Annotated in this window: 52 protein-coding genes and 1 pseudogene (1 of these 53 cut by a window edge); 23 read left to right on the forward strand and 30 right to left on the reverse strand. The window is 72.1% G+C overall.

All coding sequences use genetic code 11. From position 1 onward, the window contains the following. The 4 genes from ACWD1U_RS31680 to ACWD1U_RS31695 form a co-directional block, all read left to right on the forward strand. Nucleotides 1–743: the 3' portion of a DUF4331 domain-containing protein gene (locus ACWD1U_RS31680; protein ID WP_451112736.1), read on the forward strand. It extends 790 nt beyond the left edge of the window; the window shows 743 of its 1533 coding nt (coding positions 791–1533); its start codon lies beyond the left edge, outside the window; the stop codon is at nt 741–743. 101 nt (nt 744–844) lie between these two features. Next, the gene (locus ACWD1U_RS31685) at nt 845–2437 is read left to right on the forward strand and encodes a tetratricopeptide repeat protein (protein WP_451112737.1); all 1593 of its coding nucleotides are present in this window, start codon (nt 845–847) and stop codon (nt 2435–2437) included. Continuing rightward, nucleotides 2434–4011, forward strand: coding sequence for a HoxN/HupN/NixA family nickel/cobalt transporter (locus ACWD1U_RS31690; protein ID WP_451112739.1), 1578 nt, complete (start codon nt 2434–2436; stop codon nt 4009–4011). The genes ACWD1U_RS31685 and ACWD1U_RS31690 overlap by 4 nt, the downstream gene beginning before the upstream one ends. Before the next feature lie 79 nt (nt 4012–4090). After that, nucleotides 4091–5713, forward strand: a complete 1623-nt coding sequence (locus ACWD1U_RS31695; protein ID WP_451112741.1) for a serine/threonine-protein kinase — start codon at nt 4091–4093, stop codon at nt 5711–5713. A gap of 42 nt (nt 5714–5755) precedes the next feature. Here ACWD1U_RS31695 and ACWD1U_RS31700 read toward each other — a convergent pair whose 3' ends face one another. Then, on the reverse strand, nt 5756–6562 hold the full coding sequence (locus tag ACWD1U_RS31700) for an SGNH/GDSL hydrolase family protein (protein WP_451112742.1): 807 nt from the start codon (nt 6560–6562) through the stop codon (nt 5756–5758). Between the two features lie 732 nt (nt 6563–7294). On the opposite strand from ACWD1U_RS31700, the gene ACWD1U_RS31705 reads away from it, so the two are divergent. From ACWD1U_RS31705 to ACWD1U_RS31725, 5 genes are all read left to right on the forward strand, one after another. After that, nucleotides 7295–8116 carry a glycosyltransferase family 2 protein gene (locus ACWD1U_RS31705; RefSeq protein ID WP_451112744.1) on the forward strand — a complete coding sequence of 274 codons (822 nt, stop codon included), beginning with the start codon at nt 7295–7297 and terminating at the stop codon, nt 8114–8116. Next, on the forward strand, nt 8113–9108 hold the full coding sequence (locus ACWD1U_RS31710; protein ID WP_451112746.1) for a glycosyltransferase family 2 protein: 996 nt from the start codon (nt 8113–8115) through the stop codon (nt 9106–9108). The genes ACWD1U_RS31705 and ACWD1U_RS31710 overlap by 4 nt, the downstream gene beginning before the upstream one ends. Continuing rightward, complete coding sequence (locus ACWD1U_RS31715; RefSeq protein ID WP_451112747.1) at nt 9101–9901, forward strand: polysaccharide deacetylase family protein; 801 nt, start codon at nt 9101–9103, stop codon at nt 9899–9901. Before ACWD1U_RS31710 ends, ACWD1U_RS31715 begins: the two co-directional genes overlap by 8 nt. A 74-nt stretch (nt 9902–9975) precedes the next feature. After that, a complete protein-coding gene (locus ACWD1U_RS31720; RefSeq protein ID WP_451112748.1) occupies nt 9976–11070 on the forward strand; it encodes a DUF5925 domain-containing protein in 1095 nt (364 codons plus the stop codon). 33 nt (nt 11071–11103) lie between these two features. Then, nucleotides 11104–11874, forward strand: coding sequence for a DUF72 domain-containing protein (locus ACWD1U_RS31725; RefSeq protein ID WP_451112750.1), 771 nt, complete (start codon nt 11104–11106; stop codon nt 11872–11874). Between the two features lie 150 nt (nt 11875–12024). On the opposite strand, the gene ACWD1U_RS31730 is transcribed toward ACWD1U_RS31725, so the two are convergent. Further along, nucleotides 12025–12393, reverse strand: coding sequence for a GntR family transcriptional regulator (locus ACWD1U_RS31730; RefSeq protein WP_451112752.1), 369 nt, complete (start codon nt 12391–12393; stop codon nt 12025–12027). 71 nt (nt 12394–12464) lie between these two features. Here ACWD1U_RS31730 and ACWD1U_RS31735 point away from each other — a divergent pair, with 71 nt between their 5' ends. Both ACWD1U_RS31735 and ACWD1U_RS31740 read left to right on the forward strand, forming a co-directional pair. Next, a complete protein-coding gene (locus ACWD1U_RS31735) occupies nt 12465–13391 on the forward strand; it encodes an N-acetyltransferase family protein (RefSeq protein WP_451112754.1) in 927 nt (308 codons plus the stop codon). After that, nucleotides 13372–13872: a DUF402 domain-containing protein gene (locus ACWD1U_RS31740; RefSeq protein WP_451112755.1), complete on the forward strand. Its 501-nt coding sequence runs from the start codon at nt 13372–13374 to the stop codon at nt 13870–13872. The genes ACWD1U_RS31735 and ACWD1U_RS31740 overlap by 20 nt, the downstream gene beginning before the upstream one ends. Here the strand turns inward: ACWD1U_RS31740 and ACWD1U_RS31745 are convergent. Continuing rightward, entirely contained in the window at nt 13831–14481 is a 651-nt protein-coding gene (locus tag ACWD1U_RS31745; protein WP_451112757.1) for a class I SAM-dependent methyltransferase, read from the reverse strand. The genes ACWD1U_RS31740 and ACWD1U_RS31745 overlap by 42 nt on opposite strands. 138 nt (nt 14482–14619) lie before the next feature. Between ACWD1U_RS31745 and ACWD1U_RS31750 the strand changes: the two genes are divergently transcribed. After that, nucleotides 14620–14754: a hypothetical protein gene (locus ACWD1U_RS31750; protein ID WP_359762769.1), complete on the forward strand. Its 135-nt coding sequence runs from the start codon at nt 14620–14622 to the stop codon at nt 14752–14754. A 30-nt stretch (nt 14755–14784) separates the two neighbouring features. Here ACWD1U_RS31750 and ACWD1U_RS31755 read toward each other — a convergent pair whose 3' ends face one another. From ACWD1U_RS31755 to ACWD1U_RS31765, 3 genes are all read right to left on the reverse strand, one after another. Next, entirely contained in the window at nt 14785–15234 is a 450-nt protein-coding gene (locus tag ACWD1U_RS31755) for a GNAT family N-acetyltransferase (protein ID WP_451112759.1), read from the reverse strand. Nucleotides 15235–15444: 210 nt separating this feature from the next. Then, complete coding sequence (locus ACWD1U_RS31760) at nt 15445–16305, reverse strand: esterase/lipase family protein (protein WP_451112761.1); 861 nt, start codon at nt 16303–16305, stop codon at nt 15445–15447. Between the two features lie 170 nt (nt 16306–16475). Next, on the reverse strand, nt 16476–16922 hold the full coding sequence (locus tag ACWD1U_RS31765; RefSeq protein ID WP_451112763.1) for a MarR family winged helix-turn-helix transcriptional regulator: 447 nt from the start codon (nt 16920–16922) through the stop codon (nt 16476–16478). Nucleotides 16923–17002: 80 nt separating this feature from the next. On the opposite strand from ACWD1U_RS31765, the gene ACWD1U_RS31770 reads away from it, so the two are divergent. Further along, entirely contained in the window at nt 17003–17377 is a 375-nt protein-coding gene (locus ACWD1U_RS31770) for a cupin domain-containing protein (protein WP_451112765.1), read from the forward strand. 16 nt (nt 17378–17393) lie between these two features. On the opposite strand, the gene ACWD1U_RS31775 is transcribed toward ACWD1U_RS31770, so the two are convergent. The 6 genes from ACWD1U_RS31775 to ACWD1U_RS31800 form a co-directional block, all read right to left on the reverse strand. Further along, on the reverse strand, nt 17394–18377 hold the full coding sequence (locus ACWD1U_RS31775) for a DNA polymerase Y family protein (protein WP_451112767.1): 984 nt from the start codon (nt 18375–18377) through the stop codon (nt 17394–17396). Then, the gene (locus ACWD1U_RS31780) at nt 18374–21871 is read right to left on the reverse strand and encodes a DNA polymerase III subunit alpha (RefSeq protein WP_451112768.1); all 3498 of its coding nucleotides are present in this window, start codon (nt 21869–21871) and stop codon (nt 18374–18376) included. The genes ACWD1U_RS31775 and ACWD1U_RS31780 overlap by 4 nt, the downstream gene beginning before the upstream one ends. A gap of 373 nt (nt 21872–22244) precedes the next feature. Further along, the gene (locus ACWD1U_RS31785) at nt 22245–23327 is read right to left on the reverse strand and encodes a S1 family peptidase (RefSeq protein WP_451112770.1); all 1083 of its coding nucleotides are present in this window, start codon (nt 23325–23327) and stop codon (nt 22245–22247) included. 430 nt (nt 23328–23757) lie between these two features. Continuing rightward, entirely contained in the window at nt 23758–24663 is a 906-nt protein-coding gene (locus tag ACWD1U_RS31790; RefSeq protein WP_451112772.1) for a S1 family peptidase, read from the reverse strand. A gap of 184 nt (nt 24664–24847) precedes the next feature. Continuing rightward, complete coding sequence (locus ACWD1U_RS31795; protein WP_451112773.1) at nt 24848–25501, reverse strand: DUF1684 domain-containing protein; 654 nt, start codon at nt 25499–25501, stop codon at nt 24848–24850. Nucleotides 25502–25673: 172 nt separating this feature from the next. After that, nucleotides 25674–26864 (reverse strand): DUF5685 family protein, encoded by a 1191-nt coding sequence (locus ACWD1U_RS31800; RefSeq protein ID WP_451112774.1) that lies wholly within the window; start codon nt 26862–26864, stop codon nt 25674–25676. Nucleotides 26865–27154: 290 nt separating this feature from the next. On the opposite strand from ACWD1U_RS31800, the gene ACWD1U_RS31805 reads away from it, so the two are divergent. Then, a complete protein-coding gene (locus tag ACWD1U_RS31805; RefSeq protein ID WP_451112776.1) occupies nt 27155–27592 on the forward strand; it encodes a cell division protein SepF in 438 nt (145 codons plus the stop codon). Between the two features lie 51 nt (nt 27593–27643). On the opposite strand, the gene ACWD1U_RS31810 is transcribed toward ACWD1U_RS31805, so the two are convergent. Continuing rightward, the gene (locus ACWD1U_RS31810; RefSeq protein ID WP_451112777.1) at nt 27644–28834 is read right to left on the reverse strand and encodes an acyl-CoA dehydrogenase family protein; all 1191 of its coding nucleotides are present in this window, start codon (nt 28832–28834) and stop codon (nt 27644–27646) included. Nucleotides 28835–29144: 310 nt separating this feature from the next. Next, a complete protein-coding gene (locus ACWD1U_RS31815) occupies nt 29145–30746 on the reverse strand; it encodes an MFS transporter (protein ID WP_451112779.1) in 1602 nt (533 codons plus the stop codon). Between the two features lie 262 nt (nt 30747–31008). On the opposite strand from ACWD1U_RS31815, the gene ACWD1U_RS31820 reads away from it, so the two are divergent. Next, on the forward strand, nt 31009–32286 hold the full coding sequence (locus tag ACWD1U_RS31820; protein ID WP_451112781.1) for a mannosyltransferase family protein: 1278 nt from the start codon (nt 31009–31011) through the stop codon (nt 32284–32286). Nucleotides 32287–32513: 227 nt separating this feature from the next. Next, nucleotides 32514–33506 carry a phosphatase PAP2 family protein gene (locus ACWD1U_RS31825; RefSeq protein ID WP_451112783.1) on the forward strand — a complete coding sequence of 331 codons (993 nt, stop codon included), beginning with the start codon at nt 32514–32516 and terminating at the stop codon, nt 33504–33506. Between the two features lie 81 nt (nt 33507–33587). Here ACWD1U_RS31825 and ACWD1U_RS31830 read toward each other — a convergent pair whose 3' ends face one another. Next, complete coding sequence (locus tag ACWD1U_RS31830) at nt 33588–33803, reverse strand: I78 family peptidase inhibitor (RefSeq protein WP_451112785.1); 216 nt, start codon at nt 33801–33803, stop codon at nt 33588–33590. A 429-nt stretch (nt 33804–34232) separates the two neighbouring features. Between ACWD1U_RS31830 and ctaD the strand changes: the two are divergent. After that, nucleotides 34233–35804 (forward strand): annotated as a pseudogene (gene ctaD / locus ACWD1U_RS31835) (aa3-type cytochrome oxidase subunit I); the annotation flags it as partial. On the opposite strand, the gene ACWD1U_RS31840 reads toward ctaD, so the two are convergent. The 3 genes from ACWD1U_RS31840 to ACWD1U_RS31850 are packed head-to-tail and all read right to left on the reverse strand — an operon-like array spanning nt 35803 to nt 38691. Then, nucleotides 35803–36840: a helix-turn-helix transcriptional regulator gene (locus ACWD1U_RS31840; protein ID WP_451112787.1), complete on the reverse strand. Its 1038-nt coding sequence runs from the start codon at nt 36838–36840 to the stop codon at nt 35803–35805. The pseudogene ctaD and the gene ACWD1U_RS31840 overlap by 2 nt on opposite strands. A 38-nt stretch (nt 36841–36878) precedes the next feature. After that, nucleotides 36879–38165, reverse strand: a complete 1287-nt coding sequence (locus tag ACWD1U_RS31845) for an ABC transporter substrate-binding protein (RefSeq protein ID WP_451112789.1) — start codon at nt 38163–38165, stop codon at nt 36879–36881. After that, nucleotides 38140–38691 carry a hypothetical protein gene (locus ACWD1U_RS31850; protein ID WP_451112791.1) on the reverse strand — a complete coding sequence of 184 codons (552 nt, stop codon included), beginning with the start codon at nt 38689–38691 and terminating at the stop codon, nt 38140–38142. The genes ACWD1U_RS31845 and ACWD1U_RS31850 overlap by 26 nt, the downstream gene beginning before the upstream one ends. Before the next feature lie 144 nt (nt 38692–38835). Here ACWD1U_RS31850 and ACWD1U_RS31855 point away from each other — a divergent pair, with 144 nt between their 5' ends. From ACWD1U_RS31855 to ACWD1U_RS31875, 5 genes are all read left to right on the forward strand, one after another. Then, the gene (locus tag ACWD1U_RS31855; RefSeq protein ID WP_451112793.1) at nt 38836–39312 is read left to right on the forward strand and encodes a hypothetical protein; all 477 of its coding nucleotides are present in this window, start codon (nt 38836–38838) and stop codon (nt 39310–39312) included. After that, nucleotides 39312–41978, forward strand: coding sequence for an ABC transporter permease subunit (locus ACWD1U_RS31860; RefSeq protein ID WP_451112795.1), 2667 nt, complete (start codon nt 39312–39314; stop codon nt 41976–41978). Before ACWD1U_RS31855 ends, ACWD1U_RS31860 begins: the two co-directional genes overlap by 1 nt. A 73-nt stretch (nt 41979–42051) precedes the next feature. Next, the gene (locus ACWD1U_RS31865) at nt 42052–42693 is read left to right on the forward strand and encodes an ATP-binding cassette domain-containing protein (protein WP_451112797.1); all 642 of its coding nucleotides are present in this window, start codon (nt 42052–42054) and stop codon (nt 42691–42693) included. A gap of 430 nt (nt 42694–43123) precedes the next feature. After that, a complete protein-coding gene (locus ACWD1U_RS31870; RefSeq protein ID WP_451112798.1) occupies nt 43124–43906 on the forward strand; it encodes a hypothetical protein in 783 nt (260 codons plus the stop codon). 87 nt (nt 43907–43993) lie between these two features. Continuing rightward, entirely contained in the window at nt 43994–44383 is a 390-nt protein-coding gene (locus ACWD1U_RS31875; RefSeq protein ID WP_451112800.1) for a hypothetical protein, read from the forward strand. Between the two features lie 61 nt (nt 44384–44444). Here ACWD1U_RS31875 and der read toward each other — a convergent pair whose 3' ends face one another. The 5 genes from der to aroH form a co-directional block, all read right to left on the reverse strand. Further along, nucleotides 44445–45926: a ribosome biogenesis GTPase Der gene (der, locus tag ACWD1U_RS31880; protein ID WP_451112801.1), complete on the reverse strand. Its 1482-nt coding sequence runs from the start codon at nt 45924–45926 to the stop codon at nt 44445–44447. A gap of 80 nt (nt 45927–46006) precedes the next feature. Further along, on the reverse strand, nt 46007–46654 hold the full coding sequence (locus tag ACWD1U_RS31885) for a lysophospholipid acyltransferase family protein (RefSeq protein WP_451112803.1): 648 nt from the start codon (nt 46652–46654) through the stop codon (nt 46007–46009). Further along, the gene (gene cmk, locus ACWD1U_RS31890; RefSeq protein ID WP_451112805.1) at nt 46651–47331 is read right to left on the reverse strand and encodes a (d)CMP kinase; all 681 of its coding nucleotides are present in this window, start codon (nt 47329–47331) and stop codon (nt 46651–46653) included. Before cmk ends, ACWD1U_RS31885 begins: the two co-directional genes overlap by 4 nt. Nucleotides 47332–47559: 228 nt before the next feature. Then, nucleotides 47560–48645, reverse strand: coding sequence for a prephenate dehydrogenase (locus tag ACWD1U_RS31895; RefSeq protein ID WP_451112806.1), 1086 nt, complete (start codon nt 48643–48645; stop codon nt 47560–47562). Then, entirely contained in the window at nt 48642–49004 is a 363-nt protein-coding gene (gene aroH, locus ACWD1U_RS31900; RefSeq protein ID WP_451112808.1) for a chorismate mutase, read from the reverse strand. Before aroH ends, ACWD1U_RS31895 begins: the two co-directional genes overlap by 4 nt. A gap of 182 nt (nt 49005–49186) precedes the next feature. On the opposite strand from aroH, the gene ACWD1U_RS31905 reads away from it, so the two are divergent. Further along, entirely contained in the window at nt 49187–49639 is a 453-nt protein-coding gene (locus tag ACWD1U_RS31905; RefSeq protein ID WP_451112810.1) for a Rieske (2Fe-2S) protein, read from the forward strand. A 118-nt stretch (nt 49640–49757) separates the two neighbouring features. Here the strand turns inward: ACWD1U_RS31905 and ACWD1U_RS31910 are convergent, their stop codons facing one another. From ACWD1U_RS31910 to ACWD1U_RS31940, 7 genes are read right to left on the reverse strand one after another with little or no spacing between them, the layout of a single operon-like run. After that, a complete protein-coding gene (locus tag ACWD1U_RS31910) occupies nt 49758–50777 on the reverse strand; it encodes an ADP-ribosylglycohydrolase family protein (protein ID WP_451112812.1) in 1020 nt (339 codons plus the stop codon). Then, nucleotides 50774–51502, reverse strand: coding sequence for an NUDIX hydrolase (locus tag ACWD1U_RS31915; protein ID WP_451112814.1), 729 nt, complete (start codon nt 51500–51502; stop codon nt 50774–50776). The genes ACWD1U_RS31910 and ACWD1U_RS31915 overlap by 4 nt, the downstream gene beginning before the upstream one ends. A 51-nt stretch (nt 51503–51553) precedes the next feature. Continuing rightward, entirely contained in the window at nt 51554–52615 is a 1062-nt protein-coding gene (locus ACWD1U_RS31920) for a pseudouridine synthase (protein ID WP_451112816.1), read from the reverse strand. Continuing rightward, nucleotides 52615–53301: an SMC-Scp complex subunit ScpB gene (gene scpB / locus ACWD1U_RS31925; RefSeq protein WP_451112818.1), complete on the reverse strand. Its 687-nt coding sequence runs from the start codon at nt 53299–53301 to the stop codon at nt 52615–52617. Before scpB ends, ACWD1U_RS31920 begins: the two co-directional genes overlap by 1 nt. Beyond that, nucleotides 53298–54407 carry a segregation and condensation protein A gene (locus ACWD1U_RS31930; RefSeq protein WP_451112820.1) on the reverse strand — a complete coding sequence of 370 codons (1110 nt, stop codon included), beginning with the start codon at nt 54405–54407 and terminating at the stop codon, nt 53298–53300. Before ACWD1U_RS31930 ends, scpB begins: the two co-directional genes overlap by 4 nt. 18 nt (nt 54408–54425) lie before the next feature. After that, nucleotides 54426–54995: a hypothetical protein gene (locus tag ACWD1U_RS31935; RefSeq protein WP_451112822.1), complete on the reverse strand. Its 570-nt coding sequence runs from the start codon at nt 54993–54995 to the stop codon at nt 54426–54428. After that, nucleotides 54980–56107 (reverse strand): ParA family protein, encoded by a 1128-nt coding sequence (locus ACWD1U_RS31940; RefSeq protein WP_451112824.1) that lies wholly within the window; start codon nt 56105–56107, stop codon nt 54980–54982. The genes ACWD1U_RS31935 and ACWD1U_RS31940 overlap by 16 nt, the downstream gene beginning before the upstream one ends. Between the last annotated feature and the right edge of the window lie 296 nt (nt 56108–56403).

The raw sequence follows: 56403 nt of genomic DNA on the forward strand, positions 1-56403 counted from the left end.
TCGGCATCTGGTCCACCACCCAGCGCAAGAACGCCCAGGGCTACTTCGCGCAGGTCTCGCGCCTCGGCAACCCACTGGTCAACGAGGTCGTCAACCCGCTGAAGGACAAGGACAAGTTCAACGCGTCCGCGCCGCGGGACGACGCCCAGTTCCTGCAGAACGTCACCAACCCGGAGCTGCCCAAGCTCATCGAGGCGATCTACAAGATCCCGGCGCCCGCCGAGCCGCGCAACGATCTGGTCGACGTGTTCCTGAAGGGCGTCAAGGACCTCAACCAGCCGCCGCACGTGACGCCGTCGGAGCAGCTGCGTCTCAACACGTCGATCAAACCGGCCGCCGAGCCCAAGCGACTGGGTGTCCTCGACGGTGACAACGCCGGCTTCCCCAACGGCCGTCGCCTCACCGACGACGTGATCGACGCGTCGCTGCAGGTCGTCGAGGGTGAACTGCTGGGTGCGAAGAACGACCTGGGCGACGCGGTCGACAAGAACGACAAGGACTTCGAGAAGTCCTTCCCGTACGTGGCCCTGCCGACGGAGGGTTCGCGCGGCCCGCTCGCCAAGGGCGTGGAGGGCGGCAACGACGTCCGCAGCCAGCTGGGCGACGCGCTCCAGCCGGCGAACGCGCAGGGCTCGGACGACATGCGCCTGATCGCCGCGTCCGCAGGGGCCGGGGCGGGCGGCATCGTCCTGATCGGCGCGGCCCTGCTGTGGTGGCGCCGCATGCGGAACCGGGCGTACTGACCCGCTCCGCTCCACCGACCGGCGCGGCCCGTTCCCCCGTCCCCCACGGCACGGGCCGCGTCGCCGATTTCCGCTCCAGCACAGCCGATTGAGGAGAGCCCATGCCTCCGCGTACGACCGACAGCGCACCGGAGAGGCGCGACGGTGACGGCCCGCCGACGGTCCCGGACCCCGGGTCCGGCGGGCCGGAGCCCGTGGGACGGGACGCGCGTCCGGCTGCGGAGGCGGTGGCCGGGGAGCAGGACGCCCGGCAGGAGGATGCGCCGGCTGCGGGCGAGCCCCGTCCCCACCCTGCCTCCGGCCACGGCGCCGTCGACCAGCGCGTCACCGCGATACGCCGGGCCGCCGACGGGGGGCGGCGGTGGCGGAGGGCGCATCTGGCGGGGTGCGCCGCGCTGTTGGCGGTGGCGCTGACCGGTGGGGCCATCGCCTTCGGAGGTGCGCGGGAACGCGGGACCGGAGTCGACGCCGTCTCCGCGGCCGGGGCGTTGTCGCCCGGCGATCTCGCCCGGGGGGATCTCGACGCGGGGATCGTGTCCCTGCAGCGGCATCTCCGCGGCCAGCCGAGGGACTTCGGTGGCTGGGCCACGCTCGGAGTCGCCTACGTCGAGCAGGCCCGGACGAAGGGCGACCCCTCCCGGTATCCGCAGGCCGAACGCGCGCTCGAGCGGTCCCTCGGACTGAAGCCCGGCAACGACCAGGCCCTCGCCGGCCGGGCCGCCCTCGCCGCGGCCCGGCACGACTTCCCCGGCGCCCTGAAGCACGCCGACCGGGCTTTGCGGGAGAACCCCTACAACGAACGCGCCCTGTGCACCCGTATCGACGCTCTCGTCGAGCTCGGCCGGTACGACGACGCCGCCGAGGCCGCCCGGACCGCGGACGACAGGCGCCCCGGCGTGCCGGTCTTCACCCGGTACGCGTACGTGCACGAACTGCGCGGCGACGTCCGCACGGCGCGCGAGGTGCTGGAGCGCGCCCTGGACTCCGCCGACGCGCCCGCCGACATCGCGTACGTCGCCACCGCCCAGGGCCAACTCGCCTGGAACCAGGGCGAGTACGAGGCGGCCCTCAGCCACTACGCCCGCGCCCTCGCCGCCGACGACGAGTACCTCCCCGCCCTTGAGGGCCGCGCCCGCGCCCAGGCCGCGAACGGCGACCGCGCGTCCGCCGTGCAGGGGCTGGAGCAGATCGTCGCCCGCTACCCGCTGCCCGGCCCGCTCGTCGCCCTCGGCGAGCTCTACGAGGACCGCGGCGCCGACGGCGACCGGGCGAAGGCCGGCGACCAGTACGCCCTCGTCGACGCCTGGACGGCCCTCGCCCGCGCGGGCGGGGTGAACGCCGACCTCGACTCGGCCATGGCCGCCGCCGACCACGGCGACGAGAAGGAGGCCCTGCGCGCGGCCCGCGCCGAGTGGGACCGCCGCCGCAGTGTGCACACCGCCGACGCCCTCGCCTGGGCCCTGCACGTCAACGGTCGTGACGAGGAGGCCCTGCCGTACGCGCGCCGGGCGACCGCCACCGGCTACCGCAGCGCCGCCTTCCTCTACCACCGCGGGATCATCGAACGCGCCACCGGCGACGAGCGCGGGGCCCGCGCGCACCTGAAGGCCGCACTGGACCTGAACCCCGGCTTCTCGCCCCTCGGCGCGCGCGAGGCCCGTACCGCACTCGAGGACCTGGAGGCGAACCGGTGACCCCGCGCCGGCTGTTCGCGTCCGGCGCCGCCGTTCTCACGGCCGCCTGCGCGCTCACCCTGCTGCCCGCCACCACGGCGAGCGCCCACCCGCTGGGCAACTTCACCGTCAACCGCTACGACGGCCTCGTCGCCGCCCCCGGCGAACTGCGCGTCCACCACGTCGAGGACCTCGCCGAGATCCCGGCGACCCAGGCGAAGCCGGACATCGAGCGGCTCGGCATGACGATGTGGGCCCGCGAGCGGTGCGCCACGGCCGCCGCGGACAGCGGGGTCACCGTCGACGGGCGTACCGCGGCCCTCACCGCCGAGCGCAGCCACGCGCGGGTGCGGCCCGGACAGGCGGGGCTCGACACCCTCCGCGTGGAGTGCGAGCTGACCGCTCCCCTGCCGTCGGAGAAGAGGAGCGTGTCCCTCGGCTTCCGCGGCGCCGGTGCCTCCTCCGGGCCGGGCTGGCGGGAGATCACGGCGCGGGGCGACCGTATGACGCTCGCCGCTTCGGACGTACCGGAGAAGTCGATATCGGACGAACTGACCCGTTATCCCGAGGAATTGCTGTCCTCCCCGGCCGACACCGCGTCCGCGGCTCTGCGGGTGCGCCCCGGCGGCCCGGCCCTGGCCGAAAAGGAGTCGGACGCCCCCGCGGCCTCGGTGCTGCCGCGCGGCGCCGACCGCTGGACGCGTGCCCTGGACGACCTGGTCGCCCGGCACGACCTCACCGCCGGCTTCGCCGCGCTGGCCCTCCTCATCGCCGTCGTCCTGGGAGCGATGCACGCGCTCGCACCGGGCCACGGCAAGACCATCATGGCGGCGACCGCGGCGGCCCGGGGCGGCCGGGCCCGGATGAAGGACGTCCTGCCCATGGCCGCCTCGGTGACCGTCACCCACACCCTGGGCGTGGTGGCCCTGGGCCTGCTGGTCACGGCCGGTTCGGCGGCTGCCCCCTCGGTGATCGCCTGGCTCGGCGTCGCCAGCGGACTCCTGGTGACGCTCGCGGGCGCGAGCCTGGTCCGCCGCGCCCTGCGCGACCGCCCGCACGCCCACCGGACCGGCCATGGTCACGGTCACGGCGGCCACCGCCACGACCACGACAGCCCCAGCCACGCGCACGACCACCACCACGACCACGACCACGACCACAGTCACCCGCACGACCACGGCCATCCCCACTCCCACCCCCACGCGATCGAGCACACCCACGGCGGGTTCGCCCACTCCCACCCCGTCACCCCCACCCTCCGCGGCACGATCCTGATGGGCTTCGCCGGCGGACTCGTGCCCAGCCCGTCCGCCGTCGTCGTGCTCGTCGGCGCCGCGGCCCTCGGGCAGGCCTGGTTCGGTCTGCTGCTGGTGGTCGCGTACGGCGTCGGCCTCGCGCTCACCCTCACGGCCGCCGGGTACGCCGTCGTCAAGGCCGGCAGCGGCATGACCCGGCTCATGGACCGGCGCCCGCGCTGGACGGCGGGCCCGATGGCCGCCCTGGTGCGCAGGACCGCCCCGCTCGGCTCGGCCTTCGCGGTCGTCGTCCTCGGAGCCGGACTGGTGTTCAAGGGGGCGGCATCCGCACTGGGCTGAGTTGTGTTCGTGAGGAAATCCGACGTTGTGGGGAAGAAAGACCTCATGGAGATTCCGCCCGGCTGCGAATGGGGGCGCCGTGTCCGAACAACCGGGCCATGAGCGGGTGATCGCGGGCCGCTACCGGCTGCTGGCCCCGCTCGGCCAGGGCGGCATGGGGACGGTGTGGCGCGCCCGCGACGAAGTACTGCACCGCGAGGTCGCCGTCAAGGAGGTGCGCGCCCCGGCCGGGTTGGCGGGCGACGACGTGCAGCGGATGTACGCCCGGCTGGAGCGGGAGGCGTGGGCGGCGGCCCGGGTCGCCGACCGGAACGTGGTCACGGTGTACGACGTGGCGACGGACGACGGCCGGCCCTGGGTCGTCATGGAGCTGGTCCGCGGTCTCTCCCTGGCCGAGGTCCTGGACGCCGAGGGCCCGATGCCGCCGCAGCGGGCCGCGCACATCGGCGCCGAGGTGCTGGCCGCGCTGCGGGCCGCGCACGAGGCCGGGGTGCTGCACCGGGACGTGAAGCCGGCCAACGTGCTGATCGCGAACGACGGCCGGATCGTGCTCACCGACTTCGGCATCGCCATGGTCGAGGGCAGCTCCGCGCTGACCATGACGGGTGAGGTCATCGGCTCGCCCGAGTTCCTCGCCCCGGAGCGGGCGCTCGGCCGCACCCCGGGACCGGAGTCGGACCTGTGGTCGCTGGGGGTGCTGCTGTACGCGGCGGTGGAGGGCCACTCCCCGTTCCGTCATGACACCCCGCTGAGCACGCTGCGCGCGATCGTCGACGAGGAACTGCCGCCGCCGTACCGGGCCGGTCCGCTCGCGCCGGTCATCGAGGGGCTGTTGCGCAAGGACCCCGAGCAGCGGCTGCCGGCCGAGCGCGCCGAGCAGGACCTGCGGGTCATCGGCGCGGGCGGCTCGCCCCGCGCGGACACCGTACGGGCGGGACCGTTTCCGCCGGCGGCGGCCCACCCCGAGCCCTCTCCCACGCCCCCGACGCCCTTCCCGGGCAGGTCGGCGGCGTCGGGGTCGGGTGGCACGACGACGGCCACAGGTCAGGGCCGTGACCGCCGGGCCGGCCGGGTGCTGGTCGTGGGCGTGATCGCGCTGGCGCTCGCGGTGGGCGGGCTCACGTACGCGCTGCTGAACGGCGGGGACGACGACGGGAACGGCGACCGGGGCGCCGGGGCGAGTACGCCCGCCGAGACCGAGGGTCCGCCGCGGAACACCGGGAGCGGGAAGTCCAGTCCCTCCCCGACGCCGAGCGAGAGCGAGAGCGAGCAGAGCAGTCCGCCGCCGCAGTCGGTGCGGGTCGGCCTGGACGGCACGCGCACGGACTACTCGGGCCCGTGTCCGCCGCCGAGCGCTCGGGCGCCGAGGTTCGCGGCGACGTTCACGGTGGGCCGACTGCCGGCCGAGGTGCGTTACCGCTGGGTGACGCAGGACGGCTCGGTGCTCGACGGGGGTTGGAAGACGCTGTCGTTCCCGGAGGGAGGCGGCCGCACGAAGCAGGACGCGGTGACCGTGACGACCGACGCGCGGACCGGGACGTTCGAGAACGAGATCAGCGTCGAGGTGCAAGAGCCGGTACGCACGGCGTCCGAGTCGGTACCGTTCTCGATCACCTGCGAGACGGAGACCCCGACGGGCGGGGCCTCCCCTTCTCCTTCGGACACGGGTGGGGACACGGAGCCGGACACGGACTCCGGTTGACGACTGCGGCTGACGATTACGGCCGCGACTCCGGCCGAGCGGTCAGTCGTTGGCGTTGAGCACGGGCAGATAGCCGCCCGACTGGCCGGCTGCCTTCGGGTGGTACGACTCGCCGATGTTCAGCCAGTTGACGCTGTGCAGCCAGGCGGCGCCGGAGCAGATCTCGTGGCCGGTGAAGGTGCCGCGCACGTCGCCGAAGGTGAAGCCGTGGTTCGCGGCGCGCTTGGCGATGGCGGTGTTGAGGTGGTCGGAGGCGTCGTTGATGGCCTTGCGCTTGGCCTCGGAGAGGCCGAGACAGGTGGTGCCGAGCTTGTAGAAGCGGGGGTAGCCGAGCACGACGACGTGGGCGTTGGGTGCCTTGGAGCGGATCGCCGAGTACACGCTGTCGAGCTTGCCGGGCAGCGTGGAGTCGACGTACGCCCGTGCGGTGTTGATGCGGGAGATGCAGGCGCTGTCGGACTGGGTCACACAGGTCGTCATGACGTCGGCGAAGCCCGCGTCGTTGCCGCCGACGCTGATGGAGACGAGGGCGGTGGCGCTGCCGAGCGGGCCGAGCTGTCCGGACAGAACATCACCCGTTCGGGCGCCGGAACAGGCCGTGAAAGCGAAGGTCGAGGGTGAATGGGCGGCGGCCCAGAGGTAGGGGTAGGCCTTCGTGCTGCGCTTGCACTCGCCGCTTGAGCTGATGTAGCTGCCGGCGCCGACTCCGGAGGAGTAGGAGTCACCGAGCGCTGCATAGCCGCCAGTTGCGGCGAGTGAGGACGCCTGCGCCGTGGCTGACCCGGTGAGGGCGGTGCCGACGGCGAGGAGGAGCGAGCTCACGAGGACGACAAGTCGGGAACGTCTCATGGAACCTCCCTTTAGCAGGATCTCTGCCACAACCGTGGTAGCAGCTACGCGTGTTGACAGGAAGTGTTCATGCCAAGCCTTTCGGCCTTTCGAGGGGCACATGGCGCGTTCACCCCCCTCCCGCCACGCGCTCGCCTTTCCAACTATTCCGTGTGCATGACAAGCCTGGTGACGACTGCTCAATTCTCTCGTACTACGCCAGTAGATGGCACACGCTCCACTCCGGCCGGGAGCGGAACGCGAGGCTCCAGTGACGTCATAGGTACGAACGCTTGAACACCCGTTCCCCGGAGACCTGATCGTCTTCGGGGATCGGCCGTCCATGCGACTGGAATCTTGCAACTTGCGTCCCACAAGAGGCGTACGGCAACGACCAAACCAACAAAAACGTGAGGGGCCGTTCCAGGTCTTGCCATACGGGTTCAATCGTCAATACCGTCAGACATCTCACCCGCATCGGTCCGTCAGTACGCGGCTCTAGGGGAGGGCTCAAGGACCGCGACGTACCGGCGCGGGGCGCGGTAGGGGGGTGCCGTGCTCGGTGATCTGCAACTGTCTCCGGGCCGTGCCGCGCGGTCGGCTGCCGTTTTGCGGGCCGGCCAGCTTTGCCAGCTCACCCGGCGTGCCCGAAGCTCCATCTCGGCGTGCCACGGGTGAGAACCCCCCTTTCGAACCGGACTGGATCCGGACTGCCCTGGGGGGGCGGTCCACCGGACGAGAGGGACCAGACTCATGAGTTCAGTTCTGCAGCCGGCCGCCACGGACCCGTATCCGCCGACCGCCGGGAAGTACCGGCCCGTCTCCTCGCACCTGGCCATCGCGCCGCCGGTGAGCGTGGTCATCCCGGCCATGAACGAGGCGGAGAACCTTCCGTACGTCTTCAAGACCCTGCCCGACTGGATCCACGAAGTGGTCCTGGTCGACGGCAACTCCACCGACAACACCGTCGAGGTGGCCCGCGAGCTGTGGCCCGAGGTCAAGGTCGTCGAGCAGCGCGGCAAGGGCAAGGGCGACGCCCTGATCACCGGGTTCCAGGCCTGCACCGGCGACATCATCGTGATGGTCGACGCGGACGGCTCGGCCGACGGCGGTGAGATCCTCAGTTACGTCTCAGCCCTGGTCTCCGGCGCCGACTTCGCCAAGGGCTCCCGCTTCGCCAACGGCGGCGGCACCGACGACATGACCCTCATCCGCAAGCTCGGCAACTGGGCGCTGTGCACGGTCGTCAACCGCAAGTTCGGCGCCCGCTACACCGACCTGTGCTACGGCTACAACGCGTTCTGGCGGCACTGCCTCGACAAGATCGACCTCGACTGCACCGGCTTCGAGGTCGAGACGCTGATGAACATCCGGGTCGTCAAGGCCGGGCTCAGGGTGCAGGAGATCCCGAGCCACGAGTACCTGCGCATCCACGGCACCAGCAATCTGCGGGCCGTGCGGGACGGGCTGCGCGTGCTGAGGGTGATCCTCCAGGAGCGCTCCAACCGTCGCGCGCTGCGCCGCCGTTCGCCCCAGTCGCCGATGCTGGACGCGATGCGGGGAGAGGTGTCTTGAGCGGTCCCGACGTCTCCGTCGTGATCTGCGCGTACACCGAGGACCGCTGGGAGGACATCCTCGCGGCGGTCTCCTCGGTGCGGGCGCAGTCACGGCCGGCGCTGGAGACGCTGCTGGTCGTCGACCACAACGAGACGCTCCGGGAACGGCTGGCCAAGGAGTACAAGGAGTCCGACGGCCCTGTGGTGCGGGTGCTCGCCAACGCGGGCCCCCGCGGCCTGTCCGCCGGCCGCAACACCGGCATCGCGGCCGCCCGCGGCGAGGTCGTGGCCTTCCTCGACGACGACGCCGTGGCCGAACGCGACTGGCTGCGGTACTTCGCCGAGGCGTACGCCGACCCGCGGGTGATGGCGGTCGGCGGGCGCACGGTGCCGGTCTGGGCGTCGGGGCGACGGCCGGACTGGTTCCCCGAGGAGTTCGACTGGGTGGTGGGCTGCACGTACCGGGGCCTGCCGCGCGGCCTGATCCGGGTGCGCAACGTGCTCGGCGGCAACGCCTCGTTCCGCCGCGGGGCCTTCGACGCGGCGGGCGGCTTCGCCACCGGCATCGGCAGGGACGGCGACAAACGCCCGCTGGGCTGCGAGGAGACGGAACTGTGCATCCGCCTCAGCCGCGCCCGGCCCGACGCGGTGCTTCTGATCGACGACCGGGCGGTGATCCACCACCGGGTGCCCGAGGCCCGCGAGCACTTCCGCTACTTCCGCACGCGCACCTACGCCGAGGGTTTGTCCAAGGCCCTGGTGGCCCGGAGCGTGGGCACCGAGAAGGGCCTGGAGTCCGAACGCCGTTACGCCACCCGCGTCCTGCCGGCCGGGGTGGCCCGGGGCCTGCGGGACGCCCTGCTGGCCCGGCCGGGCGGTGCCGGGCGGGCGGGCGCGATCGTGGCCGGGGTGCTGACGGCGGCGGGCGGATACGTCGTCGGCAGCGTCCGGACCCGCCGCGGCGGCACCACGTTCTCGGTGCCCGCGGTGGAGGTGGCGGCCCGTGAGTGACACCCGCGTACCGATCCTCATGTACCACGCGGTCGCGACCGACCCGAACGACGCGACCCGCGCGCTGTCGGTGACCCCCGAGGCGTTCGCCGAGCAGATGGCGGTGCTCGCCGACCGGGGCCTGACGCCCGTCACGGCGGCCGAACTGGCGACGTGCTGGCGCTCCGGCCGCCCGCTGCCCGAGCGGCCGGTCCTCATCACCTTCGACGACGGCTACGAGGGTGTGCACCGGCACGCCCTGCCCGCCCTCGCCAAGCACGGCTTCCCGGCCACCCTGTTCGTCTCGACCGGGTGGCTGAGGGGGCCGTACGACACCGGGGGCGGCCTGGACACCATGCTGGACTGGGACCAGGTCCGCGCACTCGCCGCGGCGGGCGTCGAGATCGGCGGGCACAGCCACAGCCACCCGCAGCTCGACCAGGTCTCCGGCGCCGCACTGCGGTTCGAGCTGATCCACTGCAGGGAGATCATCAGCGACCAACTGGGCGCCGTGCCGGCCTCGTTCGCGTATCCCTACGGCTACTCCAGCCGCCGGGTCCGGCAGGCCGTGCGCGAGACGGGGTACGCCCAGGCCCTCGCCGTCGGCAACGACCTCGCGCGCCGCGCGCAGGGGCCGTACGCCCTGCGGCGCGTGACGGTGCGCCGCGGCACGGGCGTCGAGGAGTTCGAGCGGGTGGTCGAGGGGCGCGCGATCGCCCGCACGTTCGCCAAGGACCGTGCCCTCACCAAGGGGTACGCGGGGGTCCGCAGGGCACGGCAGGCAGTCCGGCTGGTCACCCGCTCCGCCGGCTGACCCGGCACGCGCGACATGCCGCGTGCACCGGGAAACCGGGTGCACGCGGCGGCCCCGTGCCGGATCATGGCGGCATGTCTGGAAACCCGCACGAGGCGCTGCCGATCCGGCTCAACGTCGACGACTCCGACTCCCCGTCCGATGTCGTCGACGCGCTGTTCCTCGGCCGCTTCGCGACGGGCGAGCAGCCGTACTCCCACGCGGCGAACATCGACCGCGTACGGTCCGGCGCGACTTTGATGCCGCCCGGCGCCCGGGTCCTGCGTGTCGCCCGGGACGACGACCGCAGCGCGACCCTCGCGGAGGGCGACGGCTGGACGCTGCTGATCTCCCGCTGGAACCGGGGCGCCGACGTCACCGTGACGGCGACCAGCGCGGAACTGGCCGAGAGGATCCTCGACCAGGCCACGGACGGCGCGGCCGACGAACCCGAACCGCAGCCGGAGAACGTCACGATGGGCTTCTGGTACGTCTCCCCGCGCCGCGGCCCGCACCGCACCACCCGCCAGATCGCGGCCGGCACCTGGGACGAGGTCCGGCCCAACTACACGGCGCCGGTCGCGGACGCCATGGACCGCCTGATGAAGACGACCCCCGAGGACATCGCGGGCCGTCTCCTCCTGCTGCACGGCCCGCCGGGCACCGGCAAGACGTCCGCCCTGCGCACCCTCGCCCGCTCCTGGCGCGACTGGTGCCAGGTGGACTGCGTGCTGGACCCCGAGCGGCTCTTCTCCGACGTCGGCTACCTCATGGACATCGCCATCGGCGAGGACGACTCGACGGGCAAGGGCCGCTGGCGGCTGCTGCTCCTGGAGGACTGCGACGAACTGATCCGCGGCGAGGCCAAGCACACGGCGGGCCAGGCGCTGTCCCGTCTGCTGAACCTGACCGACGGACTGCTCGGCCAGGGCCGCAACGTCCTCGTCGGCGTCACCACCAACGAGGACCTGGAACGCCTGCACCCCGCCGTCGTCCGCCCCGGCCGCTGCCTCGCCCGCATCGAGGTGGGCCCGCTGACCCGCCGGGAGGCGGTCGGCTGGCTGGGCCGGGAGGACGGCATCGGCCGCGAGGGCGCGACGCTGGCGGAGCTGTACGCGCTGCGCCGGGGCACCTCCCCGACGGCCCTGCCGGAGCCGCGTGGGGACGCCGACGCGGGGCTGTATCTGTAGGAGGTCCGGGCGCGCCGGTGTTTTCATGGGTCTATGACCCTGTTCGTCGGCACGTCCGGCTGGCAGTACAAGGACTGGCGGGACGTCCTGTATCCGTCCGGGCTGCCGATGCGGCTCTGGCTGGAGGAGTACGCGCGGCACTTCGCCACCGTCGAGATCAACAACGCCTTCTACCGGTTGCCGGCCCGCGAGACCTTCGAGGACTGGCGGGGGCGGGTGCCCGGGGACTTCGTGGTCGCGGTCAAGGCGAGCCGCTATCTGACCCACATCAAGCGGCTCAAGGACCCCGAGGAGCCGGTGCACCGCCTGATGGGCCACGCTGCGGGTCTCGGCGACCGCCTCGGCCCGGTCCTGCTCCAGCTCCCGCCCAACCTGCGCGCCGACCCGGGCCTCCTGGACGCCTGCCTCGCCTGCTTCCCCGCCTCGACCCGGGTCGCGGTCGAGCCCCGCCACGACTCCTGGTGGACACCGGAGGTCCGCGCGGTCCTCGAGTCCCGGCGCGCCGCCCTGTGCTGGGCCGACATCCTGGCCCGTCCCGCGACACCGCTGTGGCGCACCACCGACTGGGGCTATGTCCGCTTTCACCAGGGCCGCGCCCGGCCGTGGCCCCGCTACGGCCGCCGTTGCCTCGCCACCTGGCTCGACCGCATCGCCACGACCTGGCCCGACGGCGAGGACGTCTACGCGTACTTCAACAACGATCCGGGCGGCGCGGCGGTGGAGGACGCGATGGCGTTCGGCCGGGCGGGAAGGTCGGCCGGCCTGGAGATCACCCGGACGCCGGAGCACCTGGTCCGTACGTGACGGCGTCCTTCTCCACCGCGACGGCGACCAGCCCCGACGGCGCATTCCGGCGATGGCGCTCGCCGGGCCTGGCCCGGCCGGCCGGCCCGACCCTGCCGGGCCGCCGCGCGCGAGGCCCTGCTCCCGGCGACCACCCACAGGGACGTGTTCCTACTCCCCGTAAGCCGCCCGCAGGGCGTCCCGTACCGCGGCCAGCGCGACGTCCTCACCCTGGCCGAGCCTCCTGGCCCGCTCCACATAGGCCTGCGCGGCCGACGCCAGCTCCCGGTCCGCCGCCGAGCCGGCGGCGGCCACGAACGTGCCGTGACGCCCGCGCGTCTCGATCACCCCGTCCGCCTCCAGCGCCCGGTACGCCTTGGCGACCGTGTTCGCGGCGAGCCCCAGCGACTCGGCCAGCCCCCGCACGGTGGGCAGCCGGTACCCCACCGGCAACTCCCCCGACCGGGCCTGCTCGGAGATCCGCGCCCGCACCTGCTCGTACGGAGGAGCGCTGTCATCGATGTCGATCTGCAACGTCACAGCCCGATTGTCCCGTACCCGGCGGAAAAGGAGAGGCACCCCGGGTGCGTCCCCGCGTAGCGTGCGCCTTCATGACCGTGATCGTGCGCGACCTGCGACCCGAAGTCCGAGCCGACGCCGTGGGGTTCTCCCAGGTCCGTCGCCTCGCCCTGCCCTACATGCTGTCCACGCCCGAGTCCGTGGTGCACACCCTGACCCGCGCCCGCCCGGACGCCCACTTCGGGCAGCTCGTCGCCGAGGAGGACGGCGAGATCATCGGCACGGCCCAGACAAGCGTCGCCCACGAAAGCCCGGAGCCCGGCCAGGGCTCGGCCAACATCTACGTACGCCCCGACCGCAGACATCGCGGCGCCGGTTCGCTCCTGCTGCGCACCGCCGAGGAGCGTCTGGCGGGTCTGGGCGTGCGGAAGCTGTTCGCCTGGGTTCTGGACGAGCCGGAGAATCTCGCCTTCGCCGAGCGGCACGGCTTCCGGGCCAGCCGCTCCGCCTACTTCCTGCGCCTGGACCTGGCAGGCGGCACGCTGCCGCCCCGCGAGGACCCGCCGGCCGGCGTCGAGCTGCGCACGGCCGCCGACTTCGCGGACGACCCGCGCCCGTTGTTCGAGCTGGACGCCGAGACGGTGTCGGACGAACCGAGCGACATCGAGGCCGAGTTCAGGGACTACGAGGCCTGGCTGGAGGAGAACTGGAAGCATCCGCTCCTCAGCCGCGACCTGACCACGGTCGCGGTCGTCGACGGCCGCCCCGCCGCCTTCAGCGTGGCGCACACGGACGGCACCCGCTACGGCACCGCCATGACCGGCACCGCCCGGGCGTTCCGCGGCCGGGGCCTGGCGAAGCTCGCCAAGAACGACTCCCTGCACCGGGCCCGCGCCGCGGGGTACACGGAGGCGTTCACCGGAAATGACACCGGCAACGAGCCGATGATCGCCATCAACAAGTGGTTCGGCTACGAGATCTGTGCGAAGGAAGTGCGCTGTGTCCGCGAACTCGGCTGACCGGTTCGGCCGGCTGGACGTCGTGCTCGTCAAGGCGGGCCGTACGAAGATCCGCTACGCCGGAGAGCTCCTGGCGGACGACGGCACCCGCGTCGCGGTCCGCGCCCCGTGGGCGGGCAGCGTCGTCCGCGACTTCGGGTTCGTCCGCTTCGAGCCCGGGGACGTCTTCACGGAGTACTACTGGCGTGACCGCTGGTACGCGGTGAAGGAGGTCCGCTCGTCCACGGGCGCACTGAAGGGCTGGTACTGCGACATCACCCGCCCCGCCGTCAGCTCCGGTGCGGAGCTGGTCGTGGAGGACCTCGACCTGGACCTGTGGCGCTCCGCGGACGGCACAGACGTACGACGCCTGGACGAGGACGAGTTCGCCGAGAGCGGCCTGACCGAGACGGACCCGGAGGCAGCACGAGCCGCCCTGGCCGCCCTCGACGAACTGGAGTCACTCGCCCGGGGCGGCGACTTCACCGCCTTGCTGGCCTGACGCGACCACCGCGTAGCGCTCGTCCGTCACCTCCTTGCCCCACAGCAGGGGATCGCCCGAGAGCCGCTCCACGCGCACCTGCCCGGCGATCGGGGCGAGCAGGCCGGTGAGCCGCTCGGCCGGTATGCCGACCGGGGCGACGCTCCCCCACACGCCTTCGACCAGCACGAGCCGCCCTCCCGGCCGCAGCAGCCTCTGCCAGTGCCTGAGGGCCCGGCCGGGGTCGGGCAGGGCCCACAGGACGTGCCGGACGAGCACGGCGTCGAAGCGCCGCTCCCCGACGGGCGGTGACGCGGCGTCGCCGACGAGGAACACCGCGTCGCGCCCGGCGAGTTTCTCCCTCGCCAGGGTCACCATCGCCGCGGAGAGGTCCACGCCCGTCACGCGGTGCCCCTGCTCGGAGGCGAGGAGTGACAGGCTGCCGGTGCCGCAGCCGAGATCGAGGACGTCACCGGCCCGTCCGGGCAGCCAGTCGCGCAACCGCCCGGCCCAGGCGCGGCGCACCTCGGGGTCGCGCAGCCCGTGGTCCGGCTCCTCGTCGAAGGAGGCCGCCCGCGCGTCCCAGTCCACGTCGGAGCAGGTCACCGGATTCAGGCCGTTCGTCGTCATGGCCCAAGAGTGACACCCGCCACTGACACTCCCATCGTGACTGCCGCCACTGACAGACCGGGAACGATGAGTAACCCTCCCCCGAAAGGTCTACCTCCGCGAGAACGCGGAACCCGGTAGACCGCGAAGGAGGCAGCCATGCGCCGTGTGACCGTGCAGAAGCCCCTGAAGAAGACGGACGTCCGCCGGGCCCGCGAGGAGGCCGACGAGCGCCCCTCGGGACGCCCGGAAGTCCGCAAGGACATCGCACGCACGTGGTGGCCGGACGCCTGAGCGGCCGGTGCCGACCATGAGACGCACGCGTCAGAGCAGCCGCTTGCGATAGTGGACGCGGTCGTATGGCCCGTCCAGTCGCCGCTCCACCAGCTCATAGCCGTACTTCGGATAGATCTTCTGGTTCTCCCACATCAGCGCGTTCGTGTAGAGCCTGATCTCGGGCAGCCCCAGCGCACGCGCGTGGTCCTCCACGAACCGCAGCAGCCGTCGCCCCGCTCCCCCGCCGTGCGCGGTGGGGTGGACGGCGATGATGTCGAGGAAGAGATGGTCCGCGAACGCCTCGACCACGACGAGTCCGATCACGGGATCGCCCGTCACGAACACCTTGCCCGCGGCCACGTTCGCCGCGTGGTCCTCCTCCATGGGCTGCGGCACCCGCCCGATGCGTTCGATGTAGGGGCGGAAGGCCGCGTCGATCACGTCTTTGACGACCGGTACGTCGGCGGCACCGGCCGGCCGGATCTCCTCGTCTGCCATGCCGAGACGGTACCCACCTGATGGCAGTCCGAGCAGTCCCCTGACGCGGCCGCGAGGATCTCCCTCACCCGTCCTCAGCAGGCGACTTCACGGTTCTCACGGGCTGGGGCCGGATCCCCCAGGGGATCCGGCCCACTCGGGGCCTGTTTGCCGGCTCAGGCCGGACAGGCCCCGAAGCGTCTCCCTACACGTGTCAGCCGAATACACGTGTCAGTCGAACGCCGAAGCACAGGTGGTGGGCCGGGCGCGCCCCGGGTCGAGGGCGTTGGCCACCTCGTGGAAGACGATCCGGTCCAGCAGCCCGACGGCCACATGCTCGGACAGGTCGACAGGGCACAGGTCCTGGAGCAGGACGTTGCGCACGCCCGGCCCGTTCAGGTACTGGCTGCGCCACGGTGTGACCACCTGGTCGTACTTGGTGGCGATGACGGTGTAGCGCACGCCGGGCACGGTGTCGCCGCCCGCGTTGAGCCGCTTGAGGAAGTCGGAGCCGGTGACCTGGTCGGCGAGGGCGGGGGTGCTCTTCGCCAACAGGTCGGCGGCGCCCGGGAAGTAGGGCAGCAGGCTGGTGAAGCCGTTCAGGTCGGTGCCGTGGTTGCTGGGCGCGATGCCGACCAGGGCGTTCACCTTGGCGGCTCCGCCGAGGAAGCGCAGGTAGTAGCGGGGCATCATGCCGCCCTGCGAGTGTCCGACGACGTCGGTCTCTTCGGCGCCGGTGGCGGCGAGCACCTTGTCGACGAAGTCCTTGAGCTGTCCGGCCGACTTCTCGACGGGGCCGAGGCCGTGGAAGAAGGGGACGCCCGCGAGCTGTCCGTAGTCGAGGGAGAAGACGCAGTAGCCGCGGACCTTCAGATAGGGGGCGAGGCCGAGCCAGTTGTCGACGGAGTTCCCGAGGGTGCCGTGGACGAGGACGACGGGGCGGGGGTGGGCGGCGGACGGCTTGCAGGAGTAGTCGTTCCAGCCGGAGCTCGGGGCACCGGCGGCCTGGGCGGAGGTGGCGGGGACGGTGACGGCCGCGGCGGTCAGCAGCAGCGCGGCCAGGGATCTGAGCACTCGTTTCCAGGGCAGCATCGAGTGATCTCCTTGCGGCTCAAGGGAGGTGCGACGGCACGACGCCTGTGATCCGGATCACGGGATGCTGTTCACTCGTCAAGTTACGAGCGGGTAGTCGAACTGGGAAGTTACGCGTCAGTAAAAACTTCCAGCGGTAACCGCCACCGGCGCCCCTGCCTGGTGCCCCCTCACCAGGCAGGCCGCACAGGCCCGCGAGGCGCGATCCGCAGCAACTGCTCGCGCAACACCCGCACTTCCCCCTCCCCCAGCACGTCCCCCCATTCCCGCACGGCTTCCGCCGCCGCCTCCTCCGCCGCCCGGGTACAGTCCCATCCCCGCCCGGTCAGCACCACCAGCCGCGCCCGCGCGTCCTCGGGGTGCGGCCGCCGCTCGGCGTATCCCTTGCGCACCATCTCGTCGACGAGCTGACTGGCGGCCTGCTTGGTCACTCCGAGGTGAGCGGCCAGGTCGGTGACCGTCGCGCCGTCCGGGGCGAGCCGGGCGAAGGCGAAGCCGTGCGCGGGCCGCAGGCCCTCGAAGCCGCGAGCGACCACGCCCTCATGGATGCGTTGCGTGAGCCCGCCGGCAGCGGCGAGCAGGGCGGCGGACAGGGCCATGGCCTCGGAGTTGTGCACGCATGCATTGAAACACCCTTGACGCGATGGTCAAGCTGCTTGACCATACAGTCAAGCAGCTTGACCATTTGGAGGCCGTCATGCCCGTCGTCCGCTCGTCCGAAGCCGCCATCCACGAGATCCACGGCGCCCGTTTCGTCTCGTACGCCACCCCGAGCAGCGGCAGCAAGGAGTTGTGCGCCTGGCGCGGTGAGATCCCGCCCGGCCTCAAGGCGCCCGCGCACACGGTCAGCCGGGAGGAGATCTTCCATCTGCTCGCCGGGGAACTGCTGATCACCCTCGACGGCCGCACCGAGCGGATCGCCGCGGGCGACACGGTGATCATCAACCCCGGCGCCACCCTGACCGTCGGGAACCCGACCGACCGGACCGCGCACTCCTGGGTCACCACCTCGATCGGCCTGGAGGCACGGCTCACCGACGGCACCCGCATCGTGCCGCCGTGGGCCAACTGACGTCACGCGGAAGGCTCTACGCCGCCCGCCCCGCTAGCCCCCCGGGCATCACCGCCCGCGGCCCGAACCTCGCCCGCGCGCGGTCCGCGACCTCCTCGATACGGCGGACCTTCTCGTCCACGGCGTCGAAGGTCAGCTGGTGGGAGGCCTGGTCGGCCGGGTCGAGTCCCTCGGCGCGCAGAGCGATCGCCCGTACCCGCGCCCGCTGCAGCCCGAGCGCCTCGTACATGCCGTACGCGACCCTGGTCAGGTCCGGCGAGTGCGCGGTCGGTTCGCTCAGCGTGCGGCTGCGGGTCGTGGCGGAGCGGTCGGCGTAGCGCACGGTGAGACTGAGCGTGCGGCAGACCTTCTCCAGGGCGCGCAGCCGGGCCCCGATCTCCTCGGCGGCGGACAGCAGGGCCCGCCGGTGCCGGTCCGGATCCAGCTCGTCGCGCCCGAAGGGGCGTTCCGTGGCGAGGGACCGGGAGACGGCGTTCGGTACGACCCGGCCGCGGTCGACGCCGTTCGCCTTCTCGCGCAGCTCGCGGCCGGCCTTCGCGCCGATCAGCCGCTGCAGCGTGGACAGCGGTGCGGCGGCGACCCGGCCGAGGGTGTCGAGGCCGTAGTCGGTCAGGGTGCGGGAGGTCGCGCCGCCCACGCCGGGCAGCACGGCGACGGGCTTGTCGGCGAGGAACTCCGCGATGGCGTCCGGCTCCTCGGGCACCGCGCACGTCACCCCGGGCACGGCGTAGCGCAGCGCCACGCGGGCCAGCATCGGCCCGGGCCCGGCACCGATCACGCAGTCGACGCCGTACAGCGCGAGCGAGCGCACCCGGATCACCGAGGCCAGCTCGACGGCGTTCCGCCCGAAGTACCGCTCGGCACCCCGCAGATCGGCCAGCGCCCCGTCCGGTGGCAGGGCCTGGACGACCGGGGTGAACTCCTCGAGCATCCCGAGCAGACGGGGCAGATCGGCCTCGCTCGTCGGAGACGGCTGGAAACGTACGCAGAGGATGGTCATCCCGCACTCCCCGGACTCTGGTGCCACAACTTCCTTCCCACCGGGGGTCCTTCACCAGCGGGACGCAAATCGGCCCAGGGGTGCATCTCGTACCCCGTGGCCATGCGGATCTTCCGCTGCTCCATCGGATCCCGGGCCGCGGAACCCGCCGGCGCGGGCGCTCCGTCCGAACCGGCGAGCCGCCGGCGAGCCGCGCCCTCACCGTCGCCGCCGGAACCGCCGGGACCCCCGGCACCGGCCAGCCGGGCCGCGACTCCCTCCAGCCCCTCCTCCCGGCGCACCTCGAGCAGATCCGCGAGGTTCCAGGCGGCGGCGCCCACCACGCTGAGGCTGCGCGGACCGCGGCGCTGCACCACCCCGCGCACCAGCAGCAGCCAGGAGTGGAAGACGGTGTGGGCGCAGGCGTCGTGCGAGTCGTCGAAGAAGGCGAGGTCGACCAGGCCCGTGCCGTCGTCCAGGGTGGAGAAGATGACCCTCTTGCCGGACCGGATCGGCGGCGTCTGGGTGGCCGCCTTGGCTCCCGCGACCAGCACCGTCTCCCCGTGCCGGGCCTCGCGCAGCCGCCGCGCCGGCACCACGCCCAGCTCGTCGAGGAACTGCCGGTGGTCGTCCATGAGATTGCGTGAGGCGTCCATGGACAGCACGCCCAGCTCGGCGCTGAGCCGCTCCGACGAGGTGAGGTCGGGCAGTCCGGCCGGTGCGGTCCTCCGCCCGCCGGCCAACGGGAGCTGTCCACCGCCCGCGCCCCGCGCGCCCCGGTGCAGCTCGGTCAGATGCAGTTGCAGATCACGGCGGTTGGCGCCGAACGCGTCCAGCGCACCCACCTGCGCGAGCCGCTGGGCCAGCGGACGGCTGGGCCGGCCACGCTCCCAGAAGTCGACCAGCGAGGCGTACGGCTGCCCTTCGGCGATCCGCACCGCCTCGGCCTCGCTGATGCCGTGCACATCGGAGAGCGCCAGCCGCAACCCCCAAGTACCGGACACCAGTTCGATACGATGTGCGACCCCCGACGCGTTCACGTCCAACGGCAGCACCGGTACCCCGCGCCGCCGCGCGTCCGCCAGCAGCAGCCGCTTCGGGTACATGCCGGGGTCGTGCGTGAGCAGCCCCGCGTAGAAGGCGGCCGGGTGATGCGCTTTCAGCCACGCCGACTGGTACGTCGGCACGGCGAAAGCGACCGCGTGGGCCTTGCAGAAGCCGTACGACCCGAATGCCTCGACGATCTCCCAGGTCCGCTGAATCGTTTCCGCGTCATAGCCGTTCGCCGCCGCGTGCTGCGCGAACCACACCTTGATCCGCCCCTGCGACTCCGGATCGGACAGCCCGCGCCGCACCCGGTCGGCCTCACCGCGCCCACAACCGGTCATGATGGCGACGATGTCGATGATCTGCTCGTGGAAGACGACGACCCCGTACGTCTCCTTCAGCGGCTCCTCCAGATCCGGATGCGGGTAGCGGACCGGCGCCCGCCCGTGCCGCGCCGCGATGAACGGCCGCACCATGTCGGCGGCGACCGGCCCGGGCCGGAACAGCGAGATGTCGACGACCAGATCGTGGAAGGTGGCGGGCTGGAGCCGCCCGACCAGATCCCGCTGCCCGGGCGACTCGATCTGGAAGCAGCCGAGCGTCTCGGTGGAGCGGATCAGCCGGTACGTCTCGGGATCCCCCGGCGGCAGGGCGTCCAGATCGACCTTCTTCCCCGACACCCGTTGCACTTCCGCCACCGCGTGCGCCATGGCCGACTGCATCCGCACCCCCAGCACATCCAGCTTCAGCAGCCCGAGATCCTCGACGTCGTCCTTGTCGAACTGCGACATCGGAAAGCCCTCGCCACTGGTCGGCATGACCGGCGTACGCGCCGGCAGTGAGGCGTCGGACAGCAGCACCCCGCACGGGTGCATGGCCACCCCGCGCGGCAGGGCGTCCAGCGCCTCGACCAGCTCCCACAGCTTCCCGTACGTCTCCCTCTCCCCCGCCAACGCCCGCAGCTCGGGCAGTTCCTCCAGTGCCGCGCGGGCGTCCCGCGCCCGGATGTGAGGAAAGGACTTGGCGACACGGTCGATCTCGGCCGGATCCATGGACAGGGCGGCCCCCACGTCACGGATCGCGTGCCGTACGCGATACGTCTCCGGCATCGCGACCGTCGCGACCCGCTCGGTGCCGAACCGGTCGATGATCGCGCGGTAGACCTCCAGCCGGCGCGCGGACTCCACATCGATGTCGATGTCGGGCAGCACGACCCGCTCCTTCGACAGGAACCGCTCCATCAGCAGCCCGTGCTCGATCGGGTCGGCGTGCGCGATCCCGAGCAGATGATTGACGAGCGACCCGGCCCCGGACCCCCGGGCCGCCACTCGGACGCCCATCTTCCGCACGTCGTCGACCACCTGGGCGACGGTCAGGAAGTAGGAGGCGAACCCGTGGTGGGCGATGATGTCCAGCTCACGGTGCATCCGCTCCCAGTACTCCCGCCGCCGGTCGTATCCGCGCAGCACCATCCCCGCCGCCGCCCGCGAGGCCAGCGTCCGCTGGGCGGTACGGCGCCCGGCACCGACCAGATGCGGCTCGGGAAAGTGGACGGTGCCGATCCCGAGGTCGTCCTCGGGATCGACCAGGCACTCGGCGGCGGTGGTCTCGGTCTGCTCCAGCAGCCGATGAGCGGTGTCCCGCCGGAACCCCGCCGCCTCCACGATCCGCTCGGCGGCGTGCGCCATGGCCCCCGCCCCCTTGAGCCAGGCCTCACCGGAGTCCAGCTCCTTGGCCGGGTCGATGGGCACCAGGCGCCGGGCGGCGTCCAGGACGTCGGCGACCGGCCCCAGCCCGGAGTCGGCGTACCGCACGGCGTTGGTGAGCACAGGCCGGATCCGCTGCTCGGCGGCGAACCCGACGGTACGGGCGGCCAGCCGCAGCGAACCGGGCCCGGTCCCCTTCCGGCCGTGCCAGACGGCCTCCAGCCGCAGGTCGTCGCCGTAGACCTCCCGCCAGGACATGAGCAGCCGCGCCGCCCGGTCGGGACGCCCCGCGGCCAGGGCCCGCCCGACATCGGAGTCGGGCCCGAGCAGCACGGTCAGCCCCTCGCCGTGAGGGCGCTCCCAGGGCAGCAGGGGCGTCCCCTCCCCCTCATGGGCAGCCGAGACGAGTCGGCACAGCTCAGCCCACCCCCGAGCACCGTCCCGGGCGAGAAAGACCACACGGGGGGCGGACTCGTCGACGAAGGCACCACCGCGCACCGGGGTCCGCCGCCGCCCCTGCCGCCCGGCCCCGGCTCGGGGCTCCGCTTCCGCCACCGCCAGGTCGGCGCCGAACAGCGGGCGGACCCCCGCCTTCCCGCAGGCCTTCGCGAACCGGACCGCCCCGGCGAGCGTGTCCCGGTCGGTCAGCGCCAGGGCGTCCATGCCCCGCTCGGAGGCGCGCCGGGCCAGCCGCTCCGGATGCGAGGCCCCGTATCGCAACGAGAATCCGGAGACGGTGTGCAGATGCGTGAACCCCGGCACACGCACCTCCCGCACTCGTGAGCAATCCGCTCTCGAACATCTGTTCCCACCTCACCCCCACCATAGACCAATTCTCGAATGCGTGTGCGACACATGTTCGGCCCCACCTCACCTGCGGAAACACCGGGTGCCCCCGACCGTGGAGGCGTACCGCACCGCCCGTTCGCCGCCGAGGTGAAAGACGCCGCCACCCCGGGCCACCCTGCTCATCCTGGGCGTGCTCGCGCTCCAGCTGCTGTTCATCGCCTCCTGCGCGGCGCGGCCCCGCCCCACACCCGGCGAGAGGGCGCACCGCGCACCCCACCCCCGACGGCACACGCGAAAGCCCCGCCCCTCACACGGAGGGACGGGGCCATGTTCATGAACCCGGGGATCAGCCGATCTGCGTCCCCGTGGCGGACAGCGCCTCCGTCACCGGCTGGAAGAACGTCTCCCCGCCCGAGGTGCAGTCACCACTGCCGCCGGACGTGAGCCCGATCGCGCTGCTTCCGGAGAACAGCGCGCCGCCACTGTCACCCGGCTCCGCGCACACGTCGGTCTGGACCAGCCCGTTCACGATGTCGCCGTTGCCGTAGTTCACGGTGGCGTCCAGCCCCGTGACCTTCCCGTCGTGCACCTGGGTCGTGGACCCGCTGCGCGTGACCTCCATGCCGACGGTCGCCTCGGCGGCACCCGTGATCTTCTGCGTGGAGCCGTTGTAGAGGTTCACCTCACTCGGGTGAGCCACCTCGGCGGTGTACTTGACCAGCCCGTAGTCGTCGCCCGGGAAACTGGAGTCCGCGTTGGTGCCGATCTCCTTGCCGCTGGAGTCCGACCAGGTGGAGATGCCCTCGGTGCAGTGCCCGGCGGTCAGGAAGAACGGCTCGCCGCCCTTGACCACGTTGAAGCCCAGCGAGCAGCGGCCACTGCCACCGGTGATCGCGTCGCCACCGGCGATGAAGGGCTTGTACTCCCCCTTCGTCCGCTTCAGTTCGGCCTTCGCCCCGAGTCCGTCGACCACCTTCGTCAGCTTCGCCCACTCGGCCCGGGAGACCGTACGGTCGGCGGTCACGACGACCTTGTTCGTCGTCGGGTCGGTCACCCAGGAGGTGCCCGGGATCGTCGCGTCCTGCTTCAGCGTGCTGCGGGCGCTCTTCAGCTCGGCGAGGGAGTTCGCCACGATTCTCGCCTTGGCGCCGGCCTTCTCGACGGCCTGCGCGGCGTCCTCGTCGAGCACGTTCACCACGAGGCTCCCGGCCTTCGTGTCGTAGTACGTCCCCGCAGCGTCGGTGCCCAGGTCCTCCGCGAGCGTCGAGGCGAGCTTTCCGGCCGCCGTGACCGACAGGGTCCGGGGTGCGGACGCCTCAGGGGTCTCACTGGCGTTCGCGGTCTGGAACGTCACTCCCGCGGCGACCAGCGCGGCGATGCCCGCACCTGCCACGGCTGCACGCCGCTTGGGTATGCGTCGGTGCTTCAACTTCTGTCCTCCTGTGGGGGGTCGGTCCGAGAGGTTGTGGGGACCTCGGCAGACCGGAAGGCTTCGTTGACGAGCGCCCACTATTCCGAGGACAACAGGGAGCACACAAGGTCGAGTTCAGGACGCGCGTAGATGACGCCGTGCGCGCCCCTCATTTTGACCGCACACGGTCAAATCGGGCCCAACCAACGCCCGTTCACACTGCAAACATTACGGGTGAGTAATGTGTGCGCACTCTATGAGGTCCGGCCAGGGCCGAAACCCGACCATGCCATCAACCGCAACCCGTGGGGCGAAAAGTGAATTGATGGGCCATCACTTCATCTCCACGGAAACCTTCACCAAAAACCCCATACCACCGCAAAGGGAAAGCCCCCGCACGCAGTGCGTGCGGGGGCTCGAAACGCTGCGAACTACTGCCCGGCAGGGACTAGTACACGCTGACGCCGTAGGCGCTCAGGGCCTCCGTGACGGGCTGGAAGAACGTCGTACCGCCGGAGGAGCAGTTGCCGCTGCCGCCGGAGGTCAGACCGTACGCCGTGCCGTTGCTGCCGTAGAGCGGGCCGCCGGAGTCGCCCGGCTCGGCGCAGACGGTGGTCTGGATCAGGCCGGAGACGATGTCACCGCCGCCGTAGTTGACGGTGGCGTTGAGGGCGGTGACCCGGCCGCTGTGCGTACCGGTCGTGGAACCGTCACGGATGACGGTGGTGCCCACGCTGGGCGTGGCCGCGCGCGTGATGTCCACGCCGTTCGCGGTGCCGGGCCGGCTGACGGAACCCGAGTACCGGACGATGCCGTAGTCGTTGCCCGGGAAGCTGGAGCCGGTGGTCGAGCCGATGACCGTGGTGCGGCCGGAGTTGGAGTACCAGGTGCCCGCACCGTCGGTGCAGTGGCCGGCGGTCAGGAAGAACTGCTGCCCGCTGCTGTTTCGGACGTTGAAGCCGAGGGAGCAGCGCCAGCTACTCGCATAGATGGCGTCGCCGCCCTGGATGAGCTTGTTGAACTTGCCGGGGGTGCGCTTGATCGTGAGCGCGTCGGCGTTCCCGCCGGCCTGCTGCTTGATCTTCGCGATCTCAGCCTGGGTGACCGTGCTGTCGACGGTGACGAGCACCCGGTTGGTCTTGCTGTCGACAGCCCAGGCCGTGCCCGGGATGTCGGCCTTGAGTATGGAGCCGCTGGCGCTCTTGAGCTCGGCGGCACTGAAGGCGCTGGGGGTGTCGGACGCGTTCGCGCTGGGGATCGCGATCGCAGCGGCGGCAACGAGGCCGGTGGAGACGGCGATCAGCCGGGTCCGTCTCGAGATGCCGCTGCGGGGGGTGGTGCGCTTGATCCTCACTTTTCGTTCCTCCACAAAGGAAGTCGGGGGCCCTCGTGGGGTCTCGGGCCCGTGAGGCGCAGCCTGGGACCGGCTGTCCGGATTCCGAACACGCCGTGCCCCTGACAAGCGCTGAGGGGGAGTATTCGGCCGAACGGCCGGTCGGCGCAAGGGTGCCTTTCGGCCGTCAACCTTTGAACGATCTTTACGACCTGCCCCACACGGCGCGCCAGTCACAGCAGCGCCCCCTCCCGCGCGGCAATGGCGACCATCGAGCGTGTTCCCCGGTCGGCGGGCAGAGGCAGACAAAGTGGCCGGCGACGGCGCACGGCGGCAGCATCGCCCGGTTGAAGTCGACCGCCTTACGCCCCTCGGCTTCCGGCGCGCCGGGCCGCAGGAAGCGGAAGCGGAAGCGGTAACCGCCGTCCCGCTGGCGGCGTAGGCGGACGCGGTCCACGGAGAGCCGTTCCTGCTGGACCGTCACCTGAAGGTTCAGTTCCTGCCCGTCCGGCTCGATGGCCGGCTCCCCGCCGAGTTCGAGCCCCCCGCTCCCGCCCGTCGGCGTTCGGCACCCGAACGGTGCGGCCGCCCGGACCGTACGGCATGAAGCGCCCCGACACCGCCCAGCGCGGGTCGTACGGCGTGACGCGCAGACCGCGAACGGCCGGCGCGTGGAGGCCTCCGGGGCGTAGCCCTGCACGCCCCACACCCCCTCGCGCACCAGCACAACCGGCCGTCGCTCGCCGTACTGCACGCGCGCCCCGCCGGCCGGTCCCGGGTCGGCCCCGAGCCGCACCTCACCGGTGAAGGGCTGCCCGCCCGCGCTGAGACCGTCCGTTTCGGCGGCGATCAGCACCACCGCGTCACCGTCGCCCCGCCAGGGCCCGGGGATGTCCGGAAGTCGACCGTCCGGATAGTCCTCGAGCCTGGGGGTGCCCCCAGGCCGTTCAGGTGCTGGGGAGCGTACCGATGAACGCGAGCGGCCCTCAGGGGTCCTTGCGCTGTGCCCGCCCGGCCTGCCTGACGGTGTCTCAGCAGTCGCAGCCGCAGTCGCAGCCGTCGCATCCGCAGGTGTCGCAGCAGTTGCTGCAGCAGTCACAGCAACTGCAGCAGTCCCCGCATCCGCTGCAGTCGCAGTTGCTGCACTGCCCTTCCTTGCGCTGCCCCGTCCACGGGTCCTGATACGTGCCGCAGCACATCTGGCACGTACAGGCGAGGCCGAGCCACACCGCACACCCGGTGAGCAGTCCGCGCCGGTTGCCGCGCGGCGGCTCGGGCGGCTGCGGAGCGCCGGGACGGCCCGGGGCGCCCGTACCGGGCGGCGCGTAGGGACCGGCCACCTCCATACCCGTGGTGTGGGCGCAGGTGGTCGCGCCGAAGGCACGGTCGACGGAGGTGCGCAGCTCGTGCACGAGGAGCCGGTGCACCAGCCGCCCGTCGGTGAAATCCACCTCCCGCAACGCCAGCCGGATGCCGTGTACCGCGTCGTCGGCGAGCCGCCGGGCCTTGGTGAGGGAGGTGCCGGTCGCGGCGATCGGGTTCCAGGCGCCTGACGCGGCGTCAGCGTGCCGGTCCTCCACGGCGTCCAGCAGATGCGCCAGCCGCCCGAAGAGCCGTCCGGCCTCGGCGAGCGGCGCGGCGTTGTGCGGCCGGCCGGCGAGGACCGCGGTGTGCGCGAAGGCCGCGGCGGTGGCGGTCTCGGTCGGTTCGGTGACCGTCAGGATCGGTGTCCCGGGTCCGGCGAGCGCCTCGATGCCGGTCTGCCGGTCCACGGAGTCGACCAGGAGGGCGGTGTCGAACCCCACGGCCGTGCCGGTACGGGCACCGGCCGCCTCCCAGCTCGCGGCGACCCGGCGAGCGGCCCGCGCCACCGGCCGGCGAGCCAGCAGTCCGTCACCGTCGCTGACGTGGTCGCGCACCTTCGCCGAAGCCAGCACCAGAGATACGGCCGCCGCGAGCCGGGCTCCCTCACCGTGCGCGACGGAGGCGGTGCGCATGCCGCGCAGCGGGCACGGGCCGGCCGTACGCCGCTCGGATCCGCCGGCTTCGGCCTGAGCCTCCGTCAAAACCGATATGAGAAGCCCGTCATAGTTCGTCACTATGCGGGCGAACTGTCCGTGGTCGCCGCGGAGTGCGAGACACAGTCCGCACAAATGCGCCATCCACTGGCCCGCGAGCTTCTCCCCGAGCCGGTGCCGGCAAGGCCTGACGATTCCGAACACGACGTTCCCCCGAGGTTCGTGACGACGCTGAGCTGCGGCATCGTATCGACCCCCGCATTCACCCGTACGCCCCGGCCGTCACCCGTACGCCGAGAAGAATCATATTTCACTCACAGTCAGCAGCCGTTTGAGAAACGACCCTTGGGACACAAGGACTCTCGACGGATTCGCTGTGCACCAGTACCGTCACAAACCCCCCGCGCGGCGTCTATCCACTTGGCGCGCCATCCGCATCATGGACGACCATAGGGATGCGGAAAGCAGAAAGACCGCTGTGAGAGGAGGCGTCCATGGGATCGGTACGCAAGGCAAGTGCCTGGCTTGGCCTCGTCGACGACAACGAAGACGAGCGTTACTACGACGACGACTACTCAGACGGGAGCGAGCCCGGGGAGGCCTGGGTCACCGATCCGCGCGTCAAGGTGGCCTCGGACGTCGCCGAGGAGAAGGGCCGCCGCATCGGCACGGTGACCCCGGACAGCTTCCGGGACGCCCGCACCATCGGCGAGCTGTTCCGCGATGGCGTGCCGGTCATCATGAACCTCACGGCCATGGATGCCGCCGACGCCAAGCGCGTGGTCGACTTCGCGGCCGGGCTGATCTTCGGCCTGCGCGGTTCGATCGAGAGAGTGTCGACCCGGGTGTTCCTGCTGACCCCCGCCAACACGGAGATCGTGAACGGCGACCCGGCCGCGCACCGCACGGACGGCTTCTTCAACCAGAGCTAGGGCAGGGCCGCTCACCGGCCCCGCCCCCGCGCGGGGTGTGACCGGACAGGCCTACCGGAAGGCGTCGAGTCCGGTGAGCGCCTTGCCCAGCACGAGCTGGTGCATCTCGACGGTGCCCTCGTAGGTGAGCACCGACTCGAGGTTGGTCGCGTGCCGCATCACGGGGTATTCGAGCGAGATCCCGTTGGCCCCGAGAATCGTGCGGGCCGTGCGGCAGATCTCGATCGCCTCCCTCACATTGTTGAGCTTGCCGAAGCTGACCTGCTCGGGACGCAGGCGGCCGGCATCCATCCGCCGCCCCAGATGATGAGCGAGCAGAATCCCCTTGTGCAGTTCGACCGCCATGTCGGCGAGCTTGGCCTGGGTGAGTTGGAAGCCGCCGATGGGCCGCCCGAACTGTTCCCGCGACTTCGCGTAGTCGACCGCGGCCTCGAAACAACTGCGGGCCGCGCCCATGGCGCCCCAGACGATCCCGTACCGGGCGTGGGAAAGACAACTGAGCGGTCCGCGCAGGCCGGTGACCTCAGGAAGGACGGCGTCGGCGGGCAGTCGTACGTCGTCCAGGACGAGCTCGCTGGTGACGGAGGCGCGCAGGGACCACTTGTGCCTGATCTCGGGGGCGGAGAACCCACGGCTGTCTGCAGGTACCGCGAACCCGCGGGTCCCCTCCTCGGTCTGCGCCCAGACGACGGCGACCCCGGCGACCGATCCGTTGGTGATCCACATCTTGCGGCCGTTGAGGATCCAGTCGGAGCCGTCCCGCTTGGCGTACGTCCGCATGGAGGCGGGGTCGGATCCGTGGTCCGGCTCGGTGAGCCCGAAGCAGCCGATGACCTCGCCGGCGGCCATCCGGGGCAGCCACCGCTGCTTCTGCTCCTCGCTACCGAACCGGTGCAGGGCGTACATGGCGAGGGAGCCCTGTACCGAGACGAGCGACCGGATGCCGGAGTCGGCGGCCTCCAGCTCCAGGCAGGCGAGCCCGTACTGCACGGCGCTCGCACCGGCGCACCCGTACCCGTCCAGGGACATTCCGAGGGCACCGATCCCCCCGAGCTCCCGGGCGAGTTCCCGGATCTCCGGCAGCTCGCCCTTCTCGTACCACTCCGCGACGTACGGCAGCACCCGGTTCGCGGCCCAGGACCGCACGGTGTCCCTGATCCCTAGGTCCTCCGGCTCCAGCAGGTCGTCCAGGCCGAGGGGATCGGCGGGATCGAAGGGAGGCAGCTTGGACGGACCGGACATGATCGACACCCTCCGAGACTCTTCAACCAGCACCGCTGGCCAAGACGCTACGGCCTCGGCCCACCCACGCACCACTGGACGGGCGCGGACGCAGACGGCTCGCACGGGGGGACCGCGCCCTGCGGGTTCGCGGAGGGTGGGGATCTGCGGTCTGCGGTCGCGGCGGCCTGCAGGACGGTGAATGCCGCGGGTTCCAGGACGCACGCTGCGCCGCACAGGGCCCCGAGGCTCCGAAGCCGCCGACGGCGCCCCGCCCCCACGGGCGACCACCCCGCGGTCGGCGGTCACGGGTGGTGCGTGGAGGGACGCGTCACACCGAGACGCGCGACTCCGCGGCGTCCCTCGGGGCGGGGAGCTCCACCGGCCCCGACTCGCACTGCATCACCCGCGGCAACCGCAACGCCATCGCCGCCCCGAGCAGCAACAACGCCGCACTCACCAGCAACGTCACATGCAGCCCGTGCACGAAAGCGTCCCGGGCCGCATGCCGCAGAGCGGCACCCGCGGAGCCGCCCAGCCGCGCGGCGACCTCGTACGCCTCCCCCAGCGAATGCCCCGCCGAGGAGGAAGCCGACTCCGGCACTCCGGGCACGCCCGACAGCCCGGGCGCGTACGCCGCGTTCATCACCGTGCCGAGCAGCGCGATCCCGATGCCCGCCCCCAACTGGTACGACGTCTCCCCGATCGCCGCCGCGCCACCGGCCTGCTCCTGCGGCGCCTCGCTCAGCATCGACTCGTACGCCCCGAACAGCGTCGTCTCCAGTCCGAAGCCCAGCAGCACGAAGCCGCTCAGCATCAGCGCGCAGTCGTCGGTCCGGCCCAGCGCCGTCAGCAGCACCACCGCGAACGCGGTCAGGCAGAACCCGAAGCACACCATGCGCCGCGGCCCGAACCGCCGCAGCATCCGTGCCCCGGCCAGCCCGGCCGCCATGGCCGCGAAGGTCAGCGGCAGCAGCCGCAGCCCGGTCTCCAGCGGCGACAGCCCGAGCACCAGCTGCAGATACTGCGCAGCGATCAGCTCGAGGCCCACCAGCGCCAGCATCGCCAGCACGATGCACCCGACGGATGTGCTGAACGCCGGCCGGGCGAACATCCTGAGGTCCACCAGCGGATGCGTCCGCCGCCGCTGCCGCCGCACGAAGGCGACGAGCAGCGCCGCGCCCACCACCAGCGGCAGCACGGTGAGCAGGCCCCCCACCGACTCCCCGCTCCCGAGCCGCTTGACGCCCAGTACCACGCCGAACAGCCCGACCGCCGCCATCAGCGCGCCGACCACGTCCCAGGGCCCGTCGCCGTCGCCCTTCGACTCGGGCAGCAGCCACCGCCCCACCGGGAGGCTGACCAGCATCAACGGAATGTTGACGAGGAAGACCGAACCCCACCAGAAGTGCTCCAGCAGAAAGCCGCCGAGCAGCGGCCCGACCGCGGCGCCCACCGCGGCCACAGCGCTCCAGACGCCGATCGCGAGCGCCCGCTCGCGCCGGTCGGGGAAGACCTGCCGCAGGATCGAGAGGGTGGCCGGCATGATCATCGCGCCGCCCACGCCGAGCAGCGCCCGCGCCACGATCAGCACCTGGGCGTTGTCGGCGAGGGCCGCGAGGCCGGAGGCCACGCCGAACAGCGCGTACCCGAGGAGCAGGACCCTTCTGCGGCCGACGCGGTCACCCAGCGTGCCGAAAAGGATCAGCAGTGAGGCGCAGACCAGCGGGTAGACGTCGACGATCCAGAGCAGCTCCATCCCGCCGGGCATGAGGTCCTCGGTGACGGCGGGGACCGCCACGTGCAGCACGGTGGCGTCGACGGCGACCAGCAGCAGGCTGACGCAGAGGACGACCAGAACCACCCAGCGGTTGGCACCGGCCCCGGCCGCCCGACGGCGCAGCGCAGCGGCGGCCGTGGTCGTCCCGGACATGTACGTACCTCCCAGATGTTCCTCGCGATCGGCGGGCTCACGGAGTGGGGGACGCCCCCGCGACTCGGCCGGAGAGGAGCGGTGGTCTCCGGCCCGCGCAAACGAAAAGCGAGTGACACGTCAGCGTACGCGAGTCCCCGCCGGAGGCCAGTGGCGGGCCTCTCACCCGTCCGGCCGAAAGGTGTGGCGTACGCCACTCCCCTCTCCGTCGAGCACGCCCCGGCCGACCGGCCGGTTCCCGGCCGGGTCGATAATCGGGCCCGTGACCGATCTTGAGACGCGCGCGGCCCCGCCCCGCGCCGGGGTGCCGCGCCGGGCGGCCCCGGCGCTCCTCGGGTACGCGGCCGTCCGCGCCCTGGGTCTGCTCACCCTGTTCCTGTGGAGCGCGGCGCGGGACAAGAGCGCGTACACGCTGCTGACCGCCCGCTGGGACGCGCTCTGGTACGTCAGGGTCGCGGAGTCCGGTTACGGCTACGAGGTGCGCCTGGCGAACGGGGACGTGCACTCCGACCTGGCGTTCTTCCCGCTGCTGCCGTGGCTGGAGCGGCTGGTGGCGGCGGTGTCCCCGCTGTCGGGCGCGGACGGCGGCTTCCTCGTCAGCCTGGTCGCGTCCGTGGCCGCCGCGTGGGGAATCTTCGCGGTGGCGGACCTGGTGCACGGCCGCCGGGCCGGGGTGTGCGCGGTGCTGCTGTGGGCCGTCCTGCCGGTGGGGATCGTGCAGTCGATGGCGTACAGCGAGTCCCTGTTCACGGCTCTCGCCGCGTGGTCGCTCTACGCGGTCCTGACCGGCCGCTGGGTGACGGCGGGGACGCTGGCCCTGCTGGCGGGGCTGACCCGTCCCGTGGGGGTGGCGGTGGTGGCGGCGGTGTGGGTGGCGGCCGCGGCCTCGTTCGTGCGGGACAGGCGCGCCGTCGATGCGGGGGGCGCGCACAGCGCGACCCGCGCCTCCGGCTCGACCTGGCCCGCCTGTGAAGACACCCCGCGCCTCCCGCCGGCGAGCGGCACGCCGGGCGCCCTGCGCGCCCCGCGTCGTCCGGCCCTCCGGGTTCACCGCGTCCTCGGCATGCTCCTCGCCCCCCTCGGGACCGCCGGCTACGTACTGTGGGTCGGCCACCACACCGGCAAGGGTCCGCTCGGCTATCTCGACGTGCAGGCCGGCTGGCGCAACGGCTTCGACGGCGGTTACGCCTTCGCCCGGTTCGTCGCCGAGAAGTTCGCGTCGATCCCGTCGGCCCTGGCGGGCGTGGGGCTGATCCTCGGGGTCGCGTCAGTCGTCTGGCTGTATACGGTCGGCGTACGTCAGCGCCAGCCGCTGCCAGTGCTGGTCTACACCGGCGTCGTGACCGCCCTGGCCCTGTGCGCGTCGAGCTACTTCGGCTCGAAACCGCGCCTGCTGCTGCCCGCGTTCCCCCTGCTGCTGCCCCTCGCTCTGGGCCTGGCGAAACTGCGTACGCGCAGGTCAGCAGTGGTCCTCGGGTCCGTGGCGGTGGCCTCGGCGGTGTACGGGGCGTTCTGGCTGAACGGTTCCGGTCCGCCCTGACCCGCTGTGAGCACGGGGAGAATTCCGCACCATGCCCCGGTGAACGAATTCAAAAGCGGGATAAAACCCGGGCCCAGAATGATCAAAGGAATTGAAGGCCGCAGCGCCAGACGATTGCAGATTCGCTGGAAATAAACCTCCTCCTGAGAGGAATCCCACATCACATCGTCATCACAAAGCCGTTGATTCGACCGGGATCTGAGCTCACTCGCTGTAACGTCGATTGGGTGCGTACCGAACCGAAGCTCACCCGTCTGGACCGGGTGTTCGCCCGGCTGGACCGTGAGCCGGAACGACCGGCCCACATCGATGTGCCGAAGATGAGCAGGCACCGCGTCGTGCTCTTCGCGGCGACCCTGGCCTTCTACGGCGCGATCGTGTGGGCCGTGGTGATCACGTCCTGGCTGGTGCGGCTCGACTGGCAGGTCATGTTCTTCCGGCCGTACCAGCAGTGGTCGGGGATCCACTGGTTCGTCGACTACTACGTGGTCCTCGGCCAGCGCGGCCCCACCGCCGTGATGGTCGCGGCCTGGCTGGGCTGGCGATCCTGGCGGCAGCACACCCTGCGTCCGCTGCTCGCCCTCGGCGTCTCGCTGATGCTGCTGAACGTCACGGTCGGCGCCGCCAAGTACGGGATGGGGCGCCTGGGCCCGCACTACGCGACCGTGATCGGCTCGAACGAGATGTGGCGCGGCGGCGATATATTTCCGAGCGGTCACACCGCCAACGCCGTGGTGACCTGGGGAATCCTGGCCTATCTGGCCTCAACCCCGAGAGCGCGCCGCTGGCTGTCCGCCGTGTCCGCGGTGACCTCGCTCGGTGTCGGGATGGCCACCGTCTACCTCGGTACGCACTGGTTGAGCGACGTGCTCCTCGGCTGGACCGCGGGCCTGCTGATCCTGCTCGCCCTGCCGTGGTTCGAGCCGCTGATCACTCGCGCCGAGGCCAGGATCTTCGATCTGCGGGACCGCTTGCGGAACCACCGCCGCACCTCGGCCGTCCCGGTCGGCGCGCCTCCCCCGGTGGTCTCGCCGCTGCCCGCCGACCGGGAGGGTGTCGCGGCCCGCTCGTCCCGGGCACCGGTCTACCTGGCGCCGGGCCCGCACACGGCCCGCTCGGAGCGCTCACCGACCACCCCGGCCGGCAGCCGCCGCCCTCAGCACCCGGAGCGCCACCCCCGCGGCTCGGCCTCCTCGGCCCGCCCACTGGCGGGCGGCTGACCACCGCGGACGATGGGCCCGGTGCGCACACCCACGGCGACGGCCCCGGTTCCGGAGCGGAACCGGGGCCGTCGGCCTGTCTCAGCCCTTCCAGGCCCGGGCCACCCGGCCGCCCTTCACCTCGAAGTTCAGCCGGCCCACGCGGTACTCCATCGTGATGATCGCCCCCGGCGGCAGCGAGCGCACCGTCGGCCAGCCGCGCTCGCGCGCGAGGTGTTCGGCCCGGTCGGCCTCCAGGCCGACATAGGTGTCGGGGCTGTCGTCGGGTTCCGCGGAAGGTGTCGGAATCGGTGCCATGCCGCCACGCTATGTCCTGCCCGGCGGCCGCGGAAGTCCTTGCCCTGCGCCCTCGTCACCGTCCGCGTCCGGTCACGCTTCTGTCACAAGATCACGACAGGCGTTTCGCGGGATGCCCGTCACACGGACGAGCGGTTCCGTACGCCTTCCGCAGGCATTCGGGCGCAATTCCCGCGTGTCGCGTGAGCTCATGGAAATGCCCGGTGGAAAACGCCGGGTGAAGTGCTCCCGGGGCTCCTTTGCATTCCGGCGCCGGGCCGGTCCGGCGGAGCCGGCGCCGTACGGGAAATGCAGGGATTCGGCCCGGTGAGGCCGGTACGCCCCCTGTCCGGGCACACGTGACGCGAGCATCATGGCGTGAGCTCGCGAGGACGTGTGGCGCGGGCATCGGCGGGCCCGGTACGCGATGAGCGAAGGGGCGAGCGAGCGATGGTGACGCAGACCGTGCGGGCGACGGAACGGCCCGAACCGAGGAAGCGGCACGGGCGGGTGGTGGTCGACTGGCTGACGACGACCGACCACAAGAAGATCGGCCACCTCTACCTGATCACGTCGTTCGTCTTCTTCCTGGTCGCCGGTGTGATGGCGCTGCTGATGCGCGCCGAACTGGCCCGCCCCGGGCTGCAGATCATCGACAACGAGCAGTTCAACCAGGCGTTCACGCTGCACGGCACGATCATGCTGCTGCTGTTCGCGACCCCGACCTTCGCCGGCTTCGCCAACGAGCTGATGCCGTTGCAGATCGGGGCCCCCGACGTCGCCTTCCCGCGGCTGAACATGTTCTCGTACTGGCTGTTCCTGTTCGGCGGGCTGATCGTGCTCGGCTCGCTGCTGGTGCCCACCGGGCCGGCCGACTTCGGCTGGTTCGCCTACGCCCCCCTCAACAGCGCGGAGCGCACGCCGGGGGTCGGAGCCGATCTGTGGATCATGGGGCTCGCGCTGTCGGGCTTCGGCACGATCCTCGGCGCGGTCAACTTCGTCACCACCATCATCGGGATGCGCGCCCCCGGCATGACGATGTTCCGGATGCCGATCTTCGTGTGGAACACGCTGTTCACGTCGATCCTGATCCTGATGGCGTTCCCGGTGCTGGCGGCGGCACTGCTGGTGCTGGAGGCGGACCGGCGGTTCGGCTCGCAGGTCTTCGACGCGGCCAACGGCGGGGCGATCCTGTGGCAGCACCTGTTCTGGTTCTTCGGCCATCCCGAGGTGTACATCATCGCGCTGCCGTTCTTCGGCATCATCACGGAGATCATCCCGGTCTTCAGCCGCAAGCCGATGTTCGGCTATCTGACGCTGGTCGGGGCGACGATGGCCATCACCGGCCTCTCCATGATCGTGTGGGCGCACCACATGTTCGCCACGGGCGCGGTGCTGCTGCCGTTCTTCTCCTTCATGAGCTTCCTGATCGCGGTGCCGACGGGCGTGAAGTTCTTCAACTGGACCGGCACCATGCTCAAGGGCTCGCTGTCCTTCGAGACGCCGATGCTGTGGGCGACGGGCTTCCTGGTGACGTTCCTGTTCGGCGGGCTGACCGGGGTGATCCTGGCGTCGCCGCCGCTGGACTTCCACGTGACGGACACGTACTTCGTGGTCGCGCACTTCCACTACGTGGTCTTCGGCACGGTCGTCTTCGCGATCTTCGCCGGCTTCTACTTCTGGTGGCCGAAGTTCACCGGGAAGATGCTCGACGAGCGGCTCGGGAAGATCCAGTTCTGGACGCTGTTCGTGGGCTTCCACACGACGTTCCTGGTGCAGCACTGGCTGGGCGCCGAGGGCATGCCCCGCCGGTACGCGGACTATCTCGCGGCGGACGGTTTCACCGCGCTCAACACGGTGTCGACGATCGGCGCGTTCCTGCTCGGCATGTCGACGCTGCCGTTCCTCTACAACGTGTGGAAGACGGCCAGGTACGGCGAGAAGGTCGAGGTCGACGACCCCTGGGGCTACGGCCGCTCCCTGGAGTGGGCGACCTCGTGCCCGCCGCCGAGGCACAACTTCACGACGCTGCCCCGGATCCGCTCCGAGTCACCGGCGTTCGACCTGCACCATCCTCAGTACGCGGCGGTGACTGCGCAGCCCGAGCCAAAGCGGCATCAAGCCGGTCGCGAGTCCTCCTGATCGTCTCGATCAGCCCGTCCGGCTCCAGCACCTCGAACTCGAAGCCCAGCAGCACCACGTGGACGACCATCACATCGAGGCTGCCGGCGCCGCAGCGCAGCAGGCAGGTGTCCGGGCCCTCGGCCTCCAGTACCCCGGCGGAGGGCGAGATGTGCTCCGCGGCCTCCGCCAGGGGCACCAGGAGCCGCACGACGGCGTGGGTGGCGTACGCGCGCGTGGAGACGCCCTGGGAGACGTAGGCGGCCAGGTCCTCGGCGGGCGGGTCGCGCGGCACGAAGCGCGGGCCGTGCGGCGGCCTGGGTGTGATGCGGTCGACCCGGAACGTGCGCCAGTCCTCACGGTCGAGGTCCCAGGCGACGAGGTACCAGCGGCGCTCGCTGCACACCAGGCGGTGCGGTTCGACGGTGCGGCGGGACCGGGCGCCGTCGTGGCCCTGATACTCGAACCGCAGCCGTTCGGCGTCGCGGCACAGGTGGGCGAGTTCGGTGAGCACGGCCGGATCGACCGCGGAGGGCTGCGGGCGCAGCATCGGCACGGTGAAGGCGTTGAGGGCGCCCACGCGGCGGCGCAGCCGGTTCGGCAGCACCTGCTCCAGCTTGGCCAGGGCCCGCACCGAGGTCTCGCCGATGCCGTCGATGCCCTGTCCGGCGGCCGTGCGCAGCCCGACGGCCACGGCGACGGCCTCGTCGTCGTCCAGGAGCAGCGGCGGCAGTTCGGCGCCCGCGCCCAGCTGGTAGCCGCCGCCGGTGCCCGGGCTGGCGATGACCGGGTAGCCGAGCTCGCGCAGCCGGTCCACGTCCCGGCGCAGGGTGCGGGCGCTGACGCCGAGCCGCTGCGCCAGGTCGGCGCCGGCCCACTCGCGGTGGGCCTGGAGCAGGGACAGCAGACGCAGCAGGCGGGCCGAGGTCTCCAACATGGGGCGAGTCTGCCAGGCCTTGCGGACAGCTGCTGTCCTCAAGGCGTATAGGCCAGTTGCGGTACGTCGAAGCAGGTGCGGTTCATGTCGCCCTGGCTCACCCAGCCCCTCCCGTCCTGCCAGCGGGCCACCGACAGGCAGGTGCGCCTGGTCTTCGGCGGTTCGGCCGACCGCGCGAACTCCACGGGCAGCAGCAGTCCGCCGGCGGTGTAGCCCTGGCTGCGGTTCATGTAGGTGTCGACGCACGCACGCGTGATGCCCGTCCTGGCGCAGGACTTCGCCGCGTCCGTGAACCAGCGCGCGGCCGCCCAGCCCTCCAGCTGCCACTGCGCGTGCGTCCCCAGGTCCTCGGTCGCCTCGCGGAACTCGCGTACGGCCGGGTGGCCGGTGTCCTCGAAGTTGCGGCTGGCGCCGGTCGCCCACAGGGCGTTGCGGCAGCGCGGGGCGTCCTTGTAGTCGTCGGCGACGGTGGACGTCCAGTTCTGCACGTTGGTCACCTTGGCGGTGACGTCGGCGCCGACCTCGTCCATGGCCTGGCACAGCCGGGCGTTGCCGTGCCCGTCGATGGTGTCGAACACCAGGTCGGCGCCCTGCTCCTTCAGGTCGGCCGCGACCGCGCGGAAGTTGGGCAGGGCGAAGTCGACCTGCTCGGTGACGACTTCGTAGCCCTCGGCTCGCAGGCCCCGTTCGACGAGCCGGGCGTAGGCGGCCGAGGCGGACTGGTTGTAGGAGACGACGGCGGCGGTGCGGGCGCCGTGCTCGCGTTTGAAGTAGCGGTAGACCTCCGTGCCGCCGTACAGCTTGCCGTCCCAGCCGGTGGTGCCGTCGCGGGGCGCGAGGCTGCCGTAGATGCCGTAGAGGTGCGGGTAGGTGTCGTAGGCGGCGCCGACGGGCTGACCGCCGATGTCGGGCACGCGCGCGCGCGAGACGCGGGAGGCGCCCGCGTAGTCCAGTGCGGTGGTGGCGATCAGGGCGACCACCTCGTCCTGCTCGACGAGCTTGTGCACGCACTCGTTGTTGCCGACGCCGCTGCCCCCGTCGTCACACAGACGCACGTCCACACTCCGGCCGTCGATGCCCCCGCTCGCGTTGAGCCGGTCGAACCAGGCCTTGGCGCCGTCGCGCGGGCCGGTGAAGGCGCTGCCGCCGACCGGGCTGGTGGCGCTGGTGATGATGCCGACTCGCAGGGGTGCGGCGTCGCGGGACGCGGGTGTGCCCTCGTCAGGCCCGAAGTCACTCTCCGGGAGCCGGCTGCCGCAGGCCGCGCTCAGGGCGAGCAGCAGTACCGCGGCCAAGGCCTCAGCAGCCCGGGACCGGTGACGCATTGCCGCTCAGTTGCACCAGCGCGCACAGCGTCTTGGCGGACACCTTCCAGGTACCGCCCTGCTCGACGGCGCTGCCGGAGGCGTCCGGCAGGGCGGTGGCGCCCTTCAGGGTGAGCGTGTACGTCACGTCCGCCTCGGTCGCCGAGGTGAACTCGACCTTGGTGACCTTCGCCTGGACCTGCCCGCCGCGCGCGTCACCGCTGAAGGCCTGGAGGACCGGGCCCATGCGGTCGCCGTTCTCCAGGACGGCCTGCTTGTCCTGCGTCGAGGTCTTCGGGTCGAAGAACTTCTGCCAGTTCTGCTTGATCTCCGCTTCCGCCGCGGCCCGGTCCGCCGGTGCGGTGGCCGGTGCGCTCGTGGTCCGCTCCGCGGTCGGTGTGGGAGGCGTGGATTCGCTGTCGTCGCCGCAGGCCGCCAGGGCCGGGGCGAGGACCAGGGCCAGGGCCGCGGCGATCGCCGTGCCCCGTCCCGCGGTGCGTGGCCCCCCCGTCGCGTTCCCCCGCTTGAGGTCGCTGCCGAGAACCATCTGGCTCACCACCGGGTGTCGGTCCGGGCCATCTGCGCCCGGTGCTTTCAGGGTCAGCTTCCACAGGGCATAGTGCAAGCGATCGGCGGACTTGACCAGGCAGCCAGGCGCGTGCACAGCGATTCCGACGTGTGGGAGCCAGTGATGCGGACCAGTCGACTGCGGACCGTGCATCCCGTCCTGTGGGCCGGCTGGGCCGTGCTGGCCGCCGGCGCGGTGCTGTGCGTCGTCGGCTGGTACGGAGTCTCCGGCGAGCGCTACGCAGAACGGCAGCTGCCCTATCTGGCCTCCTGCACGGTTCCCGGCGCCGCGCTGATCATCGCCGGGGCGGTGCTCCTGGCCCACGGCCGCGGCTCTGTCGCCGCCGCGCGCGTGGAGGAGCTGTACGGCCTGCTGGTGGCGGCCGGGCCGGCCGAGCCGGAGGAGACCGGCCGGGCCGCGCTCGCGCCGCTCGCGGTCAGCGGCGAGCTGCTCATGGTGCCGGGCGGGACGCTGTGGCACCGGGCGGACTGCCCGCTGGTCGCGGGGAAGGCGGAGGCGGTCCCGGTGGACTCGGGGCTGGTGGCGAGCGGGGAGCTGGGCCCCTGCCCGATCTGCGAGCCGGCCGAAGAAGCCGACTGATGTCCTCACTGACGTACGACCTCACGCTCGCCGGCCTCTCGGTGGGCAGCGCGGCGGCGCTGACCGGGATCGGCCTGATCGTGACGTACCGCGCGACGGGGGTGCTCAACTTCGCGCACGGCGCGATCGCGATGGTGTGCGCGTACGTGCTGCGGCAGTGCGTGGTCGAGTGGGGCTGGCCGCTGTGGCTCGGGGCCGCGGTCACCTTGCTAATCCTGGCGCCCGGGCTGGGTGTCGTGCTGGAGCGGTTCGTCTTCCGGCCCCTGGCGGTGCTCGGCGGCGATCCGGCGCAGACGCTGGTGGCGTCCATCGGGGTGTTCGTGCTGCTGGTGGGCGGGGCGGCACTGCTGTGGGGGCAGGGGGCGCGGAACGACGCGCCGGAGCTGGTGCCCGGCGAGCCGTGGGGGCAGCTGGCGGTGGTGCTGGTGCTGGCTGCCGGGGTCACGGCGGTCGTGCGCCGGACGCGGTTCGGGCGGGAGCTTCGGGCCGTGGTGGACGACCGGCGGCTCGCCGTGCTGGGCGGTATCGACGCGGACCGGGTCGCGGCGGCGGGCTGGGCGTTCGGCTCGTTCACGGCAGGGCTGACGGGTGTGCTGCTGGCGCCGTACGTACGGCTCGACCCGTACGGGCTGTCGCTGCTGGTGATGGAGGTCGTGGCCGTCGCGGTCGCCGCGCGGATGCGGAGCCTGCCGGTCGCGGTGGTGGTGGCCCTGGGCATCGGGGTGGCGCAGAGCCAGCTGACGCGGCTGCACCCCTCGGGCTGGGGCGAGCCGCTGCTCCAGGCGGCCGGCACGAACCTGTTCGTCGTCGCCCTGCTGGTCGCGGCGCTGGTGCTGCCGGGTGCCGGGGAGCGGGACGCGCTGCCGCCCACGGTCACGGCGCGCGTGCCGACCCCGCCGGGCGTCTGGATCGTGGTGCTCGTGCTGTTCCTGCTGCCGCTGGGCCTGGCGGGCCGGGACCTGCACACCTCGGTCCAGGTGCCGGCGCTGGCCGTGATCCTGCTGTCCCTGGTGGTGGTCACCGGCCGAAGCGGCCAGATCTCGCTGGGGCAGGCGGCGTACGCGGGTCTGGGCGCCCTGTTCACGGCGCTGCTGGCAGCGGGCCGCTTCCCGGGCCTGCCCCGCCTGCCGGAGCTGGCGGCCCTCGCGGTGGCGGTCGTCCTGGTGGCGCCGCTCGGCCTGCTGACGGGCTGGCCGGCGATCGGCCGCCGGGGCATGGCGCTGGCGCTGGCGACGTTCGCGGTCGGCGTCGGGGTGAGCCGCTTCGTCTTCGCCCAGCCGTACGCCACGGCGGGACTGTCGCTGGGCCGTCCGGCCGGCTTCGACGGGGACCGGGCGTACTACGTGCTGGAGCTGCTCCTGCTGGCGGTCGCGCTGCTGGCGACGCACGCGCTGCGCCGGGGGCGGACGGGCCGGGCCCTCGCGGCCGTGCGGGACCACGAGGCGGGCGCGCAGGCGGCCGGCGTCCGGGTGCCGTCCCTGAAGCTGCTGGCCTTCGTCTCGGGCGCCGGGCTCGCCGCGCTGGGCGGCGGCATGCTCGGCATGGGCCTGCGCGCCTTCGACGCCGCCGCTTACGACCCGGTGCGCGGCCTGCTGTGGTTCGCAGCGGTCGTGGTCCTGGGCGCCGACAGCACCCTCGGCGCCCTGGCCGCCGCGGCCCTCCTGGTCGGCCTGGACGCGGGCACGCGCGGCGGCGTGGCGGCGGCCGTGATCGGCGTCCTGGCGGTCCTCGTGGGCCGCTTCCCCGGCGGCCCGAACGAGGCCCTGAGCACCGCGGCGGAACACCTGGGGCTGCGCCGCACACCGGCCTTGACACCGTGGGGTGTCCTGGCCCGCGGGCGGCTGCACCCGGCGGAGTCGCGGGCGGCCCGGAGGGAACCGGTGCCGGCGGGGGCGACGGCGACGGGTGCGGCTGCCCGCCGCGACCCGCCCCCGGCCTCCCCGGTGCCCCGCGCGCCGGCCGTCCCTGCCTCTCCCCTGCTCACCGCCCGCCGCCTGCACGCCCACTACGGCGGGTTCACCGCCCTCGACGGAGTCGACCTGGACCTCTCCCCCGGGCGGGTCACCGCGGTCGTGGGGCCCAACGGGGCCGGAAAGAGCACCCTGTTCCACTGTCTGGCCGGGACACTGCGTCCGGCGCGCGGGACCGTGCGGTTCGGCGGGCGGGACATCACCGCGCTGCCCGCCCACGCCCGCACCCGGCTGGGTGTCGCGCGGACCTTCCAGCAGCTGGCCGTCTTCCCCTCGCTGACCGTCGCCGAGAACGTCCGGGTGGGTGCCGAGCAGGGCCGGGTGACCGATCCGGCCGCCGTGGAGCGGACGCTCAGGCTGCTCGGGCTGGACGGGCCGGTGCGGGCACTGCCCGCCGCCGGGCTGCCCACGGGCGCCCTGCGCCGCGTCGAACTGGCCCGGGTCCTCGCGGGCGGCCCCCGCGTGCTGCTGCTCGACGAGCCCGCCGCCGGCCTCGACACCGCCGAAGTGACCGCCCTGGCCCGGATTCTGAGGGCCTTGGCCGCCGACGGCACGGCCCTCCTGGTCGTGGAGCACGACCTGGACCTGGTCGCGGGTCTCGCCGATGTCGTGCACGTGATGACCGCGGGCCGGATCGTCGCCTCGGGTCCGCCCGGGCGCGTCCTGGACGTCCCGGGAACAGGGGCCGGCCGATGAGCGTCCTGAACCCCCCGCGCACGGAGTCCGGCCGAGGAGCGTCCCGGACGCCCCGGAGTGCGGGAGCCGGCCGATGACGACCCTCTCCCTGCGCCAGGCGCGCGTGCGCTACGGCCCCCTGGAGGCCCTGCACGGCGTCACCCTCGCCGCCCCCGCCCCGGGCCTCACCGTGCTGCTGGGCCGCAACGGCTCCGGCCGCACGACCGCCCTGCGCGCCCTGGCCGGCACGGTGCCCCTGGCGGGCGGCACGGTCGTCTGGGACGGCGCCGACATCACCCGCGTGCCGGCCTTCGAGCGGGCCCGGCGCGGGCTGTGTTCGGTGCCGGAGCGGCAGGCCGTGTTCGGCTCGCTCACCGTACGGGAGAACCTCGACCTCACCGCCCCGGACCACGGCACGGCCCTCGACGCGTACCCGCAGCTGCGCCCCCTGCTGGAGCGGCGTGCCGGCACCCTCTCCGGCGGGGAGCAACGCATGCTCGCCCTGGCCCGGGCGTTGCTGGCTCGCGCGCGTGTGGTCCTCGTCGACGAGCCCGCCCAGGGCATGTCACCGTCGGTCGCGGCCCGGACGTACGAGCTGCTGGGCGCGCTCGACGCGTGCGTGGTGGTCGCCGAGCAGCGGCTGCCGTCCGCCCTGCGCGACCGGCCCGCGATCGTCTACGAACTGCGCCGCGGGACGGTCGTGTTCGCCGGGGAGGCGGGTGAGCTCCCGCGCTGATCCGGGGATGCCGAGACCCCGTCCGGTCGGTCGACCGGACGGGGCCCGCGTCCCGGCGAATCCAAGGATGCCGACGGCCCGGCGTCGACCAGTTCTCCGGCGGGCGGGCCAGTTCGTCGATACCTCAGGTAACGGCGATTTCCAGACACCCACTTCATTCGCGGATTTCCTGATTTGTCGATCCATCTCCCTGACTGCCTGCTCCCCGCTTGCCCCGACCAACTCCTTTGATAAACGGGCGAGTTGAAGGTGAGTGCGCGATTCCGCGCCGCGCGTGAACCCATGCGCTGGATGGTTCGATTCCGTTCGCCCTGGGGCGTGACTCCCGCCACGATCGCCCGTTGTCTTCTTCATGAGCCGGGGCCCACCCGGACCACGGGCCGGGAGCCACCCGGCCTCGCCACGCACCGCATCCCCGAGGGAGCCACCCGTGCCGCGCATGCTCGACGTCAGCGACGAGGTACGCGCCGAGATCGGCGACGAAGAAGCCGACCGCCTGCTCGCCGGAGAGACCGCCCCGGGCAGTTACGACTGCACGTCCTGCCGCACCCCGGGCGACTCCGAGCAGGAGCGCACCAGCACCGTCCTGTTCGTCGGGGACGAGACCGCCGTCCTCGCCTTCGCCCACGCCGGCTGCCTGCCCTCGCAGGTCGTCCAGGTCACCGAGGAGCAGCTCCGGGGCGCCGTGAAGTCGATCACCGGCGACACCGTCGACCTGGAGCCCGACAAGGTGGTGCCCGAGCAGGCGGTGCTCGGCGTGACCAGCGGACTGATCCTGATCGGCGGGGAGTTGCACCCGGCCCTGGTGGTGGAGCCGACCGCGCCCATCGCCCGGCCCGGCACGACCGGCACCGGCGACGACTTCCTGCCGTTGCTCATCGAACAGGGCTTCATGCCACTGTCGGAGCTGTCGGCCGTACCGCCGGTGCTGCACGGCTGGTCGGTGCTGCTCGCGGTGGGCCAACTGCACGCGGTGCTCCAGCCGGGCGGCAACGGCGGCCAGCCGGTGGCCTGGTGGCAGGCGCACCAGCCACTGCAGGTCACCGAGGCCTGGCGGGCGGCCGCCAACAAGCACCAGCAGGTGCTGGTGCTCGCCGCGCCCGTCGACTCGATCGGCCGCCAGCCGCGTGAGGACCTGCTGCGGGACGCGCTGGACAAGGCGGCGGCGAACGGAAGGCTGGTCGCCGCGGCCCTGCCGCTGGCCGGCACCTGAGACGGACGTCACCCGCCCGGGCCGTACCCCCTGCGAAAGCCGTGACCGGGGCCGCATCCCCTGACCCGCGGGGTCGTTTGGACATACGTGCACGCATACGACGTTCCCCGCCGCCAGTCCTTCTCGTCGATCCCGTCCGCGCGGTCGGCTCAGGACACCCAGGGCGGCCCATCGGCCACGCCGATCTACGACGCGCTCTACGCCGAGTACGTCAAGTCCTTCCGCGCACTTCCCGGCGACCGCAGCGGCGAGGAGAAGCTGGGCTTCACCGCTTTCGGGAACATCCCGCACAGAACGGGCTCGTACAGCAGTTCCTACTACAGCTCGTACAGTGCCTACAGCGCGGGGGCCCAGAGCGCCCGCCATGCCGCCGGGCAGCAGCCGCAGTGGCAGTGGGTCGGGACCGTCGACACGCACGGCACGCAGATGCACTACGTACCTGCCGCGCTGCCGCCGGGACGGCGCGATGGCGTCTGAGCGAGCACGCAAGCAGTGAGGGGCGGCCCCCGGCGGGGGCCGCCCCTCACTGCTTGCTTCGCTACTTCTTCTTGCCGCGCTTCTCGCGCACCCGCACCGAGATGTGGATCGGCGTCCCCTCGAAGCCGAACTCCTCACGCAGCCGGCGCTCGATGAAGCGCCGGTAGCCCGCCTCGATGAACCCGGAGGCGAACAGCACGAACCGCGGCGGCTTGGTGCCCGCCTGCGTGCCGAACAGGATGCGCGGCTGCTTGCCGCCCCGCACCGGGTGCGGGTGGGCGGCGACCAGCTCACCGAGGAAGGCGTTCAGCCGGCCCGTCGGGACCCGGGTCTCCCAGCCCGCCAGAGCCGTCTCGATCGCCGGGACGAGCTTCTCCATGTGCCGCCCGGTGCGCGCCGAGACGTTCACCCGCGGGGCCCACGCCACCTGGCCGAGCTCGGTCTCGATCTCCCGCTCCAGGTAGTAGCGGCGCTCCTCGTCGAGGGTGTCCCACTTGTTGAAGGCCAGAACGATTGCGCGGCCGGCCTCCACCGCCATGGTGACGATCCGCTGGTCCTGCACCGAGATCGACTCGGAACCGTCGATGAGGATGACGGCGACCTCCGCCTTCTCCACGGCGGCGGCGGTGCGCAGCGAGGCGTAGTAGTCGGCGCCCTGCTGGAGGTGGACCCGCTTGCGGATGCCCGCCGTGTCGACGAACTTCCAGGTCACACCGCCCAGTTCGATCAGTTCGTCGACCGGGTCGCGGGTGGTGCCCGCCAGCTCGTTGACGACGACGCGCTCCTCGCCCGCCACCTTGTTCAGCAGCGAGGACTTGCCGACGTTCGGGCGGCCGATCAGGGCGATGCGGCGCGGGCCGCCGATGCCGCCCCCGCCGAACGTCTCGCGCGGCGCCTCCGGCAGCACCTCGAGGACCTGGTCGAGCATGTCGCCGGTGCCCCGGCCGTGCAGAGCGGAGACCGGGTACGGCTCCCCCAGGCCCAGCGACCACAGGTACGCCGCGTCGGCCTCGCCGCTCGGGCCGTCCACCTTGTTGGCGCACAGCACGACCGGCTTGCCGGCCTTGCGCAGCAGCCGGACGACGGCCTCGTCGGTGTCCGTGGCGCCGACCTTGGCGTCGACGACGAACACGACCGCGTCGGCGGCGTCGATGGCGTACTCGGCCTGGGCGGCCACGGAGGCGTCGATGCCGAGGACGTCCTGCTCCCAGCCGCCGGTGTCGACGACCTTGAAGCGGCGGCCCGCCCACTCGGCCTCGTAGGTCACACGGTCGCGGGTGACGCCGGGCTTGTCCTCGACGACGGCCTCGCGGCGCCCGATGATGCGGTTCACGAGTGTCGACTTGCCGACGTTGGGACGGCCGACGACGGCGAGCACCGGCAGCGGGCCGTGACCCGCCGCCTCGATGGCACCCTCGACGTCCTCGGGGTCGAAGCCCTCCTCCGCGGCGAGCTCCATGAACTCCGCGTACTCGGCGTCGCCGAGCGCCCCGTGGTCGTGCTCGTGCGGCGCCGAGCCGTCGGGCTGGATGTGGTCGTTCATGAAGTCCGTACCTCGTCGTTCATCGTGGTGGTCGGTGGAGTACCCGCTGTCTTCCGGGCTGATCCACTACTCAGTGTTGCCTAGCGCCCGGTGAGGCGCCTGGCGTTTTCCAGGTGGGCGGCGAGCTGCTTCCGGATGCGCCCGGTCGCCTCGTCCAGCGCCGTGCGCGTACGGCGCCCGCTGCCGTCGCCCGCCTCGAAGGGCTCCCCGAAGACGACGTCGACGCGGGACCGCAGCGGCGGCAGCCCCTTTATCAACCGTCCCGGTCGGTCGGTGCTTCCCAGCACCGCGACCGGCACGATCGGGGCTCCGCTGCGCACCGCGAAGTACGCGAGCCCCGCGCGCAGCGAGGCGAAGTCGCCCTCGCCCCGGGTGCCCTCCGGGAAGATGCCGAGCACGCCGCCGTCGTCCAGGACGCCGAGCGCTCGGGTGATCGCCGTGCGGTCGGTGGTGTCGCGGTCCACCTTCAGCTGGCCGATGCCGGTGAGGAACGGGTCGAGCGGGCCGACGAACGCCTCCTTCTTGATCAGGAAGTGCGTCGGCCGGGGCGCCACGCCCATGACCATCGGGCCGTCGATGTTGTGGGAGTGGTTGACCGCGAGGATCACCGGGCCGTGTGTGGGCACCCGCCAGGCACCCAGCACGCGCGGCTTCCACAGCCCGTACATCAGTCCGACGCCGATGCGCCGCCCGACCTCGGCGCCCCGCACCGAAGGAAGCTCGGTCACTTTCCGGCCCGCTTCTCCTCGACGAGGGTGACGACGCACTCGATGACCTGGGCCAGCGTGAGCTCGGTGGTGTCCACCTCGACGGCGTCGTCCGCCTTGGCCAGCGGCGAGGTCTTGCGGCTGGAGTCGGCGGCGTCCCGCTTGATCAGGGCCTCGCGGGTGGAGTGCACGTCGGCGCCCTTCAGCTCACCGCTGCGGCGGGCGGCACGCGCCTCCGCGGAGGCGGTGAGGAAGATCTTCAGGTCGGCGTCCGGCAGCACGGTCGTGCCGATGTCCCGGCCCTCGACCACGATGCCGTTCCTCGCGGAGGACGCGATCGAGCGCTGCAGCTCGGTGATCCGGGCGCGCACCTCGGGCACCGCGCTGACCGCGCTGACCTTGGAGGACACCTCCCCGGTGCGGATCGGGCCGGCCACGTCGACGCCGTCGACCGTGATGGTCGGGCCCTCCGGGTCGGTGCCGGAGACGATCTCGGGCTTGCCGGCCGCGGCGGCGACGGCGGACGGGTCATCGATGTCTATGCCGTTGTTCACCATCCACCAGGTGATCGCCCGGTACTGGGCGCCGGTGTCCAGGTAGCTCAGGCCGAGCTGCGCCGCCACGGCCTTCGACGTGCTCGACTTGCCCGTGCCTGCGGGGCCGTCGATGGCGACAATCACTGGCGTGGCGCTTTCCACTGTGGGGACCTTCCTGAACCGGGCTGGCGGGGTGGGGGCGCGACTGCCCCGCACAAGGTTACTGGGTGCGGGTCACTCGTCCGGCCGCGGCGTATGCGGCCCGTCCGCGCACGGCTGTCAGCGGCGCCACCCCTTCCGGCCCTTCCGGCGATCGAGGACGAGGCCGTCAGGCCGAAAGCGGGGGCACAGGGGCGACAGCCCCCGGAACGCGGCCCCGCCCCACTGCCCCTACTGCCGGATGGCCCAGCCCCGTTCCCGCAGCGCAGCGCTCAGCACAGGCGCCGCCTTCGGCTCCACCATCAACTGCACGAGACCGGCCTGCTGCCCCGTCGCGTGCTCGATCCGCACGTCCTCGATGTTGACGCCGGCCATCCCCGCGTCGGCGAAGATCCGGGCCAGTTGCCCCGGCTGGTCGTCGATCAGCACGGCCACGACCTCGTAGGCCCGCGGAGCGGACCCGTGCTTGCCGGGGACGCGGACCTGCCCGGCGTTGCCGCGCCGCAGCACGTCCTCGATCCCGCTGGTGCCCGCGCGCCGCTTCTGGTCGTCGGACGACTGCAGCGCGCGCAGCGCCCGCACGGTCTCCTCCAGATCCGCGGCGACGTCCGTGAGCAGGTCGGCGACCGGCGCGGGGTTCGCGGAGAGGATGTCGATCCACATCCCGGGGTCGGACGCGGCGATCCGCGTCACGTCCCGGATGCCCTGCCCGCACAGCCGCACGGCGGACTCCTCGGCGTGCTCCAGGCGCGCGGCGACCAGGCTGGAGACCAGGTGCGGCATGTGGGAGACCAGGGCGACGGCACGGTCGTGGGCGTCGGCGTCCATCACGACCGGCACGGCACGGCAGTGCGAGACCAGCTCCAGGGCGAGGTTCAGCACCTCGGTGTCGGTGTCCCGGGTCGGGGTCAGCACCCAGGGGCGGCCCTCGAAGAGGTCCCCGGTCGCGGCGAGCGGGCCGGACTTCTCCCGGCCCGACATGGGGTGCGTACCGATGTACGCCGTCAGGTCGAGACCGCGTGCCTCCAGCTCGCGGCGCGGCCCGCCCTTGACGCTGGCGACGTCGAGGTAGCCGCGTCCCGCGCCCCGGCGCACGGCCTCGGCGAGCACGTCGGCCACGTGCGCGGGCGGAGCGGCGACGATCACGAGATCGACGGGCCCGTCCGGCGCCACGTCCGTACCGGCGCCGAGTGCGGCCGCCGTACGGGCCTGCTCGGGGTCGTGGTCGGCGAGGTGCACGGTGACGCCCCGCTGGGACAGGGCGAGGGCGGCGGACGTGCCGATGAGGCCGGTCCCGATGACGAGTGCGGTTCTCACTGGGCGATGTCCTTGCGCAGGGCGGCCGCGGCGCCGAGGTAGACGTGGGCGATGTCGGCACGGGGCCGGTCGGACTCGATGTGCGCGAGGACCCGGACGACACGCGGCATGCCGCCCTCGATGTCCAGTTCCTGGGCGCAGATCAGTGGGACGTCGACGATACCCAGCTTGCGGGCGGCTGCCGCGGGAAAGTCGCTGTGCAGGTCGGGCGTGGCCGTGAACCAGATGCTGATCAGGTCGTCGGAGCTGAGGTCGTTGCGCTCCAGGATGGCCGTGAGCAGGGCTCCGACCTGCTCGTCCATGTGCCCGGCCTCGTCCCGTTCGAGTTGGACGGCGCCCCGGACCGCTCGTACCGCCACGGCGATGCTCCTTGCTGACGTGCGTGTCGCTCTACGTCCGACCAGCCTAGTCAGCCCGCGCGGACCGGGTGCGCGGCGCCCGCTCGGCGAGACGCCGGTATTGCCGTTTCTTGGGTATTTTCGGAGCCGACAGACAGCAATGTTCCTTTTCTGCGCTTATCAGGCACCTTCGGAGCGACGACATGACTCACGAGACCACGCGCCGCACGGTTCTCCTCGCGACGGGCGCGACGGGCGCGGTGGCGTTCGTCGCCGCCTGCGGCGGAGGCGGCGACGACAACGGATCCACGTCGACGGGCTCCCCCACCGGCCAGGAGGACACCGGCCGGCAGACGGGCGCCCCGGCCGGCCGGGAGCTGGCCTCCACCGACGAGATCCCGGTCGGCGGCGGCAAGATCTTCAAGGATGAGCAGGTCGTGGTTACCCAGCCGGATCAGGGCCGGTTCAAGGCCTTCTCGGCGATCTGCACCCACCAGCGCTGCACCCTGGCGTCCGTCTCCGACGGCACCATCAACTGTCCCTGCCACGGCAGCAAGTTCCGCATCGCCGACGGCTCGGTGGCCCAAGGACCGGCGACCAGCCCGCTGCCGGCCGAGCAGATCGCCGTGGAGGGGGACTCGGTTCGCCTGACGTGAGGCTCCGCGTGCGCCCCCTGGGCTGCAATCCGAGACTCCGCGATGTCGCGAGCAGCACCGGGTCGGGCCGCTCGGCCACGACGGGCGCCAGGCCGACGCCCCGGGCGTCGATCATCCGTCACGCGTCCCAGAGCGCGCCCAGCGCCACGAGCTCGCTCCGGTACTCGACACGGTCGGCCCACTCGGCCGGCCAGGCCTCCGCGCCCAGGTACGCGCCCGCGAAGGCGCCGGCGAGGCAGGCGATCGAGTCCGAGTCGCCGGCGGTGCAGGCGGCGCGGCGCAGGGCCGTCACCGGCTCGTCGACGAAGAGCAGGAAGCACAGCAGGCCGGTCGCCAGGGCCTCCTCGGCGATCCAGCCCTCGCCGGTGGCCAGGCACGGGTCGGTCTCCCTCGAAACGGTGCGTACGGCGTGCCGGAGCCGGTCGAGGATCTCCAGGCACTCGTCCCAGCCGCGCGCGATGAACCGCTCGGGGCTCGGGTCCTCGGCGCGGCGCCACAGGTCGCCGAGCCAGCGCTCGTGGTAGCGGCTGCGGTTCTCCAGGGCGTACGAGCGGAGCAGTCCGACCAGCCCGGTCGGCTCGGCGCCCTGTGCGAGCAGGCGTACCGCGTGCGCGGTGAGGTCGGAGGCGGCCAGGGCCGTCGGGTGCCCGTGGGTGAGGGCAGACTGCAACTGGGCGGCTCCCGACCGCTGTTCGTCACTCAGGCCGGGGACCAGGCCCAGGGGCGCGACGCGCATGTTGGCGCCACAGCCCTTGGAGTGGATCTGGCTGGCGTCCTGCCAGGGGCGGGATTCGTCCTTCAGCAGCGAGCAGGCCTTCAGGCAGGTGCGGCCGGGAGCCCGGTTGTTCTCCGGAGACCGGTACCAGTCCACGAACTCCTCACGCAGGGGACGGGCCAGCCCCGACGGGGTGAGCAGCCCCCGGTCCGTCGCGGTCCGCACCGCCCGTCCGAGGGCGAGCGTCATCTGCGTGTCGTCGGAAACGTAAGCCCTCTGCGGCAGCTCCAGCTCCCGCCACGGTCCGTGGTCGGCGAGGATCGTCGGCACATCGTCGAACTCGGTCGGATACCCCAGCGCATCCCCGAGGGCGAGTCCCGTCAGCGCTCCGGTGGCGGCCTGCTTGCGGACGAGCGTGGTCATGCGGGGTGTCCTTCCCGGTTCGGCCGGAGGAGCGGCGGGTGGAGGGTGGCGGCGGTCCCGGCGCGGTACAGGGCGGCGGGTTTGCCCCGGCCGCCGGTCAGCCGGGCGGCACCGGGGACGGGTTCGACGAAGCCGGGCGTGGCGAGCACCTTGCGGCGGAAGTTCGGCCGGTCGAGCTCGGTGCCCCACACCGTCTCGTAGACCTGCTGGAGCTCGCCGAGGGTGAACTCGGGCGGGCAGAAGGCGGTGGCGAGGCACGTGCACTCGAGCTCGGCGCCGACGCGGTCGTGGGCGTCGGCCAGGATGCGGTCGTGGTCGAAGGCGAGCGGCCCCGCAGTGCCGTACGGCACCCAGTCGGCCCGCGCCGCGTCGCTGCCGCCGTGCGCCTCGGGCGCGTCGGGCAGAAGCGCGGCGAAGGCGACCGACACGACCCGCATCCGGGGGTCGCGGCCGGGCTCGCTGTACGTCCGCAGCTGCTCCAGATGGAGCTCCGAGACGTCGGACAGGCCGGTCTCCTCGGCGAGTTCACGCCGGGCGGCCGTCTCCGCGGACTCGTCCGGCTGTATGAACCCGCCGGGCAGCGCCCACCGACCGGCGTACGGCTCCTGCCCACGCTCCACGAGCAGCGCGTGCAGCGCGCCCTCCCGGAGGGTGAACACGGCCAGGTCGACGCTGACGGCGAAGGGTTCGTAGGCGTACTTGTCGTAGCCGTCCAAGACCCGCACCCCCTTTATAGTCAGTACGACTATAAAGGGGGTGCGGGTCCCTCACAAGCTCTAGAGGTCGACTTCCTGCATCAGCATCCCGACCTCCGTGTTGGACAAGCGCCGCAGCCAGCCCGACTTCTGGTCGCCCAGCGTGATAGGCCCAAAGGCGACCCGCACCAGCTTGTCGACCGGGAAACCGGCCTCCGCCAGCATCCGCCGCACGATGTGCTTGCGGCCTTCGTGGAGGGTGACCTCCACCAGGTAGTTCTTGCCGGTCTGCTCGACGACCCGGAAGTGGTCCGCGCGCGCGTAGCCGTCCTCCAGCTGGATGCCGTCCTTGAGCTTCTTGCCCAGGTCGCGCGGGATGGGGCCGACGATGTGCGCGAGGTAGGTCTTCTTCACGCCGTACTTCGGGTGGGTCAGCCGGTGCGCCAGCTCGCCGTGGTTGGTGAGCAGGATGACGCCCTCGGTCTCGGTGTCGAGCCGCCCGACGTGGAAGAGCCGGGTCTCGCGGTTGGTGACGTAGTCACCGAGGCACTGCCGGCCCTCCGGGTCCTCCATGGTGGACACGACACCGGCGGGCTTGTTCAGCGAGAAGAACTGGAAGCGCTGTGTGGCGACGGTCAGCCCGTCGACCTTGATCTCGTCCTTCTCCGGGTCGACGCGCCGCCCCTGCTCCAGCACGATCTCGCCGTTGACCTCGACCCGGGCCTCCTCGATCAGCTCCTCGCAGGCGCGCCGGGAGCCGAAGCCCGCGCGGGCGAGGACCTTCTGCAGGCGCTCGCCCTCCTGCTCGGCGCCGGGGAAGGTCTTCGGGAGCTTGACCTCCTTCTTCCCGGCGTACCGGTCACGGTTGCGCTCCTCGATCTGCGCCTCGTACTCGCGGGGCCGCGCCGGGGCCGTACGCCCCGGCTTCTGGGGCTGCTTGGGCCCGCCCTTGGCGCCGCCGCGCGCGGCGCCACCGCGCCCGGCCTTGGGGCCGTCCTTGGTCGCCCCGGGGCCCACGTCGTAGCGGCGCTCCTCGGGGCGGGGCTTGCGGGGGCGGCCCTGCCCCTGCTTCTGGTCCCTGTTGTTGCCGGCGCCGCGGTGGTTACCGCGTCCGCCGCTCTTGCCGCTGCCGCTGCTTCGCATCAAAGTTCCGTCTGGTCGTCTTCGTCGTCGGTACCCGGGGTGACCGGGCGGCCCGGCACGTCGTCATCTGGCGCGTCCGGGTCGAACGACGGTACGCCCTCCTGGGTCTCGGCCTCGATCGCCTCCGCCTCCGGGAGGAAGGGCGCGAGCTCCGGGAGCTCGTCCAGACCGCGCAGGCCCATCCGTTCCAGGAAGTAGTTCGTCGTCCTGTACAGGATCGCACCTGTTTCAGGTTCCGTGCCCGCCTCCTCTATCAGGCCGCGCTGGAGGAGAGTGCGCATGACGCCGTCGCAGTTCACCCCGCGTACCGCCGAGACCCGGCTGCGGCTGACCGGCTGCCGGTAGGCGACGACGGCCAGGGTCTCCAGGGCGGCCTGGGTGAGACGGGCCTGCTGGCCGTCCAGCACGAAGCGCTCGACGGCAGGCGCGTACGCGGCCCGCGTGTAGAACCGCCAGCCGTTCGCGACGTACCGCAGCTCGAAGCCGCGGCCCTGGACGGTGTACTCGTCGGCCAGCTCACGCAGCGCGTCCGCGATCTGGCGCTTCGGCCGCTCCAGTATCTTCGCGAGGTGCTCCTCGGTCGCGGGCTCGTCCACGACCATGAGGACCGCCTCCAGGGCGGGCTTGAGATCCAGGCCGGCGACGGCCCCGAGTCCGGCCGGCAGGTCGGTCGTTCGCTCGCTCACGCCTTCTTCTCCTCCTTCGGCGGCTCGGGCGGCCGGTCGAACTCGTCGGTGACGGTCGGTGTCTCGTCCCCGTCCCCGCCGGTCCACCGCACGAGCAGCTCCCCCAGCGCGGTCTCCTGCTCCAGCTCGACGGCCTTCTCGCGGTACAGCTCCAGCAGGGCCAGGAAGCGGGCCACGACCGTCAGCATGTCGTCCGTGTCCTCGACGAGCGACCGGAAACTGGCCTCGCCGAGCTCCCTGAGCCGCGCCACGACGATCCGCGCCTGCTCCTGCACACTGACCAGCGGGGCGTGGATGTGGTCGACGTACACCTGCGGCTTCGGCTTGGGCTGCATCGCCTTCACGGCGAGCTTCGCGAACCCCTCGGCCCCGATGCTGATGACGACCTCGGGCAGCAGCTCGGCATGCTGCGGCTCCAGCCCGACGGTACGGGGGTAGCGCCGGGCCTCGTCATCGAGCCGCCCGCTGAAGATGTCGGCGACCTGCTTGTACGCCCGGTACTGCAGCAGCCGCGCGAACAGCAGGTCCCGAGCCTCCAGCAGGGCCAGATCCGCCTCGTCCTCCACCTCGGCGGCGGGCAGCAGCCGAGCCGCCTTCAAGTCCAGCAGCGTGGCCGCGACGACGAGAAACTCCGTCGTCTCGTCCAGATCCCAGTCCGGCCCCATCGCCCGGATGTACGCCATGAACTCATCGGTCACCTTCGACAGCGCGACCTCGGTGACGTCCAGCTTGTGCTTGGAGATCAGCTGAAGCAGCAGATCGAAAGGCCCCTCGAAGTTGGCGAGCCGAACCTTGAAGACCCCGTCATCGGCAGTCTCGGCATCACCGGCCGACGGCTGCGGTGCCGGGGCGGGCCCTGGCACGTCCGCGGAGAACCACGAGGACTCGGCCACCGGAGCCGCAGGCTCCACAGCCCCGGCTACGCCTGCCCCCGCCACCTCCACAGCCGCCACCTCGGGCTCGGCCGTCTCCAGCGGCGCAACGCCCGGCGCGGCCTCAGGCGGGTCGAACGGCGGAGCGGCCCCGGGAGCCCCCGGCCCCCTCCCCAGCGCACGTCGGCGGCCGGCCGGGCCGCCGGGTGGTGGTGGGGAAGCGTTCGAGGTCATGGCCTCCGCAGGCTACCGCTACCGTCCGCGCAGCCGTCGTACGAGGATGCTGGCGTCGCCGCGGGTCTCCAGGTCGGCGAGGACCACGGCGACCGCCTCACGGACGATGCGCCCGCGGTCGACGGCCAGGCCGTGTTCGCCGCGGAGCACGAGACGGGCGTGCTCCAGGTCCATGAGCTCCTCGGCCGACACGTACACCGTGATCTTCTCGTCGTGCCGCTCACGGCCGCTGGGGCGGCGCGAGGCGGCCCGTTGGCGCTTGCGTGGCGCCGCCGCGGCGGCACCGGCGGCAGAACCTTCCTGCGCCGCCTGCCGACGGCCGGAGCCGGAACGGCTGCGGGACTCCCCGGCCTCGGCCGACTCCGAGTCCGCCGCGACATGCTCCGCGCCCTCGCCGTCACCGCCCTGCGCGGGCACCGACTGCGGCACGTCCTCCCCGCCGGCTGCCGCCGCGTCGCCCTCCCCCGCCGGAGCGGGCACCCGGGCGTCGCCGTTGGCAGGACGCCTGGGCGTGGACGGCTGCAGCGCCGTCCCCCCTGTCGTACGGAAGAGTTCGTCGGCCCCCGGCAGACTCACTCGGCGTGACACCGGGCGAGCACCTCCCTGGCGAGCTGGCGGTAGGCGGCGGCGCCGACGGAGTTGGACGCGTAGGTGGTGATCGGCTCACCGGCGACCGTGGTCTCCGGGAAGCGGACCGTGCGCCCGATGACCGTGTGGTAGACGTGGTCGTCGAACGCCTCGACGACCCGCGCGAGCACCTCTCGGCTGTGCACGGTGCGCGAGTCGTACATCGTGGCGAGAATCCCGTCGAGCTCCAGGTCCGGGTTGAGCCGCTCCTGGACCTTCTCGATGGTCTCCGTCAGCAGGGCCACACCGCGCAGCGCGAAGAACTCGCACTCCAGCGGCACGATCACCTTGTGCGCGGCCGTCAGGGCGTTCACCGTGAGCAGGCCGAGCGAGGGCTGGCAGTCGATGACGATGAAGTCGTAGTCGTCCAGCAGCGGCTTCAGCGCGCGCTGCAGCGTCGACTCGCGGGCGACCTCGGAGACCAGCTGGACCTCGGCCGCCGACAGGTCGATGTTGCTGGGCAGCAGGTCCATGTTGGGGACCGCCGTCTTCAGCAGCACCTCGTCGGCCGCCATCCCCCGCTCCATGAGCAGGTTGTAGACGGTGAGGTCGAGTTCCATCGGGTTGACGCCGAGTCCGACCGACAGCGCGCCCTGCGGGTCGAAGTCCACGAGCAGGACCCGGCGTCCGTACTCCGCGAGCGCGGCACCCAGGTTGATGGTCGACGTCGTCTTGCCGACGCCGCCCTTCTGGTTGCACATCGCGATGATCTTCGCGGGTCCGTGGTCGGTCAGCGGGCCCGGGATCGGGAAGTACGGCAGCGGACGCCCGGTCGGGCCGACGCGCTCCCGGCGCTGTCTGGCCGCGTCGGGCGCGAGAGTGGCCGCGTACTCGGGGTCGGGCTCGTACTCCGCGTCGGGGTCGTAGAAGTGCCCCTCGGGCAGTTCGTCGTAGTCGGCGAAGTGGTTGTGGGGCGCGCCACTTCCGTCGCCGGCCATGGCGTTCACGTGATGGCCATCCATCTTCTGGTGTGCTGTGTGAGTCGCCTGCTGACTCTGGTGGGCTGCGAAGGTGCGCACAGCGACGGAGCCGACAGCCTCGAACCCCGCGGGCCCCTGGCCCCGTGCAGGCATTCCTGGTTGACCACCCCCGGGAGTAAATGTCGACTCATTCACAAGTCGTCTTACCTCCTTGGTGACCAGGAAACTTCTAGACAGGTCAGCGTGGCACCATGCCGACGGTTGGCGACTCTATGGCGTGTCGGGCGTCCACAGCAACACAATCCGCCGGACCCGGCCCGATGTGTCGGCAATGAAACATCCCGCTGTCAAGGGCGTACGGCCGTCGCACGGCAGGTTTCACCGGTGTGCGAATCGGTTCAAGGGTTACGTTCGAGGCGAGTTGCCCGAGAATCGCGAAGTGACCATAC

It is taken from the genome of Streptomyces sp. NPDC002788, from assembly GCF_053592115.1.

Excerpts from the sequence above, each read along its gene's own strand:
- ACWD1U_RS31850 (WP_451112791.1), bottom strand. The coding sequence starts at position 38,691 with ATGGTTCTCGGCAGCGACCTCAAGCGGGGGAACGCGACGGGGGGGCCA.
- der (WP_451112801.1), bottom strand. The coding sequence starts at position 45,926 with ATGAACGACCACATCCAGCCCGACGGCTCGGCGCCGCACGAGCACGAC.
- ACWD1U_RS31725 (WP_451112750.1), top strand. The coding sequence starts at position 11,104 with ATGACCCTGTTCGTCGGCACGTCCGGCTGGCAGTACAAGGACTGGCGG.
- ACWD1U_RS31805 (WP_451112776.1), top strand. The coding sequence starts at position 27,155 with ATGGGATCGGTACGCAAGGCAAGTGCCTGGCTTGGCCTCGTCGACGAC.
- ACWD1U_RS31685 (WP_451112737.1), top strand. The coding sequence starts at position 845 with ATGCCTCCGCGTACGACCGACAGCGCACCGGAGAGGCGCGACGGTGAC.
- ACWD1U_RS31905 (WP_451112810.1), top strand. The coding sequence starts at position 49,187 with ATGACTCACGAGACCACGCGCCGCACGGTTCTCCTCGCGACGGGCGCG.
- ACWD1U_RS31930 (WP_451112820.1), bottom strand. The coding sequence starts at position 54,407 with ATGACCTCGAACGCTTCCCCACCACCACCCGGCGGCCCGGCCGGCCGC.
- ACWD1U_RS31770 (WP_451112765.1), top strand. The coding sequence starts at position 17,003 with ATGCCCGTCGTCCGCTCGTCCGAAGCCGCCATCCACGAGATCCACGGC.
- ACWD1U_RS31755 (WP_451112759.1), bottom strand. The coding sequence starts at position 15,234 with ATGGCAGACGAGGAGATCCGGCCGGCCGGTGCCGCCGACGTACCGGTC.
- ACWD1U_RS31860 (WP_451112795.1), top strand. The coding sequence starts at position 39,312 with ATGTCCTCACTGACGTACGACCTCACGCTCGCCGGCCTCTCGGTGGGC.
- ACWD1U_RS31855 (WP_451112793.1), top strand. The coding sequence starts at position 38,836 with ATGCGGACCAGTCGACTGCGGACCGTGCATCCCGTCCTGTGGGCCGGC.
- ACWD1U_RS31815 (WP_451112779.1), bottom strand. The coding sequence starts at position 30,746 with ATGTCCGGGACGACCACGGCCGCCGCTGCGCTGCGCCGTCGGGCGGCC.
- ACWD1U_RS31735 (WP_451112754.1), top strand. The coding sequence starts at position 12,465 with ATGACCGTGATCGTGCGCGACCTGCGACCCGAAGTCCGAGCCGACGCC.
- ACWD1U_RS31750 (WP_359762769.1), top strand. The coding sequence starts at position 14,620 with ATGCGCCGTGTGACCGTGCAGAAGCCCCTGAAGAAGACGGACGTCCGC.
- ACWD1U_RS31840 (WP_451112787.1), bottom strand. The coding sequence starts at position 36,840 with ATGTTGGAGACCTCGGCCCGCCTGCTGCGTCTGCTGTCCCTGCTCCAG.
- ACWD1U_RS31745 (WP_451112757.1), bottom strand. The coding sequence starts at position 14,481 with ATGACGACGAACGGCCTGAATCCGGTGACCTGCTCCGACGTGGACTGG.
- ACWD1U_RS31830 (WP_451112785.1), bottom strand. The coding sequence starts at position 33,803 with ATGGCACCGATTCCGACACCTTCCGCGGAACCCGACGACAGCCCCGAC.
- ACWD1U_RS31720 (WP_451112748.1), top strand. The coding sequence starts at position 9,976 with ATGTCTGGAAACCCGCACGAGGCGCTGCCGATCCGGCTCAACGTCGAC.
- ACWD1U_RS31775 (WP_451112767.1), bottom strand. The coding sequence starts at position 18,377 with ATGACCATCCTCTGCGTACGTTTCCAGCCGTCTCCGACGAGCGAGGCC.
- ACWD1U_RS31760 (WP_451112761.1), bottom strand. The coding sequence starts at position 16,305 with ATGCTGCCCTGGAAACGAGTGCTCAGATCCCTGGCCGCGCTGCTGCTG.
- ACWD1U_RS31700 (WP_451112742.1), bottom strand. The coding sequence starts at position 6,562 with ATGAGACGTTCCCGACTTGTCGTCCTCGTGAGCTCGCTCCTCCTCGCC.
- ACWD1U_RS31705 (WP_451112744.1), top strand. The coding sequence starts at position 7,295 with ATGAGTTCAGTTCTGCAGCCGGCCGCCACGGACCCGTATCCGCCGACC.
- ACWD1U_RS31810 (WP_451112777.1), bottom strand. The coding sequence starts at position 28,834 with ATGTCCGGTCCGTCCAAGCTGCCTCCCTTCGATCCCGCCGATCCCCTC.
- ACWD1U_RS31940 (WP_451112824.1), bottom strand. The coding sequence starts at position 56,107 with ATGCCTGCACGGGGCCAGGGGCCCGCGGGGTTCGAGGCTGTCGGCTCC.
- ACWD1U_RS31845 (WP_451112789.1), bottom strand. The coding sequence starts at position 38,165 with ATGCGTCACCGGTCCCGGGCTGCTGAGGCCTTGGCCGCGGTACTGCTG.
- ACWD1U_RS31910 (WP_451112812.1), bottom strand. The coding sequence starts at position 50,777 with ATGACCACGCTCGTCCGCAAGCAGGCCGCCACCGGAGCGCTGACGGGA.
- ACWD1U_RS31920 (WP_451112816.1), bottom strand. The coding sequence starts at position 52,615 with ATGCGAAGCAGCGGCAGCGGCAAGAGCGGCGGACGCGGTAACCACCGC.
- ACWD1U_RS31865 (WP_451112797.1), top strand. The coding sequence starts at position 42,052 with ATGACGACCCTCTCCCTGCGCCAGGCGCGCGTGCGCTACGGCCCCCTG.